General features: G+C 68.1%; 41 protein-coding genes and 4 pseudogenes. 23 read left to right on the top strand and 22 right to left on the bottom strand.

The window, feature by feature from the left end:
• On the bottom strand, window positions 1-1,202 hold a 1,202-nt coding region (locus ITI46_RS09260; RefSeq protein ID WP_209238960.1), incomplete at its 3' end, for an ROK family transcriptional regulator.
• A gap of 305 nt (window positions 1,203-1,507) precedes the next feature.
• On the opposite strand from ITI46_RS09260, the gene ITI46_RS09255 reads away from it, so the two are divergent.
• Genes ITI46_RS09255 through ITI46_RS09235 form a run of 5 tightly spaced genes read left to right on the top strand, consistent with a single transcriptional unit; the run spans window position 1,508 to window position 7,877 of the window.
• A complete protein-coding gene (locus tag ITI46_RS09255; RefSeq protein WP_209238959.1) occupies window positions 1,508-3,319 on the top strand; it encodes a peptide ABC transporter substrate-binding protein in 1,812 nt (603 codons plus the stop codon).
• Between the two features lie 46 nt (window positions 3,320-3,365).
• Entirely contained in the window at window positions 3,366-4,325 is a 960-nt protein-coding gene (locus ITI46_RS09250; RefSeq protein ID WP_209238958.1) for an ABC transporter permease, read from the top strand.
• Window positions 4,322-5,227, top strand: a complete 906-nt coding sequence (locus ITI46_RS09245) for an ABC transporter permease (protein ID WP_209238957.1) — start codon at window positions 4,322-4,324, stop codon at window positions 5,225-5,227. The genes ITI46_RS09250 and ITI46_RS09245 overlap by 4 nt, the downstream gene beginning before the upstream one ends.
• Window positions 5,224-6,942: a dipeptide ABC transporter ATP-binding protein gene (locus tag ITI46_RS09240; protein WP_209238956.1), complete on the top strand. Its 1,719-nt coding sequence runs from the start codon at window positions 5,224-5,226 to the stop codon at window positions 6,940-6,942. The genes ITI46_RS09245 and ITI46_RS09240 overlap by 4 nt, the downstream gene beginning before the upstream one ends.
• Window positions 6,939-7,877: an ROK family protein gene (locus tag ITI46_RS09235; protein ID WP_209238955.1), complete on the top strand. Its 939-nt coding sequence runs from the start codon at window positions 6,939-6,941 to the stop codon at window positions 7,875-7,877. Before ITI46_RS09240 ends, ITI46_RS09235 begins: the two co-directional genes overlap by 4 nt.
• A gap of 201 nt (window positions 7,878-8,078) precedes the next feature.
• Here the strand turns inward: ITI46_RS09235 and ITI46_RS09230 are convergent, their stop codons facing one another.
• From ITI46_RS09230 to ITI46_RS09210, 5 genes are all read right to left on the bottom strand, one after another.
• Entirely contained in the window at window positions 8,079-9,332 is a 1,254-nt protein-coding gene (locus tag ITI46_RS09230) for an MFS transporter (RefSeq protein WP_247745713.1), read from the bottom strand.
• A 50-nt stretch (window positions 9,333-9,382) separates the two neighbouring features.
• Entirely contained in the window at window positions 9,383-10,537 is a 1,155-nt protein-coding gene (locus ITI46_RS09225) for a PLP-dependent cysteine synthase family protein (RefSeq protein ID WP_209238953.1), read from the bottom strand.
• Between the two features lie 218 nt (window positions 10,538-10,755).
• Window positions 10,756-11,160: a hypothetical protein gene (locus tag ITI46_RS09220; RefSeq protein ID WP_209238952.1), complete on the bottom strand. Its 405-nt coding sequence runs from the start codon at window positions 11,158-11,160 to the stop codon at window positions 10,756-10,758.
• A gap of 334 nt (window positions 11,161-11,494) precedes the next feature.
• Window positions 11,495-11,974 carry a hypothetical protein gene (locus ITI46_RS09215; protein ID WP_209238951.1) on the bottom strand — a complete coding sequence of 160 codons (480 nt, stop codon included), beginning with the start codon at window positions 11,972-11,974 and terminating at the stop codon, window positions 11,495-11,497.
• 9 nt (window positions 11,975-11,983) lie between these two features.
• Window positions 11,984-12,511 carry an NUDIX domain-containing protein gene (locus ITI46_RS09210; RefSeq protein WP_209238950.1) on the bottom strand — a complete coding sequence of 176 codons (528 nt, stop codon included), beginning with the start codon at window positions 12,509-12,511 and terminating at the stop codon, window positions 11,984-11,986.
• A 268-nt stretch (window positions 12,512-12,779) separates the two neighbouring features.
• On the opposite strand from ITI46_RS09210, the gene ITI46_RS09205 reads away from it, so the two are divergent.
• From ITI46_RS09205 to ITI46_RS09185, 5 genes are all read left to right on the top strand, one after another.
• Complete coding sequence (locus ITI46_RS09205) at window positions 12,780-13,220, top strand: VOC family protein (protein WP_209238949.1); 441 nt, start codon at window positions 12,780-12,782, stop codon at window positions 13,218-13,220.
• Window positions 13,221-13,397: 177 nt separating this feature from the next.
• Window positions 13,398-13,808 (top strand): VOC family protein, encoded by a 411-nt coding sequence (locus ITI46_RS09200; protein ID WP_209238948.1) that lies wholly within the window; start codon window positions 13,398-13,400, stop codon window positions 13,806-13,808.
• Between the two features lie 136 nt (window positions 13,809-13,944).
• A complete protein-coding gene (locus tag ITI46_RS09195) occupies window positions 13,945-14,466 on the top strand; it encodes a helix-turn-helix transcriptional regulator (RefSeq protein WP_209238947.1) in 522 nt (173 codons plus the stop codon).
• Between the two features lie 5 nt (window positions 14,467-14,471).
• Window positions 14,472-15,149, top strand: coding sequence for a VOC family protein (locus tag ITI46_RS09190; RefSeq protein WP_209238946.1), 678 nt, complete (start codon window positions 14,472-14,474; stop codon window positions 15,147-15,149).
• 57 nt (window positions 15,150-15,206) lie between these two features.
• Window positions 15,207-15,689 carry an iron chaperone gene (locus tag ITI46_RS09185; RefSeq protein ID WP_209238945.1) on the top strand — a complete coding sequence of 161 codons (483 nt, stop codon included), beginning with the start codon at window positions 15,207-15,209 and terminating at the stop codon, window positions 15,687-15,689.
• 661 nt (window positions 15,690-16,350) lie between these two features.
• Here the strand turns inward: ITI46_RS09185 and ITI46_RS09180 are convergent.
• The 3 genes and pseudogenes from ITI46_RS09180 to ITI46_RS09175 all read right to left on the bottom strand — a co-directional run bounded on the left by ITI46_RS09180 (window position 16,351) and on the right by ITI46_RS09175 (window position 18,844).
• Window positions 16,351-17,082 (bottom strand): dienelactone hydrolase family protein, encoded by a 732-nt coding sequence (locus ITI46_RS09180; protein WP_209238944.1) that lies wholly within the window; start codon window positions 17,080-17,082, stop codon window positions 16,351-16,353.
• Between the two features lie 655 nt (window positions 17,083-17,737).
• Window positions 17,738-17,836 (bottom strand): annotated as a pseudogene (locus ITI46_RS34715) (transcriptional regulator); the annotation flags it as partial.
• A 618-nt stretch (window positions 17,837-18,454) separates the two neighbouring features.
• Complete coding sequence (locus tag ITI46_RS09175) at window positions 18,455-18,844, bottom strand: MerR family transcriptional regulator (protein WP_209238943.1); 390 nt, start codon at window positions 18,842-18,844, stop codon at window positions 18,455-18,457.
• Between the two features lie 58 nt (window positions 18,845-18,902).
• Between ITI46_RS09175 and ITI46_RS09170 the strand changes: the two genes are divergently transcribed.
• From ITI46_RS09170 to ITI46_RS09160, 3 genes are all read left to right on the top strand, one after another.
• The gene (locus ITI46_RS09170) at window positions 18,903-19,805 is read left to right on the top strand and encodes an NAD(P)-dependent oxidoreductase (RefSeq protein ID WP_209238942.1); all 903 of its coding nucleotides are present in this window, start codon (window positions 18,903-18,905) and stop codon (window positions 19,803-19,805) included.
• Window positions 19,802-20,227 carry a PPOX class F420-dependent oxidoreductase gene (locus ITI46_RS09165; protein WP_209238941.1) on the top strand — a complete coding sequence of 142 codons (426 nt, stop codon included), beginning with the start codon at window positions 19,802-19,804 and terminating at the stop codon, window positions 20,225-20,227. Before ITI46_RS09170 ends, ITI46_RS09165 begins: the two co-directional genes overlap by 4 nt.
• 329 nt (window positions 20,228-20,556) lie before the next feature.
• The gene (locus tag ITI46_RS09160) at window positions 20,557-20,982 is read left to right on the top strand and encodes a hypothetical protein (RefSeq protein ID WP_209238940.1); all 426 of its coding nucleotides are present in this window, start codon (window positions 20,557-20,559) and stop codon (window positions 20,980-20,982) included.
• Between the two features lie 431 nt (window positions 20,983-21,413).
• On the opposite strand, the gene ITI46_RS09155 is transcribed toward ITI46_RS09160, so the two are convergent.
• On the bottom strand, window positions 21,414-21,563 hold the full coding sequence (locus ITI46_RS09155; RefSeq protein ID WP_209238939.1) for a hypothetical protein: 150 nt from the start codon (window positions 21,561-21,563) through the stop codon (window positions 21,414-21,416).
• Window positions 21,564-21,679: 116 nt separating this feature from the next.
• Here ITI46_RS09155 and ITI46_RS09150 point away from each other — a divergent pair, with 116 nt between their 5' ends.
• Window positions 21,680-22,477, top strand: a complete 798-nt coding sequence (locus tag ITI46_RS09150) for a thymidylate synthase (protein ID WP_209238938.1) — start codon at window positions 21,680-21,682, stop codon at window positions 22,475-22,477.
• Between the two features lie 273 nt (window positions 22,478-22,750).
• Here ITI46_RS09150 and ITI46_RS09145 read toward each other — a convergent pair whose 3' ends face one another.
• Window positions 22,751-23,344 (bottom strand): TetR family transcriptional regulator, encoded by a 594-nt coding sequence (locus ITI46_RS09145; RefSeq protein ID WP_209238937.1) that lies wholly within the window; start codon window positions 23,342-23,344, stop codon window positions 22,751-22,753.
• A gap of 87 nt (window positions 23,345-23,431) precedes the next feature.
• Here ITI46_RS09145 and ITI46_RS09140 point away from each other — a divergent pair, with 87 nt between their 5' ends.
• Window positions 23,432-24,310, top strand: a complete 879-nt coding sequence (locus tag ITI46_RS09140) for an SDR family NAD(P)-dependent oxidoreductase (RefSeq protein ID WP_247745707.1) — start codon at window positions 23,432-23,434, stop codon at window positions 24,308-24,310.
• A 292-nt stretch (window positions 24,311-24,602) separates the two neighbouring features.
• Window positions 24,603-25,187, top strand: a complete 585-nt coding sequence (locus tag ITI46_RS09135) for a dihydrofolate reductase family protein (RefSeq protein ID WP_209238935.1) — start codon at window positions 24,603-24,605, stop codon at window positions 25,185-25,187.
• 502 nt (window positions 25,188-25,689) lie between these two features.
• Here ITI46_RS09135 and ITI46_RS09125 read toward each other — a convergent pair.
• From ITI46_RS09125 to ITI46_RS09110, 4 genes are all read right to left on the bottom strand, one after another.
• Complete coding sequence (locus ITI46_RS09125; RefSeq protein ID WP_209238934.1) at window positions 25,690-27,228, bottom strand: NAD(P)/FAD-dependent oxidoreductase; 1,539 nt, start codon at window positions 27,226-27,228, stop codon at window positions 25,690-25,692.
• A 160-nt stretch (window positions 27,229-27,388) separates the two neighbouring features.
• The gene (gene qcrB, locus ITI46_RS09120; protein WP_209238933.1) at window positions 27,389-29,116 is read right to left on the bottom strand and encodes a cytochrome bc1 complex cytochrome b subunit; all 1,728 of its coding nucleotides are present in this window, start codon (window positions 29,114-29,116) and stop codon (window positions 27,389-27,391) included.
• 372 nt (window positions 29,117-29,488) lie between these two features.
• Complete coding sequence (locus ITI46_RS09115) at window positions 29,489-30,427, bottom strand: RNA polymerase sigma-70 factor (RefSeq protein ID WP_209238932.1); 939 nt, start codon at window positions 30,425-30,427, stop codon at window positions 29,489-29,491.
• Between the two features lie 138 nt (window positions 30,428-30,565).
• A complete protein-coding gene (locus ITI46_RS09110) occupies window positions 30,566-31,309 on the bottom strand; it encodes an SDR family NAD(P)-dependent oxidoreductase (RefSeq protein ID WP_209238931.1) in 744 nt (247 codons plus the stop codon).
• 557 nt (window positions 31,310-31,866) lie between these two features.
• On the opposite strand from ITI46_RS09110, the gene ITI46_RS35760 reads away from it, so the two are divergent.
• The gene (locus ITI46_RS35760) at window positions 31,867-32,187 is read left to right on the top strand and encodes a sigma factor-like helix-turn-helix DNA-binding protein (protein ID WP_307808102.1); all 321 of its coding nucleotides are present in this window, start codon (window positions 31,867-31,869) and stop codon (window positions 32,185-32,187) included.
• 391 nt (window positions 32,188-32,578) lie between these two features.
• Here the strand turns inward: ITI46_RS35760 and ITI46_RS09100 are convergent, their stop codons facing one another.
• Window positions 32,579-32,770 (bottom strand): hypothetical protein, encoded by a 192-nt coding sequence (locus ITI46_RS09100; RefSeq protein ID WP_209238961.1) that lies wholly within the window; start codon window positions 32,768-32,770, stop codon window positions 32,579-32,581.
• A gap of 430 nt (window positions 32,771-33,200) precedes the next feature.
• On the opposite strand from ITI46_RS09100, the gene ITI46_RS09095 reads away from it, so the two are divergent.
• The 3 genes from ITI46_RS09095 to ITI46_RS09085 all read left to right on the top strand — a co-directional run bounded on the left by ITI46_RS09095 (window position 33,201) and on the right by ITI46_RS09085 (window position 34,658).
• On the top strand, window positions 33,201-33,437 hold the full coding sequence (locus ITI46_RS09095) for a transposase (protein ID WP_247745706.1): 237 nt from the start codon (window positions 33,201-33,203) through the stop codon (window positions 33,435-33,437).
• 290 nt (window positions 33,438-33,727) lie between these two features.
• Complete coding sequence (locus ITI46_RS09090; protein WP_209238930.1) at window positions 33,728-34,333, top strand: hypothetical protein; 606 nt, start codon at window positions 33,728-33,730, stop codon at window positions 34,331-34,333.
• Between the two features lie 85 nt (window positions 34,334-34,418).
• Window positions 34,419-34,658: a hypothetical protein gene (locus tag ITI46_RS09085; protein ID WP_209238929.1), complete on the top strand. Its 240-nt coding sequence runs from the start codon at window positions 34,419-34,421 to the stop codon at window positions 34,656-34,658.
• 211 nt (window positions 34,659-34,869) lie between these two features.
• Here the strand turns inward: ITI46_RS09085 and ITI46_RS09080 are convergent, their stop codons facing one another.
• Together ITI46_RS09080 and ITI46_RS34705 are read right to left on the bottom strand one after the other, a co-directional pair.
• Window positions 34,870-36,981: an ATP-binding SpoIIE family protein phosphatase gene (locus ITI46_RS09080; protein WP_209238928.1), complete on the bottom strand. Its 2,112-nt coding sequence runs from the start codon at window positions 36,979-36,981 to the stop codon at window positions 34,870-34,872.
• 592 nt (window positions 36,982-37,573) lie between these two features.
• Window positions 37,574-38,062, bottom strand: a pseudogene (locus ITI46_RS34705) (transposase); the annotation flags it as partial.
• 291 nt (window positions 38,063-38,353) lie between these two features.
• On the opposite strand from ITI46_RS34705, the gene ITI46_RS09075 reads away from it, so the two are divergent.
• Window positions 38,354-38,518 carry a transposase gene (locus ITI46_RS09075; RefSeq protein WP_209238927.1) on the top strand — a complete coding sequence of 55 codons (165 nt, stop codon included), beginning with the start codon at window positions 38,354-38,356 and terminating at the stop codon, window positions 38,516-38,518.
• A gap of 422 nt (window positions 38,519-38,940) precedes the next feature.
• Complete coding sequence (locus tag ITI46_RS34700) at window positions 38,941-39,495, top strand: transposase (protein WP_247745705.1); 555 nt, start codon at window positions 38,941-38,943, stop codon at window positions 39,493-39,495.
• Window positions 39,496-39,780: 285 nt separating this feature from the next.
• On the opposite strand, the pseudogene ITI46_RS36010 reads toward ITI46_RS34700, so the two are convergent.
• Together ITI46_RS36010 and ITI46_RS09055 are read right to left on the bottom strand one after the other, a co-directional pair.
• Window positions 39,781-40,607, bottom strand: a pseudogene (locus ITI46_RS36010) (oxygenase MpaB family protein); the annotation flags it as partial.
• A gap of 394 nt (window positions 40,608-41,001) precedes the next feature.
• Entirely contained in the window at window positions 41,002-41,628 is a 627-nt protein-coding gene (locus ITI46_RS09055; protein WP_209238926.1) for a cysteine hydrolase family protein, read from the bottom strand.
• 637 nt (window positions 41,629-42,265) lie between these two features.
• On the opposite strand from ITI46_RS09055, the pseudogene ITI46_RS36220 reads away from it, so the two are divergent.
• Window positions 42,266-42,583 (top strand): annotated as a pseudogene (locus tag ITI46_RS36220) (transposase); the annotation flags it as partial.
• 90 nt (window positions 42,584-42,673) lie between these two features.
• On the opposite strand, the gene ITI46_RS35450 reads toward ITI46_RS36220, so the two are convergent.
• Window positions 42,674-42,805: a hypothetical protein gene (locus ITI46_RS35450; protein WP_280634741.1), complete on the bottom strand. Its 132-nt coding sequence runs from the start codon at window positions 42,803-42,805 to the stop codon at window positions 42,674-42,676.
• A gap of 120 nt (window positions 42,806-42,925) precedes the next feature.
• The gene (locus tag ITI46_RS09050) at window positions 42,926-45,337 is read right to left on the bottom strand and encodes an ATP-binding SpoIIE family protein phosphatase (protein WP_209238925.1); all 2,412 of its coding nucleotides are present in this window, start codon (window positions 45,335-45,337) and stop codon (window positions 42,926-42,928) included.
• Between the last annotated feature and the right edge of the window lie 357 nt (window positions 45,338-45,694).

Below are 45,694 nucleotides of genomic sequence, written 5' to 3'. Positions count from 1 at the left end.
CGGCCGGACGCCAGGTCGGTGCGGCCGACCTCGCTCAGGGCGTCTGCGAGGGCGCGCTGCAGGGCGAACTGCCCGGCGCCCACCAGTCCGGCGTCCGCGCTGAGGCTGACGCGCTCGATGGTGAGGTGCTCGGTGACCAACGGATGGCAGCTCTCGTACAGCTGGCTGCGCACAGCGGCGACGAACGGTTCCAGGGTGGAGAGGATGCCGCCGAGGTAGACGGCGTTGGGGTTGAAGAAGTTGACGTTGGTGGCGAGCACCTGGCCCAGGTAGTCGCCGGCTTTGCGGACGGCGCGGGTGGCCTCCGGGTCGCCGTGGGTGGCGAGCCGCACCACGTCCTCCAGGCTCTCGACCTGGGCGCCGCGTTCCCGCAGGATGCGGACGAGGGCGGCGCCGGAGGCCACGGTCTCCAGGCAGCCGGTGTTGCCGCAGGAGCAGGGGGTGTCGGCGCCGCCGACGACGCGGATGTGGGTGATCTCCCCTGCGGCTCCGGTGGCGCCGCGGAAGAGACGGCCGTCGACGATGACGCCGGCACCGATCGCGGAGCCGATCTTCACCATGATCGACTGCCGGTGTTCGGCGGGCCGCACGGTGTGCTCGCCGACCGCCATGCAGTTGGCGTCGTTGTCGGCGGCGGCCGGGACGCCGAAGCGCTCCTGGAGCCAGGCGGTGATCGGGAAGCGGTTCCAGCCGGGCATCCGGGACGGCATGACGACCGAACCCGACGCGACGTCGACCGGGCCGGGAAGCGAGAGCCCGACGCCGCGCAGCCGGCCTGGGCCGTGCTCTTCGGCCAGTGCCTGCAGGGTCTCGGCGAGCCGCGGCAGGGCCGCCTCGGGGCCGTCGGCGATGGCGAACGGGACGGTCGAGACGTCGGTGAGGCCGCCACCGGGCAGCACCACGCCGACGCGGGCGTGCCGGCCGCCGAGGTCGGCGGCGACGGCGAACCCGTCCGCACCGCCGAGCCGCAGCACCTTGCGGGGCCGCCCACCGGTGGACGCCTGGGTGCCCTCCTCCGCGATGAGCCCACGCTCGACGAGCTGGCTCACGGCGAGGGAGACGGTGGAGGCCGCGGCGCCGAGCAGCCCGGCGAGCTCGGCACGCGAGGACGCCTGCCCCGACGCCACGAGCTCCAGGATCCGCGGGGCCAGGGCCGAGGCACCCTTCGCCGTCCTCGGGCCCCTCGTACTTATTTCATTCATGAACGAAGTAACTTCCGCGATGGGTAGGTGTGACGGAGACAGTACGCCCGGCCGGTGCGTCGCGGAACGGCTCCAGGTGATCTTTTCAGGCCGCAAAAAACGCCCAATACCCCACAAGTGCCACATCGAGGCGGGCCCAGAGGGTGGGCAGGACTTTTTCCAGAACCGTAGATACTTACTTGTTACAGAACTTTGTTTGTCAGCGCGGCGCCTCCGGCGTTAGCTGTCGTGAACACAGCGCCGGTCCGACGGCGCCAGCCCGGTTCACCGGGATTCCCTACGGGGTCAACCTCCCAAGGAGAGCCATGTCCCTTGTTCACACGGCCGCCGCCCGCCGCTGGGCCCTCGTCGCGGGGGCCGCCGTCACCACCGGGGCGCTGCTGGCCGGCTGCTCCGGCGGCGCCTCGTCGTCCGCCTCCGGCGCCTCGGACACCATCAACTACGCGCTCCCCGCCAACTTCACGCCGAACTGGATACTCCCCATCGGCACTGCCGCGCATCTGAACACCAACAACTCCTCCATATCCCAGTCCCTGTGGGAGCCGCTGATCGCCTACGACGGCTCCGCCGGCAAGGTCGGCTGGAACAAGGACAACTCGCTGGCCACCGCCGCGCACTTCGCCGACGACAGCAAGAGCGTCACCATCACCCTCGGCGACCGGCACTGGAGCGACGGCAAGCCGATCACCTCCCGCGACGTGGAGTTCTGGTTCAACCTCGTCAAGGCGAACAAGTCGGACTGGGCCAGCTACAGCCCCGGCAAGGCACCGGACAACTGGGCCTCGTTCAAGGCCGTCGACGACACCCACTTCACGATCACCTTCGACCGGGCCTACAACCAGCAGTGGATGCTCGCCAACGAGCTGAGCATGATCCGCCCGATGCCGCAGCACGCCTGGGACAAGACCAGCGACTCCGGCTCCGTCTCCGGCCTTGACCGCACCCCCGCCGGGGCGAAGAAGGTCTGGAAGTACCTCAACGGCGCCGCCAAGAAGATCTCCCGCTACGCCACCGACCCGCTGTGGAAGACGGTCAGCGGCCCCTACACCCTCAAGTCGTTCTCCACGGCCGGCAAGGTGCAGCTGACCGCCAACGCCAAGTACGACGGCGGCGGCAAGGCCCACATCAAGAACGTCAACCTGCTGCCGTTCACCACCGCCGACGCCGAGAAGAACGCGCTGCGGGCCGGCACGGTCGACTACGGCTACATCAACGCCACCGACCTGAGCCAGAAGGCGTCGTTCGAGGCCAAGGGCTACGAGGTCCAGCCGTGGCAGGGCTGGGCCATCACCTACCTGCCCTACAACTTCAACAACCCCAAGATGGGCCCGGTCTTCAAGCAGCTCTACGCCCGCCAGGCCATTCAGATGTCGGTTGACCAGAAGACGCTGTCCAAGGTCGTCTTCAACGGCACAGCCGTGCCCACCTACGGCCCCATCCCGCAGGGTCAGAAGTCTTCGTTCGTCTCCCGCAAGCAGCAGGACAACCCCTACCCGTTCTCGACCGCCAAGGCCCGGAAGCTGCTGACGGACCACGGCTGGACCGAGAAGGGCGGCACCATGGTGTGCACCAAGCCCGGCAGCGGCGAGGGCCACTGCGGCAAGGGCGTCGACAAGGGCACCAAGTTCTCCATGCGGGTGCTCTCGCAGTCCGGCTCGACCGTCACCGACAACATGATGAGCGCCCTGCAGTCGTCGTTCGCCAAAACCGGCATCGACTTCCACATCAAGACCGCGCCGGTCAACTCCGTCCTGTCGCAGTCCGGCCAGTGCAAGCCGAGCGAGCCGAGCTGCAAGTGGCAGCTGTCGTTCTTCGGCACCGCCGGCAGCTGGTACTTCCCCGCCTACCCCAGCGGCGACTCCCTCTTCGCCACCGGCGGCGGCTCCAACTTCGGCAGCTACTCCGACCCCGCCGTGGACAAGCTGATCGCCCAGACCACCACCTCCTCCTCCGACGAGGCCATGCGCAAGTACAGCGCAGCCCTCGCCGAAAAGCTGCCGGTGGTGTGGCTGCCGGAGCCCGACTACCAGGTCTCCGTGGTCAAGAAGGGCCTCGGCGGCTTCGCGCAGGACTCACTCGCCAACTTCCACCCCGCCATGTGGAAGTGGACCAAGTAGGCCGTCCCCGCGACCGCGAGCACCACCCACAGCGACCGGAACCCACATGAGCACTCCCACATACCTGATCAGGCGGGCCCTGCAGGCCCTCGCGGTCATCCTGATCGTGACGATCGTCGTCTTCGCCCTGCTGCACGCCCTGCCCGGCGGCCCCGCCCGCGGGATCCTCGGCCCACAGGCCACCGCGCAGCAGATCGCGGCCTTCGACCACGAGCAGGGCCTCGACAAACCCCTCCCCGTGCAATACCTCTACTACCTGGGGCAGCTGGCACACGGCGACCTCGGCACCTCGTACACCCTCAACGAGCCGGTGTCGCAGCTGATCACCGAACGCCTGCCGAAGACCCTGCTGCTGACCGTCCTGTCGGCGATCGCCGGCCTGCTGCTCGCCGTGCCGCTGGGCATGTGGCAGGCCGTGCGGCGCAACAAGCCGGTCGACTACGTCATCACCACGCTCAGCTTCATCGCCTACTCCACACCCGTGTACTTCCTCGGCCTGATCCTGGTGCTGGTCTTCAGCCAGGCGCTGCCATGGTTCCCCTCCCAAGCCCCGCAGGGGCACACGCTGGGGCAGGTGCTCTCCGACCCGCAGGGGCTGGTGCTGCCCATCGCCGCCGGCGCCGCCTCGATGGTCGCGGTGTTCAGCCGCTACATGCGGGCCGCAACTCTGGAGAACCTCTCCGAGGACTACGTCAGGACGGCGCGGGCCGGCGGCTCCCGCTCCCGCGCCATCCTGTGGCGGCACGTGTTCCGCAACTCGCTGACCCCGGTGGTCGCCATGCTCGGCTACTACGTGCCGGTGCTGTTCGGCGGCGCCCTCGTCGTCGAACAGCTCTTCAACTATCCGGGCATGGGCCTCCTCTTCTGGACCGCCGCGCAGTCCTCCGACTACCCGGTGCTGCTCGGCTGCGTACTGATCATCTCGGTCGCCACGGTGACCGGCACGCTGATCGCCGACATCGTCCAGCGGATCATCGACCCCCGAGTGAAGGCAGGCCGGGCATGAGCACTGTCATACAGCCGGGCCGGACCCCTGGCACAACCACCCCGGCGAAGTCCGCCGCAGCGTCGGGCACCCGGCTCGCCGTCCGCCGGTTCCTGCGCCACCGGCTCGCGGTCGTCGGCCTCGGCGTCGTGGTCTTCTTCGTCCTGTTCTGCTTCGCCGGCCCGCTGGTGTACTCCACCGACCAGACCCACACCCTGCTCCACCAGGTCAACCTGGCCCCCAGCGGCACACACTGGCTGGGCACCGACGCCGTCGGCCACGACGAGCTCGGCCGGCTGATGTACGGCGGCAAGGTGTCACTGATCGTCGGCCTCGCCGCCGGCGTCCTGGCCACGGTCATCGGCACCCTGTGGGGCGCCGCCGCCGGCTACGCGGGCGGCTGGATCGACGCGGTGATGATGCGGGTCGTGGACGCGGGCATCGCCATCCCCGCGCTGTTCATCCTGCTGGTGGTCTCCGCCATCACCACGCCGGACCTGGGCGGCCTCGTCCTCATCCTCGGCTTCGTCTCCTGGCTGGTGCCCTCGCGGCTGGTCCGCGCCGAGACGCTCACCCTGAAGAACCGCGACTACATCCTGACGCTGCGCGCCATCGGCGGCACCCACGCCAGGGCCATCACCCGGCACATCCTGCCGAACTCGGTCTCCACCATCGCGGTCGCGGCCACCTTCCAGATCGCCGACGCCATCCTGCTGGTCGCCTACGTCTCCTACCTGGGCCTGGGCGTCCAGCCGCCGGCCACCGACTGGGGCGGCATGCTGTCGGTCGGCCTCACCGCCGCCTACTCCGGCTACTGGTGGCTCATCCTGCCGCCCGGCCTCGCCATCATCCTGGTGGTGTGGGCGTTCAACGCGATCGGGGACGGGCTCCGTGACGCATTCGACGTGAGGGGACGCGGATGACCGCCGACCAGAGCCCCGCCGCACCGGCGGCCGGGCCCATCCTCCGACTCGACGACCTCGGCGTCGTGTTCACCACCCAGTCCGGCGAGGTGCCCGCCGTCAGCGGCGTGTCCCTCTCGGTCGATCCGGGCGAGACGCTCGCCCTCGTGGGCGAGTCCGGCTCCGGCAAGTCAACCGTCGCGCTCGCCGCGATGGGACTGCTCGCCGGCAATGCCCGCGCCACCGGAAGCGCCACCGTCGCCGGTACCGAGGTGATCGGCGCGGGCGAGACCGCACTGGCGGGACTGCGCGGCCGGACCGTCTCGATGGTCTTCCAGGAGCCGGCCACAGCCCTGGACCCGCTGACCCGGGTCGGGAAGCAGATCGCCGAAGTCCTCCGCAACCACCGCGACATCTCCGCCAAGGACGCGGCCGCCCAGGCCGTGGAACTCCTGCGCCGGGTCGGCATCCCCGAGCCTGACAAGCGGGCGTCCGCCTACCCCTTCCAGCTCTCCGGCGGGCAGCGCCAACGCGTCGTCATCGCCATGGCCATCGCCAACGAACCCGCACTGCTGATCGCCGACGAGCCGACCACAGCCCTGGACGTCACCGTCCAGGCCGAGATCCTCGACCTGCTGCGCCGCCTCGCCGCCGAGACCGGCACCGGCGTCCTGCTGGTCACCCACAACATGGGCGTCGTCGCGGACTTCGCCGACCGGGTCGCCGTGATGTACCACGGCGAGATCGTGGAGACCGGCCCCGTCGAGGACGTACTGCTGCGCCCCTCCCACGAGTACACCCGGCGACTGCTGGCCGCCGTGCCGCGCCTGTCGGTCGCGGGGGAGGACGTACCGGAGACGGCACCGGCCGCCGCATCCTCCGCCCCCGCCCAGGCCGAGCCGGTCGTCGAACTCGACGACGTCTCCGTCGTCTTCGGGCGCGGCAGGGGCGCCGTACGCGCCCTGGACGGTGTCTCCCTCACCGTGCGCCACGGCGAGACCCTCGGCCTGGTCGGCGAGTCCGGCTCCGGCAAGTCGACCGCCTCCCGGGTCGCGCTCGGCCTGATCAGGCCGACCCAGGGCACCGTCTCGCTGTTCGGCACCGACCTGGCCCGCACCCGCTCCCGGGCCCGCCGGGCGCTCCGGTCCGGCATCGGCGTGGTGCTGCAGGACCCGGTGGCGTCGCTGGACGCCAGGATGACGGTCGGCGAGTGCGTCGCCGAACCCCTCAGGGTGCACCGCCGCGCACTCTCCGCCCGGGACCGCCAGAAGCGGGTCGCCGCCGTCCTGGACCGGGTCAGGCTGCCGCGCGACGTCGCCCGGAGGGCTCCCCGGGAGCTGTCCGGCGGGCAGCGCCAGCGGGTCAGCCTCGCCCGTGCCCTGGTGCTGGAGCCCCGCCTCCTGGTCGCCGACGAACCCACCAGCGCGCTCGATGTCAGCGTGCAGGAGGCCGTCCTGGACGTGATCTCCGAGCTCCAGGCCGAGCTGGGCTTCGCCTGCCTGTTCGTCTCCCACGACCTCGCCGTCGTCCAGCACTTCGCGCAGCGCGTCGTGGTGATGCGGGCCGGCCGTGTCGAGGAGCAGGGCGACACCGGCACGACACTGCTGCGCCCGGAGACCGACTACACGCGCAGGCTGCTGGCCGCCGTGCCGGTGCCGGACCCGGTGGTGCAGCGCAGCCGCAGAGCCGAACGCCTGACCACCCTGGCGGCGGGCCGGACGGAGGCGACGGCTTGACCTCCCAGCACCACCGCCCCCTCTTCGCCGGGGTCGACATCGGCGGCACCACCACCCAAGTGGTGCTCTGCGCCGAGGACCTGACCGTGCTGGACCGGGCCGGAACCGCGACCCCGGCGGCCGACGGCGGCCCGGCCATGGTCGCCGAGGCGCTCGGCGCCCTGGCCCCGCTGCTGGAGCGCACCCCCGGCAAGCTCGCCGGTGTCGGCGCAGGCGCGGCCGGCGTCGTCGACTCCGAGACCGGACGCATCCTGGTGGCCAGCGACTCCTTCACCGGCTGGGCGGGCTTCGCCGTCGCCGACGCCGTCGAGGCGGCACTCGGCGTCCCGGCCTACCTGGACAACGACGTCAACGCCTTCCTGTACGGGGAGGTGTACGGCGGCGCCGTGCGCGGCGAGCCCGACGTCCTCGGCATCACCCTGGGCACCGGTGTCGGCGGGGCGCTGTGGACCGGTGGCGCGCTGTTCGCCGGCCCGCACGGCGCGGCGGGCGAGATCGGGCACATTCCCGGATTCGGCGACCTGCCCTGCACCTGCGGCGGCCGGGGCCATCTGGAGACCCTCGCCTCCGGGCGTTCCCTGTGTGCCCGGTACGCCGAGCGCACCGGGCGCCGGCTGACGGCGCGCGAGATCGCCGATGCCGCCGGGCACGGGGACCGCGACGCCCTCGCGGTCTACCGCGCCGCCGCCGACGGCATCGCCCGTGCCATCGTGATGACGGCGGGCATCGTGGACGTCACCACAGTGGTGGTCGGCGGCGGCGTCAGCGGCGCCTGGCCGCTGCTGGAACCTCTGGTACGCGAGGCCCTCGCCGCCGAGCCGCCGGTCAGCGGCCACCCGGTCCGCCTGGTACGGGCCGCGCTGGGCGCCGACGCCATCCCGGTCGGCGCGGCGGCCAGAGCCCGCCGGGAACTGACCGCAGGCGCCCTGGTCTGAGGCCCCGGGACGCGTGGAATCCGTGGGCGTCTCCGGGAGGCTGGGGGAGTGGTCGCCGGTGCCGTCTATGGCCCGGCGCTGGAAGCGGGTGCAGGTGGCGTACGCGGATGGGCCGATGTCGTCGTACGGGGGCACACCGTGGCGGAGGGGCGGGCGCGTGTTGCCCGCCCCTCCGTCACAGGGCCGTTGACGCAGCCGAAGTCAGACCTTCGCCGGCTCAGGCTGGGGATCGCGCACGGGCGGCTGCAGCCGCCCGGTGCGGTGCAGCCCGTACAGGGCGGCGGCGCAGGCCAGGCCCACGGCGAACAGCGCGACCCACGGTAGGGCCGGTACGCCCGCCGCGCGGGCGGCATCCAGTGCGGCACCGGTGAACAGGTTGCCCAGAGTGATGCCGACGCCGCAGATGGTGTTGTACAGCCCGTAGTGTGTGGCCACGAGCCGATCGCCGGAGAGCCGGACGATGGTGTCCATCTCGAACGGGTAGGCGATCATCGTGCCGATGGCCAGCAACAGCGCGGCCAGGGTCGGTGGTACGGCCGCGAGCAGCCACAGGCCCACTCCGCCGTCCGGGACGGGGATGCCCGTGGCGATCAGCAGCGGGACGAACGCCACGCCCATCGTCAGCAGCCCCCAGGCCAGCGCCCGGCCCGGCTCCATGCGGGCCTTGCACCATGCGGTCACCCCGGTCTGGAAGAGGATCGTGGTCAGCCCGGAGACGGCGAACAGCACAGCGGCCGCGGTGGTGCCGAAATTTCCGTCGCCACCGAGGCGGCGTACCTCCAGCGGCAGCGCCAGGTAGACCTGGAACTGCATCACATAGAAGCCGATCATGGCGACGGAGAACAGCAGGAACGGCCGGTTGGCCACGATGCCGCGCCACTGGGACAGCACACTCTCCTGTCCGCCGGTCTTGGTGCTGCTCTTCGCGTCGTCGGCCCTGCGGGCGGGCAGGGCACGGATCTGCACGAGGCTCAGCAGCGCGAAGATCCCGGCCGCCACCAGGCAGGTGATGCGGAAGTCCACGCCGGTCAGCACCATGCCCACCAGCGGGCCGAGCAGGATTCCCGTCTGGTAGAAGACGTTGAACAGCGCGAAGGCCTCGACGCGCCGCTCACCGGCGTCCGCCGCGACGTAGGCCCGGACCGCCGGGTTGAACAGGGCGCCGGCAAGCCCGGTAGCCGCGGAGGCGGCCAGCAGCGCGGGCAGTGACTCCACCAGTCCCAGGGTGGCGAAGCCGGCGATCCGCAGCACAAGACCGGCGATGATCATGGGCTTGTAGCCGAGCCGGTCCGCCAGGGTGCCGCCGACAAGGAACATGCCCTGCTGGCTGAAGTTCCGGACGCCCAGGATGAGTCCGACGATCCAGCCGGCCAGTCCGAGGCTGCCGGACAGGTGCTGCGCCAGGTACGGCATCAGCATGTAGAAGCCGAGGTTGATGGTGAACTGGTTCACCATGAGCAGCTGGACGCTGCCCGGGTAGGAGCGCACCTGCGCGATGGTGTCCTTCACCGGCCCTCCTCCGCGTCGTCCCGGCCGAGCGCGTCGACTGCTTGGGCCTCTTCTGCTCCGGCCTCGTCCGGAGCACCGGATCCGGCGAGCACATCGACCAGCTCCGGCTCCGCCGCGGTGCCGGAGAGGGTGAGCGGGTCGACAACGGCGGTGCACCGCGTCCAGCGGGTGACCTCCTTCTCGTCCAGGCTGCCGATCACGTCCGGTTCGAGGAGCGGACGGGGTTCCAGCAGGCCGTGGGCGGCGCAATAGTCGTCGTCGTAGACGGTCCCCAGGTAGCGCTGCGGGCCGTCGGGGAAGATCGCCGCGATCCTGGCGTCCGCGGGGAGGATACGGGCCAGCCAGCCGGCCACGAGTGCGACGGCGCCGACGCTCCAGCCGCCGGTGGCGTAGTGCGAGTTGGCGAGCTGCCGGCAGGTCGCCACTGCCTCTGATGGCGCGACCCAGTGCACCTCGTCGAAGTTGTCGTAGGCGACGTTACGGGGATAGATGCTCGACCCCAGACCGCGCATCAGCCGCGGCCGGGCGGGCTGGCCGAAGATCGTCGAGCCGATGGTGTCCACCCCGACCAGGCTCAGGCCGGGGTAGATCTGCTTGAGGATCCGCGACACTCCCGCGGAGTGGCCCCCGGTGCCCACGCTGCACACCAGAACGTCGATGTGGCCGAGCTGGGAGGCCAGTTCCAGGGCGAGCGGGGTGTAGGCGGTGGTGTTGTCGGGGTTGTTGTACTGGTCCGGGCACCAGGAGCCGGGGTGCTGCCCGAGCAGCTGGGCGACGCGATCGCGGCGGGCCTGCTGCCAGCCACCGGTCGGGTGCGGCTCGGAGGCGATGTTGACCCGCGCTCCGTACGCGGTCAGCAACTGGGTCATGGACCGCTCCAGGCCCGGGTCGGTGACCAGGGTGACGGGGTGGCCGTAAACCATGCCGGCCAGGGCCAGGCCCAGACCGAGGGTACCGCTGGTGGACTCGATGATCCGGCCGCCCGGCTTCAGGTCGCCGCGGGCGCGGGCCCGCTCGACCATGTGCAGCCCGGGGCGGTCCTTGATGCCGCCGGGGTTGAAACCTTCCAGCTTCGCCCAGAACCCGCGACCGGCCGGGGCCAGGGGCTCGGAGACGTGCAGCACCGGGGTGTTGCCGACCAGCCCGGACATGCCGTGACCACAGGTGGTGGGGGTGCGGGGAATGGAAGCGTGGGGAGTGGAAACGCGGGGGGTGGAATCGTGGGGGGTGGATGTCGCTGAATGCATGAGTTCGCTCTCGCTCGATGACATGTGTGGGTGCTCATCTCGCGTGCCGCGGTGGAGTGGACGGGGGCGCGACCCCTTCCAGGGCGGCACGCCGCGGTCGGTCCGGCGACCGCGGCGAGGTGCTAAATGCGCCAGCAGCAGACGATGGCGAGTCTGGACCTGCCGGTCAGCTGCGTGCAGGGACCGCGCGGCCCCTGTTCGGACATGGAAAGGTGTGGCCGGCGGTCCGCGAGCACGGAGGTGCAGACCGCAGGTGGCGGTCCGGCGGTGAACGCCCGTCCGCCGGCCACGCCTGTCTGGCCCAGCACAGGCTGAGTGCAGAGGTGGCCGGTGGGCTCCTCGGACGCCGCAGGCTCCTTCGTCCCGGCCCGCTGCTCCGGCTGAGCGGCGGCACCGTACCGCGCCGTCTGCGGTACGTCCGCGCCGTGCGCGGTCGCCGTACAGCCGAAGAGCGCCAGCAGCGCAACGCCCAGAAGGCAGACGATCAGTCGACGAGACGCCGGTGAGTGCGCCGGGGGCCGGGACACTCCGCGACGGTCGGCGGATGTCCCCGCGGGGTCATGGCGCCATGGATCGGGTGTCGGGCGCTGCAGACGGGATAACACAGGTCCTCCGTGACCTCCGTACGGCAGTCACCGCTTCGAGCAGCCGAAGCAGAACTGCGCACAGCAATCGGGCGGTTGGCAGACAGGTGCCGGCAACCTGCCTGGCTGCGCCGTGGACACAGAGGGCGGGCAGCTCAGCCAGGCGGCACCGAATTGCTGGCCGCACCGGCCGGGGCGACAGACCGAGCCAACAGCGCTCGGCGGCCGGACCGGTGATGTGCCGGGAAGGCGTCGACCAGCGGGAACGACGCCTGAACTAGATCCGCAGGACCGAGGAGATGCCGGTCAGGGGAGGAGACGCCGAGACGTCATGGGCGGACCCGGGCCTCCCCAACGCCTTGTGCAGTAGCGGACTTTGCACCGCGTCCAGCGGCGCCAGGCAGGGGGAAGGCAGCTCCCCAGCAGGCTCGGGCTGGACGGACACGCAATCCTGGGCCGGATGCGCCGTCTCATGGCCGCCGTCGTGCTCATCGCACCCGGCCGCCTCGACAGCATGCTCCGCGGAGGTACCCGGCACCCCCTCCGCGGACGCACCGTGCACCTCGGCCTCACCGGAGCTCATCTGGGCGGCCGGGGACACCGACACGGGATCGATGTGGCCCGCCGCGCTCTCCGCGCTCACGCCATGCGTATACAGCAGGCCCAGCAACAGCACGGCCAGCCACAGCAGTCGCAGCGGACCCGCCCGATGAGAGCGGACCCGCAGCATGCTGAGCGCCGACCGGGCCGTAACCATGCCGTGATCCTAGCGGCACGGCAGGGGGCGGCATGTCCGCCCAGCCTGAACGGGAGGTGAACTGCCTCCGCCCCGCTGCCCCTTGGAGACCGGGGTCCCTTTCGAACGCTCGCGCTGACCTGCGCAAACGGCATGCCGAGACGATCCTGCCGCGATCGCAGAGATCAGTTCGCGGGATGTCACACCTCTGTCACGACGCAGACCACGGCACCGCCCCGACACCCGTCGGCGCCCTTGCGATTGCCACCACTGCATCCACGCCTCACCAGGCCATGGCGCCCGCACCCGACGCCTCCCGAACCGGTCGTCCGGCTCGACGGGCCGGCCGCCGAGTTCCACGTCCAGTTCGCGCGACAGTGTGTCCAGCGGTTCCTCGCCCGGATCGGTCTTACCACCGGGCAGGTAGAAGTTCTCCGGCGCTGCCTGCTTGCTCACGACCAAGAGCCGTCCGGCCTGTACGATGGCGGCCGCCACGACGACCAGCGGCTCCCCGTTACCGGCTCCTGACGGGGCAGGACCTGCGGCATGTGCCGTCATGGACGCCATCCTCTCCCTTGCCACCTGGTCCAGGTGGAGGCCCGAGACCGCAGGAGCTGAATCTCTCGGGCGGGTGTACCCCCAGCCTGCGCTGCACTCACCCTCGGCGGTGGCACTCGGCCGGCGGATCTGCGTCAGCGGTGCTGAGGCGCGATCCAGATCTCTTCGGGGTTCGGTGGTCTGCAGATGTCGTGAACGTGCCACCGGCTCCGTCCCAGGGGCATCAGCGGCCACCACCGGCCGCACGAGGAAGTAGAGGGAGACCAGCATGGCGATTCAGCGGATGGACAACGTCGGCATCGTGATCGAGGACATGGATGCCGCCATCGCGTTCTTCGCCGAACTCGGTATGCAGTTGGAGGGCAGGGCGCAGGTCGAGGGTCTCGTCGCCGACCAGTGCACCGGACTCGACGGCGTCCGCTGCGACATCGCGATGCTCCGGACCCCGGACGGTCACAGCCGGCTCGAGCTGGCGAAGTACCGCAGCCCCGCGGTGATCAGCGCCGGGCCGCGCAACCGGCCGCACAACGTTCTGGGCACGCACCGCGTCATGTTCGCTGTCGACGACATCGAGGACACCGTTGCGCGCCTGCGCCCTCACGGCGCCGAACTCGTCGGCGAGATCGCCCGGTTCGAGGACAGCTATGTGCTCTGCTACATCCGCGGCCCGGAGGGCATCATCGTCGGACTGGCCGAGCAACTGCGCTGAGGAAGGAAACGAACGTGGCGACCGCGGGCGGGAAGTGACCGGCCGAGCAGATCGAGGGACGGCGCCCGGCGAGCGGCGGGCCCCAAGTCGCAGCAGGGCACGTGAACGTTCGAGCGTGGCCGAATCGATCACGAATCGAGAAATGCGGAACGTGGGACGGCTTTTATCCTGCTCATCATGGATATAACCATTCACACGAGTTCCCTCCCGCACGACGACCCGGATGCGTCGCTCGCCTTCTACCGCGACGTCCTCGGCTTCGAGGTCCGCAGCGACGTCGGACAGGGCAGGATGCGCTGGATCACGGTCGGCCCGGCCGGTCAGCCCGGCACGTCCATCCTTCTGGCACCGCCGGCCGCCGACCCGGGAGTCACCGAAGACGAGCGCCGCACCATCACCGAGATGATGGCCAAGGGCACCTACGGCTGGATCCTGCTGGCCACCCCGGACCTCGACACCACCTTCGAGAAGGTGCAGGCCGGCGACACCGAGGTCGTACAGGAGCCGACCGAGCAGCCGTACGGCATCCGCGACTGCGCCTTCCGCGACCCCGCAGGCAACCTGGTCCGCATCCAGGAGCTTCGCTGAGCCGCACGACCATCGGTGCGGCTGTGTGGCTGTCCTGCCCGCCGGCCCTCGACATCGACCGTCCGGGTGTCCGCCTCGGCAGGCACCCGGGTGCTCATAGGCGTCGATGGAAGATCAGAAAAAGGGGAGTGTTCTCATGTGCCAGCCTGAGTGGCGGCGTGCACGCGTCCAGGCGCAGCGCCTGACTGATCTCGCGCGGCTGCGCCGCGTCCGCGACCGGATCGACAGGGAGTACGCGCAGCCGCTGGACGTGGAGGCGCTCGCCCGCAGTGTGAACATGTCCGCCGGGCACCTCAGCCGGCAGTTCCGGGCTGCCTATGGTGAGTCGCCGTACGCGTACCTGATGACGCGTCGCATCGAGCGGGCGACGGCGCTGCTGCGCCGTGGTGACCTGAGCGTCACCGAGGTCTGTTTCGCGGTCGGCTGCGCGTCGCTGGGCACGTTCACCACCCGCTTCACCGAGCTCGTCGGCATGCCGCCCGGGGCCTTCCGGCGCCGCGCGGCGGATGCGGCGGCCGACAGCGCCGATGCCGCGAGTGCGGCCGGTGAGCCGGGGCCTTCGGTCACGGTGGAGGGGATGCCGGCGTGTGTGGCGAAGCAGGTGACAAGACCGGTCAGGAATCGAGAAGCCCCGGCCGCTGGGCAGCCCATAGCGTGACGGTCATGGCAACCACCGCATCCACCACGTCCATCGTGTCCGTCGCATCCGTCACCCTCGAGGTGGCCGACCCCGAGGCCGCCCGCCGCTTCTACACCGCCTTCGGAGTGGACACGCACATACGCCTGCGGGCGTCCGAGGCGCCCTCCACCGGATTCCGCGGCTTCACCCTGGCGCTCACGGTGTCCCGGCCGACCACCGTCGACAGCTTCCTCGGTGCCGCCGTGGATGGCGGCGCCACGGTGCTCAAGCCCGCCGCGACGTCGCTGTGGGGCTACGGTGGCGTCGTCCAGGCCCCGGACGGGTCGATCTGGAAGGTCGCGACCTCGGCGAAGAAGGACACCGGCCCGGCCACCCGCGAGATCGACGAGATCGTCCTCCTGCTCGGCGTCGAGGACGTGAAGGCCGGCAAACAGTTCTACGTCGGCCGGGGCCTGACCGTGGCCAGGAGCTTCGGCGGCAAGTACGCCGAGTTCGCCTCCGACGCCTCCAGCCCCGTCAAGCTGGCGCTGTACAAGCGCCGCGCCCTGGCCAAGGATCTCGGAGTCCCCGCCGACGGCACCGGCTCGCACCGCATCGTCCTCGGCAGCACCGCCGGCCCCTTCACCGACCCGGACGGATTCGCCTGGGAGGCCGCGACGTCGCTCACCCCCGCGCCGTCCGCGGCGCCTGCACTCTCCTGACCCGGCCCGGCACTCCCGCACCGACCCACGTCATCCCTGTACGAGAGGAAACCTGCCATGCAGTCCACGACGTCCTCCGCCGGCAACTCCGGCACGGCCGCTGAGCAGTACAACGGATTCACCGCCGAGGAGCGGGCCGCGATGAAGGAGCACGCACAGGAGCAGAAGAAGGCCGCGGCACGGCGCGGTTCGCGGGCGGAGAAGGAAGCGGCAGCGGAGCGCGACGTGCTCGCGAAGATCGCCGAGATGCCGGAAGCGGACCGAGTCCTCGCCGAGCGGATCCACGCCATCATCAAGACCGCCGCTCCGGACCTCACGCCCAAGCTCTGGTACGGGATGCCCGCCTACGCCAGAGACGGCAAGGTCCTCTGCCACTTCCAGAGCGCGCAGAAGTTCAAGTCGAGATACGCCACGCTCGGCTTCAGCGATCAGGCGGCATTCGACGACGGCGCCATGTGGCCGACCGCCTACGCCCTGAAAGAGCTGACCGCAGCCGACGAACAGCGCATCACCGCGATCGTCGAGAAGGCGATGGGCTGAGGCGACCCCGGTGGTGCTTGGCGTCCGTCGCGGTCGATCCCGTATTGGCCGACCTCGCCGCTCGCATGGAATCAGCTTGCGTGGGCGTAATTGGTCTTCCTCACCTTGGCGCATGGTGGCCGGCACGCCCTTGCCGGCCGGGTGGGTGGAAGAGGCGGGAACGCCCTGGCCGTGGCTGATCTTGATGCTGAGCTGGGAACGGTCGTCCGCGTCCTGCGCGCCGATGTCTTGTGCTCCTTGATGCAGCCAGCCGGGGTGCAGCCCTTTCGTCAAAGTCGGGGCGGGCGGCCTTGGTCTCAGACGGCACATGGTCTTTGCGTCGGCGGGCTCGACCGCCAGCGGCGCGGCGAAGTTCCGGGTACATGCAGCTTCTTGCCCGGGACCGTCGGCCGCAACATGCTCGGCTCGCCCGCCCGGCCTTCCCGCGCCCCGGCAATGCCGGGACCGCCTCGGCGATCCAGCGCAACTCCTGACTCGCTGACAGCCCTTCGACGGCACCTCCCCGGGGCCTAGCGGTCCCGGCACAGCAAACCTGCTTCTTTGGGTCGCTGCGGGCAGCCCATCAGGGGGTGCAGCTGTGTGGCGCGACACGAGCGGTTCGCAGGACGCGCCGATCGAATCTGGATGCCGATCGGCGCGTCGGTGACCGCAGGCGGCCGTATCAGGCGAGGTGCCGGGAGAAGAATCCCAGCGTGCTGTCCAGCTCGAATGCCGGCATGTCGCCGTGTTCGCCGGGGTTGGCGTGGAGCGTCTTGTCAGCCGAGGCGAAGGCATCGAAGAGCGCCAGGCTCTGGTCGCGCGGCACGCGCTCATCGTCCCATTGCATCAGGAACTCCACCGGGACGGTGATCCGTGCGGCGTCTGCGGCCGAGGCCAAGGCTCCGCCAAGGCCCAACACGGCAGCGCGCACCCGGGGTTCGGCGGCGACGAAGGGAACGCCGAGTCCGCATGCCAGCGACACCCCCCAGTAGCCCACCGGGCCGGCGCCGACGTGATCGAGCTGCTGGACCGCGTCCAGAACCATCTGCCATTCCGGAACGGTCTGGCGGGCCACGAGGGCCTGGAATGCGGCGATGAGCGGTGCCGGCTCTTCTCCGGCCTCCACACGGGCCTGGTTCTCGGTCGCGATGCGGTTGTACTCCTCGACCACAGGCCGGTCACCATGGCCCGGAACGTCGACCGCCACCACGGCAAAACCGCACTCGGTCACGAGACGCCGGGCAAGGCCCAGGATGTCGGGGGCTTTCTTGTGCTGACCGCCGCCGTGTCCCATCACGATGAGGGGACGCGTACCGGCAGCACCTTCCGGCGTCCACAGAACGCCGGGAATATCGTTGAGGACGAAGAGCCGTTCGCAGACGCCGTCAAAGGACGTCTCAGAGGTGAAGTGCACAGCGTTGCAAGCCTTTCGGGGCGCCTTGCGGGCACTCCCTGGGCCATGCGGGGGAGGGAAGCCCGACCTGTCACAGCGTTGATCGGTCTCACCTCCCAAGTTCGCATCCATGCACGGCGACACCGAAAGTATCACGAGGGTCTTCGGCCAGGTCCGATCAGGGTTGCCGCTGGAGCGACTCGTCCGAAGGGTAGTCGGGGGAGGGGAGGACATCCTGTACCGCGACCGAGTGGCTGGAGCACAGCGTCACCGATTGCAGCTCGGGCAGGCGGCCGGAGAGATGATGTCCGAGAGCTTCGAAGAGAGCACCGACCCTGGGCGGCAGGCTCAGGACCTTTCCCCGCACCGGTGCCCTCAGGCGCCGGCCGACCCTCGCCATAAAGGGCGCCCCCCCAGGCTCCGCTCGCTGCGGTCACCGGCTCGCGAGCGAACGTCAGCCCAAGTTCATCGGTGGCGGCCACACCAGCCCGGAAAGGACGCTGCCGCCCGGCGAGCCCGGACGGCAGCATCCATCGCGACGAAGCCGAGTTACTCCTCGCCCTGCTCCGCCTCGGCCTCTTCCAGCAACTCCTGCTCGTGCAGGCTCAGCTCAGCCGGCGGGTTGTTACCCCCCACACCTACAACGTCCGATGAGCCCATGGTGATCCCCTCCGGCGCGCCGTCCGCCGCGGGCGGCGGTGTAGACGAGGGTGCACAGCATCTGTGCGTAGGCGGCGGCTGAGGCGTCAGTGCGCAGGCCGGTCGCCTTCACGTCGGCGACGTCCGGTTCCAGCTGGCCGTGGACGGGGCGACGACGTCACTGCGACTGGACGACGAGATCCCGCTGCCTCCCACCACCCCGGCACCGTACCCGCGCCGGACGCCCAGCGTCTGAACAGGCCTGATGACACTGGTCCCGCTGGGCTGAGCCCAGCGGGACATCTGCGTCCATCAGCGCCGCTCGATCCTGAAGACCAGGGGAGTGCCACCGGCCGCTATGAGCCCGACGAATCAGCCCTGCTCACACCAGAGGGCTAGCCCCGCAAGTCCCAGTTCTCCCAGGAAGGGCGAAGGCGGGGGGACGGACAACTGGTACACGGCCACGACCAAGGCGTGAACCGACCGCGAAGGTGCGACCGGGCCCTCTATCTTCTGTCACATCGCAGGTCACAGCACTACTGTCAAGCGAGGCCGACAGCATGGCCTCATGAGGCTCGTGGGATGGGTCCGCGTCAGCACCGGCCGTCAGCTCAACGGCTACAGACTCGACGTCCGGGAGAAACAGGTACGGCAATGGTGCCGCCGGCCGGCCACCGACTCGGCCGCACCATCTACCGCGACGAGGGCCGCTCAGGAACCCTCGAATGCCGACCGCGTGGTGCGGAGGCAGGGTTCATCCGGTGGCGCACGTTGACGGTGCGAACGCGTCGGTGTTCTGTTCGGTGACGCGGATGTAGGCGTCGAGCGCTTCTCGTGAACGGGTCAAGGTGTCGATCTGGCGGTCGAGCTTGCTCCGGCGCTGACGGAGTGCGGTCAGAAGCTCCACGCACGGCTCGAGGTCCGGTGTCACCCCCCGTACGCAGGGTTGCAGGAATGCGATCTCCTCGGTCGAGAGCCCGGCCTCCAGCAGCTTGCGGATCTGGGTGACCGTCGTCACGGAGTCTTCCCCATAGTCCCGGTACCCGTTGGCAGCTCGTGCCGGCTCCAGAAGCCCTTGGGCTTCGTAGTAGCGCAATTGGTGCGCCGGCACTTTGGTCCGCCGGCTGAGCTCACCGATCAACATGCGGATACTCCCGACCGTTCTTGACCTTCATACCGATATCAACGTTGAAGATACCGGCATGACCAGTTCAGAACACGATCACGCAGGATCCGATCAGGCTGGATCGGTGACCCTCCTCGGCCTGGGACTGATGGGGCACGCCCTGGCCGGCACGCTCCTGGCCGCGGGGCACCCGACGACGGTGTGGAACCGCTCCACTGACAAGGGCACGGACCTGATCAGCCGCGGTGCACGCCGGGCGGACTCGGCAGGCGAAGCGATCACAGCCGGCTCCCTCGTCATCGTCTGCATCACCGACAACAACGCCGTCCGCGAGCTTGTCCGACCACTCGCCGCCGAGCTACGGGGCCGCACGCTCATCAACCTGACGTCCGGGTCATCGAGCGAGGCCCGCGACCTCTCCGACTGGGCCGCCCAGCACGAGATCGCCTACCTCGACGGGGCAATCCTGGCTGCCCCTACGGGCATCGGCACCTATGAGGCCGCCATCCTCTACTCCGGCGACAAAGACGCCTTCGACCAACACAACCCCACGCTGCGGAAACTGGCCACCCCGACGTTCCTCGGCAACGACCCGGGCCTCGCTGCACTCCACGATGTCGCTGTGCTGGGCATGATGTGGAGCATCCTGAACGCCTTCCTCCACGCCGCCGCACTCCTCCAGTCGGCAGGGGTCTCCGCAACCGCACTCACTCCGGTCCTGCAAGGCGGCATCGCCACCACCGCCGGATGGCTCGCCGGCTACGCCGAGCAGATCGACACCGGCGTCTTCCCCGGAGACGACTCGACGATCGCCACCCACCTGGCCGCCATGACTCATCTCGTCGACGAGAGCAGCGCCCATCGAGTCAGCACCGACCTGCCACTTCAGATCAAGGCGGTCGCCGACCGTGCCATCGCCGAAGGGCTCGGCCAGTCGGGATACGCCGCGATGATCAGCCAGTTCCGGAGCCCGGAATGAGCCAAGACAGCCTTCGGGGACTCCTGGCTGCCGGCTCACTCGGCATACTCGCCACACTCAGGTCCAACGGCAGGCCCCAACTCTCTCCAGTCCAACCCAGCTACGACCCGGTCAACGACGTCGTCCTGATCTCGACCCGAGAGGGACTCGCGAAGACCCGCAACTTTCGCAGAGACCCACAGGCCGCGCTCGTGGTCACCAGCGGGGACGGGCGCGCCTGGGCCACCGCCGAGGGCGTCGTCACGCTGCACGGTCCCGGCACGGCGCCTGACGATCCTGCTGTCGAGGCACTGGTCAACTACTACCGCACCGCAGCCGGCGAGCACCCGGACTGGGACGAGTACCGCCAGGTGATGGTCGCCGACCGGCGGGTCCTCATCGAGCTGCACGTTGACCACATCTACGGCGACAAGATCGCATGAACTCCGCGCATTCCCGCGCAGCGTGACAAAGAGACACGCGCGTGCCCGTCGTCGGCCGCCGCCCTCGTGTGGTGTTTCGAACTCTGCCGCGGGTGTGAAGGGTCCTGGTCCGCTGTCCTGGTCTGCCGAGGACCGAACGCCTCATCGGCACGAACGGTGGCGGCCCTGACAGGTGTCAGTGCGAAAGGGCCGGGGCCGGAGTGCAGAGTGGGACACATCCACCGCCCGAGACGAGTGGTCGGCGAGGGCGGTGGGAGTGACAGCGGCCACGGGGGCTGGGGGAAGCACTTGCCCGCTGTGGCCTACGAGCCCAACCCATGGGGGAGAGCATGTTCCGATCCGTACGCAGGACGGCCGTCGCCGCGACCCTGCTGGCCGCCGTCGGTGGCCTCGGGGCCATCGCTGCGCCCGCCAACGCTGCACCCGCCGGCACCGGGTCAGCCACGGCAGGCGACGTCTCGGCGAAGTCCATCGACCGCTGGGCCTACTGCTCGGTCGCTCCGGCCGGATCCCTCGTTCTGGACTACGACACCATCAACGACGACCCCGCCGACACGAGCGTCTGCTGGAGCGGCTCCGGCCGGGCGGCCAACCCGGACCAGCACGGGGAGCTCCGCCAGGTGCACACCGCCAACAACCGCGGCTCCCTCCACCTGAAGACCGCAGGGAAGGAGTGGGACCTGCCCTTCAACCGCAACGAGACACACAACATCCCTCAGGACACCGTCCTGCTGGGACTCTCCATGAACGAATGAGCAAGTCCGGGGCCGGACCGTCCGACTAGTGACCACCACGATGCGGCATGGCCGGGCGGTTCGCCCCGCGGAAGGCCGGGGCCCGGCGGGTCCCGGCCTTCCCGCCCTTGGCAGCCGAGCTGCCTGCCAAGGTTCGGGAATCCCGAACCTCTGATCCGGGTGCTTGCTCCATCGCCGGCTGACCCGCGGTTCCGTAGCGTCGTGGGCATGGTGAACGCGCACAGCGAACGGCATGGGGCCGCCCCGCGTCCGGCCACGTGTGAACGAGCGTCGGGCACGGCGTGCACGCAAGGGGCGGATGCAAACCGGCGGCCAGGAGCGGGTCGTGCCTGCATTCTTGTCGCTGCCCGGCTACGTCGGCCACGCCCACGCCGTCACGCGCTCGGCTTGGGGCGATACCTAGGACTACCGCACTACCGCACCGTGTGCCGCTATGCGACCAGCAACGGCTGGGCCGCCGGCACCACCCGCACCGAAGCCGTCGTACCGCCCCCAACGAGACCGCAGACCTGGCCGCCCTGCACGCTGCCGCCCAGGAACACACCGGCCGGCCCGTCCGGCTGGCTGTCCGTCGAGCGCAAGGCGATCCACCGGCCGCAAGGGCCCGGCCGGGACGCCGGCGCTCCCCTGCACCGGCTCCGCCACAGTGCCCTCACACACGACGCCCGCCTGTTGGCGGCCAGTAGACTCGACAGCCGTGGCGGACACCCAGTACGAAGACCTGTTGCGGCTGGTACTCACCTCCGGGACGGCCAAAGCCGACCGGACGGGCACCGGCACCCGAAGTGTTTTCGGGCACCAGCTGCGCTACGACCTCTCGCAGGGGTTCCCGCTGATCACCACCAAAAAGGTGCATCTCAGGTCCATCGTGTACGAATTGCTGTGGTTCCTGCGAGGTGACTCGAACGTCGAGTGGCTGCATGAGCACGGCATCACCATCTGGGACGAATGGGCCGACTCGAACGGCGACCTGGGGCCGGTCTACGGCGTACAGTGGCGTTCATGGCCCGCTCCGGACGGCAGGCACATCGACCAGGTCAGCGAGGTTCTCGACACTCTGCGCCGGGATCCGGACTCCCGCAGAATGGTCGTCTCCAGCTGGAACGTCGCTGAGCTGGGCAAGATGGCTCTCGCGCCGTGTCACGCCTTCTTCCAGTTCTACGTCTCCGACGGCAAGCTCTCCTGCCAGCTGTACCAGCGCAGCGCCGACCTGTTCCTCGGTGTCCCGTTCAACATCGCCAGCTATGCCCTGCTCACGCACATGGTGGCGCAGCAGGTCGGCCTCGAACCGGGTGACTTCATCTGGACTGGAGGCGACTGCCACATCTATGACAATCACGTCGAGCAGGTGGCCGAGCAGCTCTCGCGCATCCCGTTCGGGTTCCCCCGACTGCGTCTGCGTCAAGCCGACTCGCTTTTCGAATACGCCTACTCCGATGTGGAAGTGCTCGACTACGAACACCATCCAGCCATCAAAGCTCCGGTCGCGGTGTGAACGTCGGGCTGATCCGGGCGCAGAACGCCGTCCCGTGCTGATGGGGCGCAAGACGCGGGGTGGGATGGCTGCGTGCACGGGCGGATCCGCATCGGCGGATGACGGCGGCGATCGCGTCGACCCCTCTCCTGACCCCGCCCTGGCCGCTCCTCCCGGGAAGGGCTGGTTTGCGGCAACTCGATGGCTGGGAGCGTGGCGCACCAGTGAGGGCACGTCCCCTAGTTGTTGCGGGGGAGGACGCAGCCAGCAGCCAGCAGCCAGCAGGCAGCGCGATCACGCCTGTCGCAGGTTCGGGTCTACGTGGAGCTGACGGAACCCCTGCTCCAGGAGAGCTGAGCGTTTCGCCTTCCCGTCTGATCGCACCCACTCGCTGGACACGGCGTCGAGCACTGCGGTGGCGGCGTTGGTGAGCAGGTCCGCGGTGTACGCGTCGATATCGACGCCTGGCCGCCCTTGGAGTGCGTCGCTGACTCGCCGGCGCCATTCTGTTCGGCGTTGGTGGAGTCTTCCGACCAGTGCGGGCGTGGCTTCGATGAGGCGGAGCGTTGCGAGCACCTGCTCGCTGGCATGGATCTCCTCCTGCCAGGCCCCAAGGACGTGCTGCAGGCACTCCCATGGCCCTTCCTCGGCAGGCCGTGCAGCGATGTCGGCAACCACCTTCTCTCCGGTGAGGTCGACGCCGTCGAAGACGACGTCTTCCTTGGTGGCGAAGTAGCGGAAGAAGCTGCGTTTGGTCATGCCGGCCGCTTGAGCGATGTCTTCGACGGTCGTGTTGTCGAACCCCTGGCGGACGAACAGGCCGATGGCCACCTCGGCAATCTCTGCCCGTACCGCTCGGCGGGTGCGTTCGCGCAGTCCTTCTCCCATGCACCAAGTCTACTTTGCGTCATCGACTGTCTATAGTGTCACCGAGTGACAGATACCAGATACCAGATGGGGAATGGAGTGGTGACGATGGAAGGCAAGACCGTCCTGGTGACCGGCAGCACCGGGGGCATCGGTAAGGAGACCGCGCGCCAACTGGCGGGGCTCGGCGCCGGCGTCATCCTCGTCGGCCGCGACGAGAACCGCGCCGACGCTGCTGTGGCGGACCTCCGCCGCTCCAGCGGGAACGAAAGCGTCATGGCGATAACGGCCGACATGTCCCGGCTCCGCGATGTCCATCGCCTCGCCGAGGAGGTCGGCACCCGGATCGGTGGCGTGGATGTGCTGATCAATAACGCCGGAGCGACCCGATCCCACCGCGAACTGACTGAGGACGGCATCGAGACGGCGTTCGCGGTGAACGTGGTCGCGCCGTTCTGCCTTACTCACTGGCTGATGCCGGCCCTGACGGCCTCGGGGCCGGCCCGGGTCATCAACATCACCGGCGGCATCCCGCGGGGACGGATCGACCTGACCAACCTGCAGGGCGAGAAGTCCTATGTCGGGTTGTCGTTCTACAACCAGACCAAGCTGGCTCAGATGGCGATGAGCTACCGCTTCGCGCAGGAGCTCGAGACGACGCGAGTGACGCTGAACGTCGCCTATCCCGGGCACGCCTACACCTCGATGAACAAGAACCTTGCCACCAGCAGCTACCCGCCGCCGGCCCGCCCGATCGTGCCGCTGCTGCGGCTCGCGATGCCCGTCGTGTACGGGCACCGGGCGCTGCTCAGGGCCACGCGCTCCAGCGTGTACCTCGCCTCCAGCCCCGAGGTTCAGGACACCCACGGCACCTACTTCAACAGCAAGGCCGCCCCCACCCCGTGGCCCGCTGCGGTCCTCGACGAAACCACCCGCAACACCATCTGGGAGCTGTGCGCGACACAGCGCGACCGCCTGACGACGTGACACCCGCCACCGACGAGAACGGACGCGTCCATGGCAGATCGCAACGCCCCCTCAGCCCTGAGGGGTTAGGTCCCCGGGCAGCCGGCGAATCCGGCTGACGCATCGCAGCAACTCGGCCACGCGTCCAATGACCTTCACCCACTGGTTCCCCGCCGCTCCTCGGCCGACAGCGCCGGCGTGTCAAGCCGATGAGTTTGCCTGTTGCCTGAAGTCTTCCTTGTGACATTCCCGCCCCGCCTGCGGATCAGGAAGCAGCGGGTCCCGCTGCCGTGGAGAAGTAATGGAGGCCAGGATGACCAATCCCATTCGGCTGTACATGTCGATGTCGCTCGACGGCTACATCGCCGGGCCGGACGATCGGCCAGGTCAGGAGCTCGGACGCGACGGCGGACGGCTTTTCAACTGGCTCGACGATCGGGAGTCCGACGGTCCGAGCGGCCAGGTCTTCCGCGAAGCGCTGGCGACCGGCGCGGTGATCTCCGGCCGTCGGACCTTCGAACTCGCCGGGCGCTGGCAGGGCGACCACCACGACGGCGTGCCGATCTTCGTCCTCACCCACCAGGTGGCCGACGGGGACGTACCACCCGGCCACGCGCGTTTCGTCACCGATGTCGAGGAGTGTGCCCGCCAGGCTCGCGCAGCCGCCGGGGACCGGCCGGTCATGGTCCATGGGGCGGGTGCGGCCCAAGCGCTCCTCCGCGCCGGGCAGATGGACGAGATGGAGATCCACCTGGTTCAGGTCCTCCTCGGAGACGGCCGAAGGCTGTTCGACCATCTGGGCGGTGACCACATCGAACTCGACCTCGTCCGACGGCTCGAGGACCGAGATGTCACGCACCTGCGCTACCGGGTGCGCCGACCCGAGATGACAGTGTGAAGACGCTCTTGGTCGCCTACCGCGTCACCGACCTGGACCGCTCGCCCGGTTTCCACACCGCCCTGGGCTACGTCGAGCTGGGCAACGCCAGAAGCCGAGATGTGCCGTAGAACTGGCAGGCCGTCTCGAACGACGCCCATGCCGCTCGCATGTCCTCGTCCAGGCGGGGCCTCGACCGACCCCAGGACGACGGGCCGCGCCGACGTTAGAGTCAGCGTCACCTCCAGGTGAGCACAAAGGCGGCGGACAGCACGGGATCCGCGCTGCTGCAGAGCGGACAGCGGTTGTCCCGGGCTGCTGATCACTGGCCGGCGTCGGAAGCGGCGAGGTGACCTTCCGGTACTTGTAGCACTCAGATCTGCTCGTCGGGCTTCTATGCGCACGCCAGACGAAACCCGGACACCGGACGGACGGTGCAGTGTCGACGTCAGCGAGGGACCACCGTGGCTGAGGTGCAAGGGTCGTCGACCGGAGTGGACATGGTGCTCCTTGAGGCGGTCGGTCACCTGATGGTGGGGGAGGAGCTGGGACGGTGCAGGGCCACCCCGGTGCCTACGGCGGGCTGACCGTGGGGGTGTTCGCGGAGCGGTGGGGTGTCTGGGCGACCGGTTTGACGTCTGGCGATCCTTGCCGTGTTCGGGCCGTGGGTGGAACTGGGCGGTCCCGCCGCGACCGGGGCGCGCGGACCGCGCAGCGCGGCGCGCACCACCGCAGGCCGCAGCGCCGCCGAGGGCGCGGCGGCGTTCTGGAGCTGCTGGAGCAGCAGGTTCGCCGCAGCCCGTTCGGTGGCCGCCGCCGCCGCGATCCGGGCCGCGTACCGTCTGCCGAGTCGGGCCCGCCAGCCGCCCGCCCGCGGATCCTGCTCACCGTGCGCGGCACGCAGCGCACGGGTGCTCGCCTCCCAGACGGGGGAGAGCCGATGGGCGATCGCCCTGCGTACGCGATAGCCGAGGCCCACGGCTGTGCCGTGTGCGGCCAGCAACTGGTCCAGGACCAGGGCGCAGTGCACGGCGACCGTCATGCCCTGGCCGTGTGCCGGGTCGAGGGCCACGACGGCGTCACCCACGACGAGGAACTGGTCCGGCCAGCGGCGCAGTTTCTCGTAGTGCCGCCAGCGGTTTCCGCTGGGGCCGCAGCTGTAGACCGGGCCGAGCGGCGTTGCGGCCTGGAGGACGTCGTGCAGCAGCGGATCGCGCAGTGCGCCCGCGGCACGCAGCAGCCCGGTGTGGTCGGTGGGCGGACGGGAGCCGTCGCCGGAGCACACCGACACCGACCAGCGGCCGCCCTCGACCGGGTTGAGCATGCCGCAGGCCGGGTGGCCGGGGGCGGGCGTCAGCAGCAGGCTCTTCCAGTCCGCGACATGGCCTACCGGCGGCGCGAACACAGCGGTGGCGAAGGCGGTGCGGGACTCCACGGTCGTATCACGGGGCGGTACGTAACCGAGTTCGGCGAGCCACTGGGGTGCGCGCGAGGCGCGACCGGTGGCGTCCACGACGAAGTCGGCGACGAGCAGGCGTCGCTCCCCCCATCCGCCGGGCACGCGGCGGTCGCGGCCACGCACCCACACGCCGGTGACGGTGTCCTGCTGGCCGGGCTCCAGCAAGACGGCGTCATGCTGTTGCAGGAAGGTCACTTTCGGGTCGGCGCGCAGCCGGTCGCGTATCAGCGCGTCCATGAGGTCGCGGCTGGCGCTGAGCGACGACAGATTGCTCTCCGCGCGGGGCAGCCAGCCGGCCGGGCCGAGCAGCAGCACGTCTTCAGTCATCCGCACCACAACCGCCCCGGCGTCCGCCAGTTCCCCAAGGATGCCGGGGAACAGCAGCTCCAGGCCATGCTGGGCGGCGGTGGTCAGGCCGTGAGTGTGCCGCGCCTGGGGCACGCCGCGGCGCCGCCCGGCCCCGCGCGGCACCCAGTCGCGTTCGACCACGGTGACCCGGTCCATGAAGTTGGCCAGGGCTCGCGCCGCGGTGAGCCCGGCGAGGCTCGCGCCGATGACCACGGCATGGCCGTGGCCGTCGGCAACGTGCTCATCCAGCGTCATCTCACCCACCCTCCTCCCCGTACGTCCTGCGTTCTCTCTCCGGCGGAGGCCGTTCGCGCAAATCCGCCTGCCGCCGAGACGGCTGGGCATGACGTCGACGGCTTTCGCGACAGCCCGGTGCACGCCCGGCGACGGCAAAGGGGCAACTCTGCCTTGCCGGTCAGTTCAGTGACTGGTCCGACTCCTGGTCCACCGCAGAGCTGCGCTGCGCGCCGATCGCCGCGTGGCCGCCTGACGAACCGGGACCGTGGGGCGCGTGGTCGCCGTGCTCCAGGGCCCCGTGCTCCAGCTCTTGCGCCGTCGGCTTGGCGATGTTTCCGCCGTAGAGCCAGCGGCTGAATCTGTAGCGCAGCATCTGCTTGCGGTACCCCGGGTTGCGCACGCCGTCGTGCTCCGCCCGCGGCTTCGGGAGCGGCTTGTAGTCCTCCCTGGCCAGCAGGGTGTACTCGTGCCAGCGGTCCAGCGGCTCGTGCACCTCGACGAACTCGCCGTGCGGCAGCCTGCGGATCCGCCCGGTTTCCCGGCCGTGCAGGAGCTCGTCGCGCTCCCGCCGCTGCAGGGCGAGACATATCCGCTTGGTGATGATGTACGTCAGCGCCGGGACTACGAAGAAGCCGAACCGCACAGCCCAGGTGATGGCGTTGAGCGACAGGTGGAAGCTCTCGGCCAGGACGTCGTTGGCGCCGCCGAAGAACAGCACCAGGTACAGCGAGACGAACGCGATGCCGAATGCGGTCCGCGTGGGGTGGTCGCGGGGCCGGTCCAGCAGATGATGCTCCCGCTGGTCACCGGTGACCCAAGCCTCCAGGAACGGCCACAGGGCGATCACGAGCATCATCACCGTCGGCAGCACGACGGCCGGGAGCAGCACGCCCATGTTGACGGTGTAACCGCCGGGCAGGACGAACTCCCAGGCCGGCATGGCGCGCAGGGCGCCCTCCAGGAAGCCCATGTACCAGTCGGGTTGCGAACCCTGCGAGATCTGTTCGGCCCGGTAGGGGCCGACCCTCCACACCGGATTGATCTGGGCAATGCCGGCGAGGAGCGCGAGCAGGCCGGTGACCAGGAAGAAGAAGCCGCCGGCCTTGGCCGTGTAGTGCGGCAGCAGAGGCTGGCCGACCACATTCTGCTCGGTGCGCGCGGGGCCTCTGAACTGGGTGTGCTTGTGGTAGAAGACCAGGATCAGATGGACGGTGACCAGGGCGAGGATGATGCCCGGCACCAGCAGGATGTGGAAGCTGTAGAACCGGCCGATCACGTCGTGGCCCGGGTACTCGCCGCCGAACAGGAACATCGCCAGGTATGTGCCGACCAGCGGAATCGCGAGGGTGACCCCCTCAGCGATGCGCAGACCGGTACCGGACAGCAGATCGTCGGGGAGCGAGTACCCGAGGAAGCCCTCCAAGGTGACCAGGACCAGCAGCATGAAGCCGATCAGCCAGTTGGCCTCGCGCGGCTTGCGGAACGAGCCGGTCAGGAAGTGCCGGAGTGTGTGGATGCACAGGGCGCCGATCATGATCAGGGCCGACCAGTGGTGCAGTTGCCTGATCAGCAGGCCACCACGCACGTCGAAGCTGATCTCGATCGTCGACTCGTAGGCCCGGGACATAGGGACGCCGTGCAGCGGGGCGTGCGTGCCCTCGTACACGACCTCCGTCATGCTCGGGTCGAAGAACATGGTGAGCCACACGCCGGTGAGCAACAGCACGATGAAGCTGTACAGCGCGATCTCACCGAACATGAAGCTCCAGTGGTCGGGGAAGACCTTGCGGATCAAAAACCGGAAATTGTAGATTCCGAGCCGTCCGTCCGCCCAGTCGGCAATCCGGACACCCGCCGACGGCGCATCGGTGCGTGCACCCGCTGGTGCTGTTTTGGTCGTACTCATCTCTGCGAACCAACCGACTCACGGAAACCGCAGGCGAATGAGGGCGAGGTGCGCGCCATCCGCACCCGAACGGGGAGGGTGCCTGCGAGGAGCCGGGCACCCTCGTCGACCCCGTCGCGCCGACATTCTTGCGGCGGCGAATCGGGCGGACACTCCACCAGTTTGAATTCGAATTCGCTCCCCGTCAGGAGCGGCCTCACTCTCACCTGGTCCAGCTCTGGTCCAGCCGGGACGATGCCGGCAAACGAGATCAAGGGAATCCCTCTTTTCTGGAATTGAATCCGAGAGTTACCACTTCATGCGTCACGCCTGCCCTGCGCAGGACAGGCTTTGACCGGCACGCGGGGGCGGCTGCCGGGCCGAGCCCTTCGGCTAGCCTTCCTGCTCCCGCCGCGCCGCGCGGGCTGCGCGGTTGGCCTCCCGGCTGACCGCCCACGCGTCCGCTACCGGCCCGATATGCGCCAACTTGTCGGGGTTGGTCACCGAACGGATCGTCTGGATCTGCCCCTCGCGGACGTCGAGGACCATGGCGGCCAGGACCTTGCCCTCCCGGTCGCAGAAGATCGCGCCGGGCTGGCCATTCAGCTCGTGCGGCTGCCACGTCACGTCGATGCGCACCAGCATCGGGAAGTACGCAGCGAACAAACGGGCCACGTTGTCGGCGCCCATGATCCCCCTGGCCAACTGAGGACTCTTGCCACCGCTGTCGCCGACCATGGACACATCCGCGGCGAGCAGATCACGCAAGTCATCGACGTCGCCTTCTCGGAGCGCGTTGAAAAACCGCTCCGCCAGTTTGTCTCGCTCGCGTTGGTCCGCGTCGAAGCGCGGTCGGCCCTCCTCCATGTGTCGCCGAGCCCGTACGGCCAGCTGTCGACACGCCGACTCCGACCGGCCCACCGCAGCAGCGATCTCCTCGAAGTTGAACGCGAAGACCTCACGCAACACGAACACCGCACGCTCCAGCGGGCTGAGGCGTTCCATGAGCAGCAACGCAGCCATCGACAGCGAGTCAGCCAACTCGGCCGAGCGCTCGGGATCCTGGTACGGGTCGCTCAGCAGCGGCTCAGGGAACCACGTGCCCGTGTAAGCCTCTCGCCGCACCCGTGCCGACTGCAGTACGTCGAGGGCGACTCGGGTCACCACCGTTGACAGGTATGCCTTGGGCGACTCGGTCCGGGCCTCAGAAGCTTCCCAGCGCAGCCAGGTCTCCTGGACGGCGTCCTCGGCCTCGGTGACACTACTGAGTATCCGGTAGGCGATCGAAAACAGCAGTGGCCGAAGCTCCTCGAATGTCCGTGCCCGGTTCACGACCGATCCTTCCTCTTCGCCTTGCAGTTCGTTCTGGCGCTGTCGGCACCGTGCCCGCTCCCGAAACAGCAGCGAGGCTCCGTTCCGCACCATCTCCGGCGGTCCGGCGCTACGGGCAGCCGATCCACACGCCGAGAATCACCATCCAACGGGACCGAGACGGTCGGTGAACGTCCCGCTCGGCCCGTCCGGGCCGAGCGTCGCCAGGCGAACGATCGAGTCGGTGCCCTCGGTGACCGTGAGCGCGCCGGTGTGCTTGTTCATGTCGGTCGCGGCGAACTTGCGGTTCGCGACCTCCCCGGGCGTGACGACGTTGAACTTGATCCTCGGAAGCGCCTGCGCATACCGAACGGTGATCATGTTCAGTGCCGCCTTGGAAGTGCTGTAGGCAAGCTCGTGCATCTTCGAGACCGGCTGTCCCGGGTCGGTCACCACGCTGAACGAGCCGCCCGCACTGGACACCATCACCACACGCGGGTTCTCCGCCGCTTCCAGCAGCGGAAGGAACGCCTGCGTGACCCTGACGGGTCCGTACACATTCGTGTCGAAGACGGGGTGGAGGTCCTCGGCCGTCGCGTCCGCAGGCGGCACGAGGCTCCCCGGGGTCCCGGCGTTGTTGACCAGCACGTCGAGCCGGTCGGTGTGCGCACGGACACGCGCGACCGCAGTCATTACCGACGCGTTCGACGTCACGTCGAGCGGAACCATCACCACATGGACGCCGTCGGCGAGCAGCTTGTCGGCTGCCGCGCGACCACGGTCTTCGTCACGCGAGCCGAGGAAGACCGTCCAGCCCAGTCCGCCGAGCCGTCTGGCCGTCTCGAGACCTAGTCCCTTGTTGCCTCCGGTGACCAGCACCGAGGTCTTCGTCGTGTTCGTCATGCTTCCTGAGACGAAACACCCTGCGCGGCTGTGACATGCACTCATGCCTTGTGAGCGGCCTCACACGCCCCGTCGGGACTTCATCCGGTGCAACGAGACGTACCGTATCGTCTCGACGCATCAGCAGGCTGGACCATGTCCAACCACCAAGAGGGGCAGAAAGGCTTGAGGCGCGACCGAGCCAACACCCTGATGGCCGCCGGTGGGGCGGTCCGCTGGAGGCGGACCACCTTGTCGGCGCCGGCGATCGGCCGCAGCACGGCGTGCTTCACGCCGCCGCCGTCGCCCATGTGGACGACCTCAGACGCGAGCACGTCGAGCAGGCCCTGCGGGTCCCCTCGGACTCGGCTCGTGGCGACCCGGGCTCTGGGCGACCCGTCCGACGGCCGGCGCCTCTGCCTTGATGGCTTCCAGAGCCTTCCGGCGTCCGGCTCCACCCTTCATCTTGTGCAGCAGTGCAGCATCGCGTTCTGCGTCGTCATGAACACTGGCCCGGGAGCACATAAGGCTCACCCGCGGTCGGCGGAGCTGACCGACTCGCGCCGCCGCATGTGTCCATGGCTGTCCTGCTTCTGCTGGAGCGGTTGACCCTGCTGCAGCGGGCGGTGTTCGTGCTGCGCGAGGTGTTCGGGTTTGGCGACCCGGACATCGCCTCGGCGGTGGGCCGCTCGGAGGCGGCGTGCCGCCAGCTCGCGGTGCGGGCGCGTCGCCACTTGGACGTGGGCCGGCCGCGGTTCGAGGCCCGCCGGCGTGAGCGCGAAGAACCCTCTGAAGGGTTCCTCGATGCCCTCCGCGAGGGGAGCGTTGACAGGTTGCAGGAACTGCTCGCCGCTGATGTCCGCATGGTCGCCGACAGCAGCGGCAAGGCCCTGCGGTGAGCCGAGGGCATCTTCGGCGCCGACCACGTCTCCCAGCTACTCGCCGCCCTCCCCCTCCCGCGTTCTCCCGGACCGGCGGCCACGTGGAACCGCGCCGGGTCAACTGCCAACCAGGAGCGATTTTCCGAGAGCGCACAGGTAACGTCATCGACACCTTGACCTCGACGTCCGCGACGGACGGCTCCAGACGATCCGCGCCGTAGCAACCCCGACAAGCTCGCGCACGTCAGCCCGGTGGTGGATGGCTGGGCGATCCTGGGCGAAACACAGAAGCATGTCGGGCCTCGGAATGACAGCCGAGCGGACCCGTTCACCGGAAATCGCAATCTCGAAGGACATGCGGCATGCGCATTGCCGTCTTCTGGAGCCAGTGGCCCCACCGGCCACCTGCTCACGGGTCGCACTCGCCGCCGGACGCCAGATCACCGCAATGACCTGGCAGCCCCACGCGCTTCCGCTCCACCATGACCGGCTCGCTGTCGTCACCGCGGATGTAATCGATCCGGCGGCCGTCGACCCCGCTGTGACGGACCAGGACGGTGCTGTCGACACTCGGCGTGCCCGCCGCAAAGAACCCGCTCAACACCTACTCGCGCGGCGCAGCGCCCGAACGGGCTCCACCACCTGTCGTCCCCTACCGACTACACGAGCGTCGAGGGCCACGCCGACGGCAGGTTCACCGCTCGCGTGGACCTGGCCGCGAGCATGCGGCTCTGCTTCACGATCGCAGTCACCTCCGCCCCACCGTCAGCGTCATCACCACCGTCGACAACCCCACCTGCTTCGAACGAGGTCCTGTATCGGGTGCGTTGACCGACGACGGGGCATGGAGGAAGGGCCTCTTGGTGGCTCGCGGTTGTCGAGTCCAGCAAGAAGCGAGGCCCTGTTGTCGACATGGCGCGTGGTCGTGGTTGCCGGGTCCGGTCGAGCCACTCCTGGGTGTGGCTGTCTCACCCATCGGTTCGGGAACGCGGCCGACCGGCCGGAGCGGCCGGCCACGGTACGGCTCGGACATGAGCGATGACGAGTGGGCGTCGGTGCGGGATGTGCTGCCGGTGCCGAGATGGCCGGCGGGCCGAGGCGGCCGTCCGGAGGGCTACTGCCATAGGCAGATGATCGACGCGGTGCGCTGCCTCGTCGACAACGGCGTCAAATGGCGGGCGATGCCGTCCGACTTCCCGCCCTGGCCACGCATGTATGCCTTCTTCGCCCGCTGGCGAGACGCGGCGCTGGCGGCCGTGCCGGGGTAGCTGTGGTTGTACTCCGGGTCACGATTCGGTCGGCGGCTTCGATCTCGGAGCCGGCGTGCGTGTGAAGTCGCCGTTGCGTTGAGGCGCCGGTTGGGAGCTTCTCCTTGTGCCGCAGGCCGAGTGCTCAGCAGAGCACCTTCCGGCCCAGTTCGTTGCTGGACTCATCGATTGCAGAGCACCTCCGGAGCCGCCCGCCGGGAGGGGTCTCCTCCTGCGGGCGGACCGTGGGCAGCTTTCGGCGAGACTTGCGGCGGATGTGTGCGTGTGGGTGCTCCCGTACCGTCCGTGCCATGAAACCCTCTGCCGCTTCTGCGCAGGTTCCGCCGCTGAGGCCGCGCGCTGCGCCGGTTCCTGCTTCCGGCGGTGTCCGCGTCGTGGCGGGCGTCGCCGCCGTCAGCTGTATCGGTTTCGCTGTGGTAAGCCTTGACCTGCTGACTACGGGTTTCTTCGCAAGCAGTGGCTACGACAAGCTGACCTCGGAGTATCCGATCGGGTTCGCTGTGGCGAACGTGCTGGTTTTGGCACTGAAGCTGGCGGGGGCGGCGGTGGCGGTGCTGAGTGTCGTCCCGCCGCGTCACCGGTTCCTTGGCCCTGCTGTGCTCGGCGTGTGCCTCTGGAGTGCGTTCGCCACCCTCGCCGTGTACTGCGCAGGCAGTGTTGCCGAGGGGGTGGGCATGCTCGCTGGGGGTGAGGGCATTGCCCCGAGGGAGGCTGCCTACGTCGCCTTCTTCGCCCTCTATGCGGCGTGTTACGGAGTGTTGGCGTTCTCCTACCACCGCCGGGCCGGCTTGCGCCCCCGCCATGCCGTTCTGGGCTTGCTGGGTGCTGCGATGCTGGGCTGCGGCATGGCAGCGACGTTCATGGCACTGGCCGCGCTGGATTTGGTGCCCGCCTGACCAGCCGAGAGCGCCGGAGTGCCCACCTGCCTTGTGCTCGCCGGTATCCTCGCCACCCCGTCACCATCCCGGCCACACCCTGGCCTTGCGCGCACTCTGGCCGGACGCCCCGACCTCTCCGGCACACCCGGCCAAAGGCCCTGCGAGGCCGGGCGCGAGCAGGCCGTTCCACCTGCTCGCCACGGCCTTCACTCTGTCGAGCTTCGCGATGTACGTCGTCGTCGCCCTCGTCACGCTCTTCCTGGAACGCGGGTACACCACCAGCCAAGCCGCCTGGGCCCTGGGAATCGACGGCGCCGGACAGCCCCTCGGCCGCACGCTGTAACGCAGCCCTCGCACGCCGCACCAACGCCACCGCCACCGCCCGCACAATGCGGTCCCGCTCACCGGGCCCGGGAGGCTTCCCACCGTGCCGAGGACCACGGGCTCCAGGCGGACCCAGTCCAGCAAGCGTGAACCCGAAGTTCTCCTGATCAATAGATGCCCCGCCAAAAGGCACTTCATGAGACCAGGACTTCGCTCGCTTCGGCCCGCAATTACTCCTCCGCCGCCGTAGCCTCTTCCAATGCAGACAGCAGGCCGGGGACTGCAGGCCCCTGGCCTTGGCTTTCCTTCTCCTCCTGCCGCAGCCTCACCCAGATGCATTTTCCGTCCGGGGTGTACCGTGCACCCCAGCTGCCGTTCATTGCCGCCGCCATTTCCCCGATCATCATCAGACCACGACCGCTCTCCTCCATGAGCCGGATAGGCTGCATATGAGGCATGGACTGGCTGCCGTCATAAACTTCGATGACAAGGTCATGGTCCAGATGAAGCAGGCGTAGTCGCACGGGCCCTTGCTCGGTGTGTCGGATCACATTGCCGACCAGTTCACTCACCACAAGCTCGGCTGTGAACACAAGGTCTTCCCTGCCCCACTCACAGACCTGGGCCACGATTTTCCTACGGGCGCTGCTCGCAGATTGGGGATCCCAAGGAAGGTCCCAAGCGGCCATCCTCTCTCGGGGCACGCGAGTCAGGCGCGAGAGAAGCACCGCAGCATCCTCTTCGCGGTTCTCGTCCGTCACCAGATCTGTGAGGGCGTCGCATACCTCCTCCAACGAAGTCTCACGCTCGAACGTGCTGGCGCTCTGCAACAAGCGCGTCACCTCGGAATGCAGACTTCCGCCGCCGGTCTGTCCTCCGGTGAAGCCTGATGTGGACAGAGCCAGCAGGGACCCTTCCGGCACATCGACGTGGGTGATTTCGTAAGCCAACGGGGAGGCGCCCAGCCCGGGCCCTACGTGCAGGTCGGAAGTCCTGGGCGACAGAGCCGGGGCGGCCAGAACAGGGGGCGGGTGCGCCGCACTGACCAGAGACAGGCAGCCGGTCGTGGCGTCGTACAGTGCGAGCAGGAGATGGGGGTGGAGATCCCCAGCGAGCGCTGTGGTGACGACCTCGCTTTCCCCGAGTCGGGCCATCAGTTCAGCCAGTGGATAATCCAGCGCGGCCAGTTCCGCCACCGTGGCACGCAACTGGCCCATGGTGATGGCTTCACTGAGTCCACCGCCCGTCACGCTGCCGCTGACAAGCATCACCCGCCCGCCAGACAACTGGATGGCGTCGTACCACGAGCCGCCGATCTCGACGGACCGGCCGGTCGCATGGCGGGCAGCGACGGTCACCGCCATTAGCCGGGGGAGGATTTTCGGCTTGAGGGTCCGCCACAGCTCCCGGGCGCGCGCTCGTTCAATCTCTTCTGCACGCTTACGCTCGGTAATATCCTCAAGCATCACCGTCACATACTCGCCAACCTGGGCGGCACGCGCGGAGTAGGCCACCATCGCTCCTGTGGCGGGCTCTCTCAGGATCTGCAGCTCCTGCGTGATGGCTGTCCCGCCCGCCGCGCGGGCACGCGCCAGCATTTCCTGCAGCCCAAGCTCTGCCAGCGCTTCATCCGCCTCCCAAGGCACGGCTCCGACGATGGTCACACCTCGGGCTGCGCCTTGATTACGCATGACCATATTTCCCCATGCCACCCGGTTATCCATGGACATTGCGAAAACAGGGTCCGGGTGGAGTTCCTGAAGAGTGGTCAGCCACTCCAGTTTGCCGCGCCGCAGCGTGACGTCTGCCAGGGTTCCATATGCCCTTTCGGCCACACCGCTTTCGTCATAGACAAACTGGCCACGCTGCTCTACCCAATGGACCTGGTTGTTCGCATCCAGCACGCGATACTCAAGCGCAAATGTCTCCCGCGTGTCCACCGCTCGCTTGGTTCCCTCAACCACCGCCGTACGGTCATCGGGGTGGATGCGAGCCAGCCATGTCTCAGGCCGGTGATCCCATGTGCGCGGAGTCAGCCCTGCCAGATCCACCAGGTCCTCACCGACGTCATCCATTGTCACACCGGTGGCCTTCTCCCACTCCCAGGTGCCCACCTGGGCGATCGCCAACGCCCGACGACGCTGCTCGGAGCCATAGCCATCACGCCACACCTGCGGTCGACCGGCGCACTGTGCCTGGATCTGCGCCAATCTGCGGCCGATCACCAAGGCGAGTTCTGCTGCGTATTCCTGCCGATCCGGGGGCGGCTTCCCGCACAACAGAGTGGAGATTGTGCCCACGAGACGATCTTCGATCAGCAGCGGAACGGAGAAGGCTCCCACAGAGCTCCACCCCGCTGGCGCACTCTCCGAGTCCGCCGGCGCTGGAACGGAGGTGGAAGGCCAGGTCAACGACCAAGCCATCTCCCTGTGGAGTGCAGCTCTTTCAGGAGCCGAATCATCCACGGACTGCAGACGTTCCCATCGCTGCGCAACTGCCTCAGGGAGCCCCGTTGTCGCCACAAGGCGCAGAAAGCCACCGGTCTCCCGCAACTCGGCCAGGTGTGCCAGACCGCCCAACCCGCCGAGAGCCACCACGATGTGCTGCAAGGCCAACCGCAACAGGGCGTCCTCATCGAGGTCCGGGGATGTCGCTAGCAGCTGACGACGCAGACGGTCGTCGTTCCCCGTCACCTGGAGCCCCCGACGGCGCCGGTCACTGACGGCTCCCTTCCTGTCACAGGACTGGTCGAACTGTGGAAGGAACCGAAAGGAGAGCAGCTCATCGCACGTTTCCTCCCGCTTCCAGCACTCACCGAAACGAGCACAACAATATCTTGGATTGATCTTCCGTACGCTCGTGCACAGGACCGCATTTCGAGTCAGCTTCTCGAAGAAGCCAGTAGCCGAGAGGAAGCAGCGAGCGTTCCCAACCTCAGTTTGGGAAGGTTCGGTGCAGAGGGAGGACGGTTTGGGACGGGGTTGGTGATTCGGGTGGTGAAGCGCCGGAGCCTGTGCAGGAGTCGCCAGGTCTCGAGGGCGGCCATTGCCTGTTCGACGAGCACGCGGATCACCGCGTGCGAGCGGTTGACGGCCTGCTGTCCTGCGGACAGCTTCTCCCAACGCCCCCAGTAGGGCCCCCGTATGGTGCCGTCGGCACTTGTGTTTGCCGGAGTAGAAGGTGCGGTCGGCGGCGATGCGGTCGATCGGCAGCAGCATGCCCCTCCAGGATCACGAACACCGTGGTGGAGGGCGGTGCTCACCGTTTCGGCGAGCGTAAGGAGTGAGGGCGGCGGCCAGGACATCGACGGTCTCGGCGATGTACCGGTAGGCGGTGGTGGCGCCCACCCCGAAAACCCGCAGCGTAGGTATGGCCGCAGCGCAGGTGTGCGAGAACGAGCAGGGCCTGGCCGCCCACGCTCACACTGGTAGAACCAGTGATCCTGGTCGTGAACCCGTGTACCTGGGGCTTCTGCACGCTCAGACCCCGCCCTTCACCCGGCCAGGCTGGAAACGCGCAGAGGCTGTTTTCTCTCTATAGATGCGCTTTCTCCAGCAATTTTGGACACGAGACGATCGTCTTGTGGAGCTGTCGGCGCACTGCTCACTTGTTTGTGTTGCGTCACCTTGTTTGTGTTGCGCGGCCGCTGGGAGTTGACCGAGCCGGACGGCGGTCGGCACGCCCTGAACATCGGCGCCCGCCGGAGCGCGATCTGTGCGCCGTGAGATCACGAACGCGATCCATACGAGGACCGCACCAGGGTGCGCTTGGCGCCACCTGCCGCACGACTTCCCGGCCTGGGACACCTGCCATGGCTACTTCGCCACATGGCAGAAGGTGGGTTCGTCCAGCTCACCGGCGTGGCGCGCAGGCTGTTAGGTCCTGTTCGAGTTGTTGATCAAGGTGGTGAACGCTCTCGCAATGGCTCGTGGGGACCTGGCGGGCCAACAAGTGGGACGCCTGGAGGCGGTGTTGTCGCCGCTGCCGGTGATGGGGCGCAAGCCCCGGGACCGGCTGCAGGTCTTCAACGTGATCTGATGGCGGGCCAGAACCGGGTCGCCGTGGCGGGACACACCCGAGCGGTACGGGCCGTCTGTGGGAGACCGGACATACGCTCTTCCGCCGCTGGCATATCGACGGAACCTGGGCCCACGTCCTGAAGAAGCTGCAGGTCAAGGCCGATAGTGCAGGGCACGAGTGGGAGGCGTCCGTGGACTGAACGGTCTGCCGAGCTCACCAGCACGCGGCCGGAGCCCGCAAAAGGGGGCACACACCGTCCGGGCCGGAAGGGCCCGGACAGCTTGGCGGCCGAGCCGGACGACCACGGGCTCGGCCGCTCGCAGGGCGGGCTGACCAAGCTCCACCTGGCCGCCGACGCTTCCGGGCACATTCTCGTGGTCGTGGTCACCGGCGGACAGCGCGATGACGCACCTCAGTTCACCGAAGTCAGGGACCGCATCCACGTGCTCCGGCCCGGCACCGGGCCTCCGCTGGCCTGCTCTGATCACGTAATCGTCGACCGCGCCTACTCCTCCTGCCAGATGCGTGACTACCTGCGTCAAGCGGCAGATCCCGCACACCGTTCCGGAGAAGCGAGACCAGGCTGGCCACCGTCTGCGCCAGGACTCGGCGGGCGGGCGTCCGCCCGGCTTCGACCGCGAACGCCCTCGACGTACTTGACGTCCTACACCGTCAGGTGGTGGTGCGCATTCACGACGGCGCGTTCTCCACAATGGACCTCACCGACCGCCACCCGCGCACTCGGCGAGCTGCTGTCCACCGTGAAGTTCATGGCGCAGACCCTCGCCGCCGTCGGCGAACTCCCGCACGACCTCCAACGCCTCCAACGGAGCTGACGTACGACCGGCTCCGGGCTGCCGAGGTCAAGGGCAGCAAGGGCGGACGCCGCCCCACTGTGGCGGCCGACAAGACCGACGCCGTGCGCACCGCGTACCTGGAGGGCCGCTCCATCGCCGCCCTTGCCCGCAAACACGACGTCAGCCGCGGCGCCGTCCGTACGGCCGTCGCCGACCTCATGCCCGAACACACCGCGGCCGGCCATGAGCACACCCCGGCCGGGGAACTGCCGGTCACCCTCGACATACCCGGCAAGGCACGCGACTTCCTCCGCAACGCCGACCTGGACCCCGCCAAGAGGGCCGCGCTCGACCAGAGGGGACACGGCCGTCGCCGTCCGTGTCGAGGGCGGCCTGCAGCTCGCGGCACCAGGCGGCGGAGGCGTCGTAGAGCCAGGTCCCCCCCCCCGGGTTCGTCGAGGCTAAGGCGGGTGGCCAGTTCGCGTGCCATGGCGGCGAGGTCAGGCCAGTCGAGGTGGCCGTCGCCAGTCTGGTCCAGCACCTGACGGAAGAACTCCTCCGCCGAGCGCTGGCCCTCTCCCGTGGCCGCCGAGGCGGCCGGGACCGGGTCGGGGCCGGGTGTCACTCCTCCGTGGTGTGAGGAGGCGGAGCAGGGCCGATGCTCGCTTCATGCGGGCGCGCAGCGCGGTCACGGTCCGGGCGGGGGGCGTCGCTGTTGGGCGCGAGAGGGCCTCGATGATGGTTTCGGCATCGATCCAGCCCTCGGGCAGGAAACGGCTGAGCCGGGCGGCGAGGTAGGCGCCCTGCATGAGCGTCGTGGCGCCGGGCATCTCGGGCAGGCCGGCCCTTCGCCGGTAGGGCTCGGGAAGCGAGGCGACGGTGATCGCGCCTGGGAGCGGACCGACGACGGCCCGGCCGGCCGTCCACAGTGTCGGTGCGCCGTCAGCTCGTCCTTGACGACCCTGTCGAAGTACCGCCGGAAGTCGTTCCGGTCCTTCCTCGGGGAGTTCCCCGGCGTCGCCGTCGAGCGCGGCGAGGAAGGCCCGGTACTCGGCGCACATGCGCTCCATGGTGTCCTGGTCGAGCGGCTGACCGCTCAGTCGGCCCATGGTGACTGCGCTCTCGTAGAGGGTGGCGACCACGTCTGATCTCTCCGCAGAACGTCCACCTCATCACACTGGATCACGCGGAAGATGAGGGCCTCCCGCCTCACTGATTCATCGTCACCAAGCCATTGGTTCCGACCCCTTCGCTCCTGCCCTCCTTCGTCAAGACGGGAGATGACCGGGCCAGAATCGCGCACGAGCAGCCAGCGGTCGGGCTACACCCCTGCGTGCCGGGCCTGTAGCGGCCTGTAGCGGGCCACTGAACCGGAGAGGACTACCGTGCTTCTTCACCCAGCCACATAGCCTCTCCCGGTTCAAGGCCAATTGCCCAGGCCCTCTCCGAGATGGCCGTGTTCGACAGGAGCGCAGCCTGGACCATTCCTTCTTTGAAATCCGGTGAGCATTTGCTCACTGGGGCCACGACGTACCTCTCGTTTCCTCATGGGAGGGCCCCTACCGGGTATCTGCCGGGAGACCTCGGAGCGCCTCCTACAGTCTCAAAGCAGTTGCGCCACGGTGCTACCTGATAGGCGAAAAACCGCTCCATGGCGGTCAGGGACGGCTCCTTCTGTCCTTCAGGACCGGCAGTGCAATCTGTGGCGACCAGCATGGTGTAGTCCAACTGGCTGCCCGTGCGTACTGTTGATTCCACGCAAACGTTCGTCATTACGCCGGTCACCAGGAGCTGATCCGCTTCGAGGGACCGCAGAACCACCGCCAAGTCGGTGTGCAGGAACGCGTCGAACCGATTTTTATCGATGACCACATCGTGTTCGTGCGGTTCGAGTTCGTCGACGATCTGGGCATCCCATGTGCCGCGCACAAGCGGCTGCTCACCCGCGGGGAAATCCCGGGCCAAGTATTGGGGGCAGTCGACCAGGCCGGCCCTCCAGACGTGTCGCGTATAGATGATGGGCAAGTCCTCTGCGCGGGCTGCTTCGAGCAGCCCGCGAATGGTGTCGATGACCTGGGCTGTCCCAGGCAGGGCCATCACATGACGCGGAAGACTTCCGTTGGGGTGGCAAAACCCGTTCTGCATGTCGATGACGAGTACTGCGGTGTTCATCAGTCTCCTTTATGGGAGGACAGACCGTTGGCGCGGCGGCTGCACATGCGGATCGCACCAACTGGTAGGCCAGCGGGAAGAAGATCAAGAGCCGAGGGAGATGTGCGGCGGCAGCCCTGCGCCAGAGGTCTGCTGCGCCCGGTCGGTGGAGCATGAATGGAATCGATCGCCCCTCAGCACTGGTGGGCTTGCGTAGCTCCGCAGAATCCATCAGCACTGATGGCGGCAGCGATTTCCCTTGAGATGGGAAGACATAGCAAGGCTGAGGCCGGGGGAGTGGTTGGAGTGGTTGCTGGGACATGTGCGCGTCAGTGTGGTCAGCACGGGCTTCTCGTGGCGCGCTCCCCATAGTGCGCACGAATGGGCCGGCCGTGAAGGCGTTGTGCTTCCCCGTGGTTGTCGAGACTCGTTGGTTATGCGGCGAGGGCGTGTTCTTGCTTGTGTCGCCGGTGGGTGCCCAGCAGGGATGAGGTACCCCTGGTACTCCAGTGTGACTTCGCGATCTTGTATGGCCCACCCGGGAACCGAGGCGGCCACCGCATGATCACCGGGGTTTGTGAAGACTCCTGAAGATCGTGCGGTGGCTGCGGACCACAGCGTGGAGGGTGCCCGATGGCGGGCGATGTTCGACCAGGCCATGGCCCCGATTGCTGGACGGTTCGGGAGGGGTGAGCCACGTGCCACCGCTCGTGCCCATCTGCTCGGGTCGCTGTCGGGTGTCGTGCGGAAGAACCGCTGGCAGCTGGCGGAGCGGGCGAACCATACTCGTCCTGGGCCGACGCAGCAGCTGTTGCGAAGCACCCGCTGGAACGCCGATACCGCCCGGGACGATGTCCGCTCCTATGCCGTCGAGCACCTCAGCACCGACGGAGGTGTTTCTCGTTCTCGACGAGACCGGTTTCATGATGAAGGGAAGGGTTTCGGCCGGGGTGCAGCGGAGTACACCGGCACCGCCGTGGCCCTGCACCATGGCGCAGCCGATTGCCGCAACGGCAGCTCGCCCATGTTCAGGGGGCCGGCCCACCGCGAGCGCTGAGGCGGTTGCTCAGAGGGGCGAACGCCGGTGTTCCAGGGTGGCGATGTCGCCGATCGCCTTTCCACCCAGCACGATCGCGCGGGCCAGGTCGGCCAGCATCCATCCGCGCTGACACACCGGCTGGAACCTGTCAGTCAACATCGCGTGCGTCGTGCCTCGGCCGGCCCGGTCGCCCCGGCCTCGTCAGAAACGGTTCCGCGATACACCAGCCCAAACCCCACAAACACATCCGTCTGAAACAGCAGCGAGAATGGGTGAAATTCAGTCAAGAAGCTGCTCGGTCCAGATGGTTTTCCCGGAAGCGGTGTATCGACTTCCCCATCGATGGGAAAGTTGAGCCACGAGAAACAAGCCGCGTCCACCCTCATCGTTTGGCCGCGCACGCCGCAAGTGTGGCTGGGTCTCACTCGGATCAGAAACCTCGCAGATCAATGATTCATTGTGAATCAACCGCAGCTGGATGGGGCCTCCGGTATAACGGACGGCGTTGGTGACGAGCTCGCTGACAATCAGTTCGGTGGCGAGCACTTGGTCAGGAAGATTCCACGCTTCGAGCTGCCTGTTGGACAGGTCCCGTGCCCTTGCGACTGCCTGCGGGTCAGCGGGGAATTGCCAGCCGACCGTAGCGGTTTCCGGCAATGGTTGCACGCGCGCGATCAGCAGCGCTACATCGTTGGCTGGGGCCCGGTCAGGCAGCAACGCATCAAGTACCCTCTCTCCCATTTCTGCTGGGGTGCATTCGTCGGCAGCCAAGCCTGCAACCTGCTCACGCAGCAGATCCAAGCGCTGATCTCGCGTATATCCATCCCGCGCCGCGATGAGTTCTTCGCTGAAAAACGCGAGGACGCTCCCTGGTTCGAGGGACCTCTCGATACTGTCGAACGGAGTACCGCCAGTTCCGAACGGAGGCCCGGGGTTGAGAGGAGCCGGATCAGCCGAGCCGTTGGGCCGAATAATCAAGGGCGGCAAACGACCAGCCGACACCATAGTGCACCGACCATCCACTGGGTCATACACACAATAGAGACATGTGGCCCCTACTGCGGAGTTGGCAGCCTCCTCATCGGTATTCGTGTGGGGCTGCGTCTCGGCCAGACGGACCACCAAGTCGTCCAAACGCGTGAGCAATTCGTCGGGCGGAAGGTCCAGGTCCGTCAGTGTCTGCACGGCTGTGCGCAATCGGCCCATCGTCGCGGTCGCCCCAAGACCATGACCGGAAACATCCCCCATGACGAAAGCGACGCGGGACGAGGACAACTGAATCACGTCGTACCAACTGCCGCCTGTACCCGCGGCAGTAGCGGCTGGTACGTAGTTACCAGCGGCCTGAGTAGCCGTTAGTTCGAAAACGGGCTGCGGCAAAAGACTGCGTTGCAAAGTCTCTACCGTCTTCTGCTCACGCTTGTATCGGCGCGCGTTTTCGATGCCAAGAGCCGCACGTGAACCCACCTCGTCGGCGAGGGTAGCGTCTTGGTCGGAGAACGGGGCCCTTTCCGCACTGCGCCAGAGGACGACTGTGCCCAGTACTTGGCCCCGGGCCCAAAGAGGCACCACCAAGCTGTCCCCGCGATCCTGTGGCAGCAACCAGCGAGAACTGACTGGTACCTCCGCTGACTGCGTACGAAGCAGGCCCACATGTGCAGCGCGCATCGCGAATCGTGGGGCGGCCCCGCCGTTGTCCGGCGGTGCTTCCATGACGAAACCGTCACCGACCGAATACACATCTGAGGGCCACTCGCCCTGCCCATGGGCGGTGGCTGCTCGGTGCATAGGCGAGCCGCGAAAGACCGCACCAGGTTCTTCTCCTCCGAGTACCGCTTCGGAAAGGTCGACAGCTGCAAGGTCAGCAAAATCGGGAACCAAGACCTGTAGCAAATATTCAGCGTTTTGCGTAATGTCCAGAGAAGAGCCGAGCTTTTCGTCGGCAGAATGCAGCAGGGCCGCGCGGCGGCGCGCAAAGTATTGTTCAGTGATATCCGTGAAGACACTCGCAACCCCGAGAGTGGAACCGTTGTCGTATTCCAATCTCAGAGAAGTGGTAGCGAGCCACCATTCACGCTCTGGCTCCGTGCGGAGTCTGGCCCGGTGTTCCCAGTACACAAGCGGTTCGCCAGTTTCCAGGACACGCCTCAGATTTCTGAGAACGACATCGGCATCCTGGGGGACCAGCATCTCGTTGAGCGGCAGGGGAAGTTCGTACTGAGCGCTTGTGTCTCCGCCGAGGACCTGCAGAGGTGTAACGTTGATCCGTGTGACCAGCAAATCTGTATCGTGGATTGCAAAACCCACGCGGGTCTGGGAGAACAGAGCATGGAGGAGTGCCTGATTCTCATCGCGCAGCCGGGCGGCAGATTGAGGTGTCAGTATCACCAGATACTGTGGCTCGCTTCCGCTCATCTGGAAAAAATCCAGTCGCACCTGGATGACTCGTCCGCCGGGGAGGCCTAGGGACGCACTGCTGTACCCATGCTGTGATCCGCTCCTGACCAGCGAAGACCAAGCTGACGGTTCGACCAGCAACTCTGGGAGCCTGCGCCCCCGCAACCGCTCGCACGAAAGTTCCAGAACTTCATCGACCTCGGGGGAACAGGCCTTCACTTCGCCCAGTACGTCGGTGACCAGCAGGGCGGAAGCACCACTGGTCAGGCCCCCTGCGTCACCGAGTTGTGCCATCTTCTCACGTACTTCCTCGAGCCTGTTTCCATCTCATTGCATACCATTGTCGCGGGGATTCGCCGTTCTGCGACATGGGACCTCCCGGTTCCTTAATAACTGAGGCACCTTTCAACCGGATGGCACGCCAACACCGTCGCCGGTGGGCAGGCCAAAGACAGGCATCAGCTTCCAGTTCACCAAGCCAGGAGCCACGCCCAGCCAGGTGATGACTTCGGCGTCCGGGACTGCCTTCGCCGAGCACCTTCACCGAGCTGAGGAAGCTCTTCTCCACGAGGGTGCCGTCTGTGGCGGTCCCGTCGGTGAACTCGGCCAGGATTTGTTGCCGGTGGTCCGGTTTGTGGTCGCCGCACAGCC

The sequence above is a fragment of the Streptomyces oryzae genome, from assembly GCF_017676365.1.
Lineage (GTDB): Bacteria > Actinomycetota > Actinomycetes > Streptomycetales > Streptomycetaceae > Streptomyces > Streptomyces oryzae.
Note: the sequence above shows the minus strand (reverse complement) of the source record. Positions and strands in the feature narration are given on the sequence as shown.

What these genes read in the sequence shown, in the direction of transcription:
- ITI46_RS09255 (WP_209238959.1), top strand. Translation starts at nt 1,508, where the DNA reads ATGTCCCTTGTTCACACGGCCGCCGCCCGCCGCTGGGCCCTCGTCGCG.
- ITI46_RS09250 (WP_209238958.1), top strand. Translation starts at nt 3,366, where the DNA reads ATGAGCACTCCCACATACCTGATCAGGCGGGCCCTGCAGGCCCTCGCG.
- ITI46_RS09245 (WP_209238957.1), top strand. Translation starts at nt 4,322, where the DNA reads ATGAGCACTGTCATACAGCCGGGCCGGACCCCTGGCACAACCACCCCG.
- ITI46_RS09240 (WP_209238956.1), top strand. Translation starts at nt 5,224, where the DNA reads ATGACCGCCGACCAGAGCCCCGCCGCACCGGCGGCCGGGCCCATCCTC.
- ITI46_RS09230 (WP_247745713.1), bottom strand. Translation starts at nt 9,332, where the DNA reads ATGGTGAACCAGTTCACCATCAACCTCGGCTTCTACATGCTGATGCCG.
- ITI46_RS09225 (WP_209238953.1), bottom strand. Translation starts at nt 10,537, where the DNA reads ATGTCCGGGCTGGTCGGCAACACCCCGGTGCTGCACGTCTCCGAGCCC.
- ITI46_RS09215 (WP_209238951.1), bottom strand. Translation starts at nt 11,974, where the DNA reads ATGGTTACGGCCCGGTCGGCGCTCAGCATGCTGCGGGTCCGCTCTCAT.
- ITI46_RS09210 (WP_209238950.1), bottom strand. Translation starts at nt 12,511, where the DNA reads ATGACGGCACATGCCGCAGGTCCTGCCCCGTCAGGAGCCGGTAACGGG.
- ITI46_RS09205 (WP_209238949.1), top strand. Translation starts at nt 12,780, where the DNA reads ATGGCGATTCAGCGGATGGACAACGTCGGCATCGTGATCGAGGACATG.
- ITI46_RS09200 (WP_209238948.1), top strand. Translation starts at nt 13,398, where the DNA reads ATGGATATAACCATTCACACGAGTTCCCTCCCGCACGACGACCCGGAT.
- ITI46_RS09195 (WP_209238947.1), top strand. Translation starts at nt 13,945, where the DNA reads ATGTGCCAGCCTGAGTGGCGGCGTGCACGCGTCCAGGCGCAGCGCCTG.
- ITI46_RS09190 (WP_209238946.1), top strand. Translation starts at nt 14,472, where the DNA reads ATGGCAACCACCGCATCCACCACGTCCATCGTGTCCGTCGCATCCGTC.
- ITI46_RS09185 (WP_209238945.1), top strand. Translation starts at nt 15,207, where the DNA reads ATGCAGTCCACGACGTCCTCCGCCGGCAACTCCGGCACGGCCGCTGAG.
- ITI46_RS09175 (WP_209238943.1), bottom strand. Translation starts at nt 18,844, where the DNA reads ATGTTGATCGGTGAGCTCAGCCGGCGGACCAAAGTGCCGGCGCACCAA.
- ITI46_RS09170 (WP_209238942.1), top strand. Translation starts at nt 18,903, where the DNA reads ATGACCAGTTCAGAACACGATCACGCAGGATCCGATCAGGCTGGATCG.
- ITI46_RS09165 (WP_209238941.1), top strand. Translation starts at nt 19,802, where the DNA reads ATGAGCCAAGACAGCCTTCGGGGACTCCTGGCTGCCGGCTCACTCGGC.
- ITI46_RS09160 (WP_209238940.1), top strand. Translation starts at nt 20,557, where the DNA reads ATGTTCCGATCCGTACGCAGGACGGCCGTCGCCGCGACCCTGCTGGCC.
- ITI46_RS09145 (WP_209238937.1), bottom strand. Translation starts at nt 23,344, where the DNA reads ATGGGAGAAGGACTGCGCGAACGCACCCGCCGAGCGGTACGGGCAGAG.
- ITI46_RS09140 (WP_247745707.1), top strand. Translation starts at nt 23,432, where the DNA reads ATGGAAGGCAAGACCGTCCTGGTGACCGGCAGCACCGGGGGCATCGGT.
- ITI46_RS09135 (WP_209238935.1), top strand. Translation starts at nt 24,603, where the DNA reads ATGACCAATCCCATTCGGCTGTACATGTCGATGTCGCTCGACGGCTAC.
- ITI46_RS09125 (WP_209238934.1), bottom strand. Translation starts at nt 27,228, where the DNA reads ATGACGCTGGATGAGCACGTTGCCGACGGCCACGGCCATGCCGTGGTC.
- qcrB (WP_209238933.1), bottom strand. Translation starts at nt 29,116, where the DNA reads ATGAGTACGACCAAAACAGCACCAGCGGGTGCACGCACCGATGCGCCG.
- ITI46_RS09110 (WP_209238931.1), bottom strand. Translation starts at nt 31,309, where the DNA reads ATGACGAACACGACGAAGACCTCGGTGCTGGTCACCGGAGGCAACAAG.
- ITI46_RS35760 (WP_307808102.1), top strand. Translation starts at nt 31,867, where the DNA reads ATGGCTGTCCTGCTTCTGCTGGAGCGGTTGACCCTGCTGCAGCGGGCG.
- ITI46_RS09095 (WP_247745706.1), top strand. Translation starts at nt 33,201, where the DNA reads ATGAGCGATGACGAGTGGGCGTCGGTGCGGGATGTGCTGCCGGTGCCG.
- ITI46_RS09090 (WP_209238930.1), top strand. Translation starts at nt 33,728, where the DNA reads ATGAAACCCTCTGCCGCTTCTGCGCAGGTTCCGCCGCTGAGGCCGCGC.
- ITI46_RS09055 (WP_209238926.1), bottom strand. Translation starts at nt 41,628, where the DNA reads ATGAACACCGCAGTACTCGTCATCGACATGCAGAACGGGTTTTGCCAC.
- ITI46_RS35450 (WP_280634741.1), bottom strand. Translation starts at nt 42,805, where the DNA reads ATGTTGACTGACAGGTTCCAGCCGGTGTGTCAGCGCGGATGGATGCTG.
- ITI46_RS09050 (WP_209238925.1), bottom strand. Translation starts at nt 45,337, where the DNA reads ATGGCACAACTCGGTGACGCAGGGGGCCTGACCAGTGGTGCTTCCGCC.